Origin of the sequence: Methylobacterium amylolyticum, assembly GCF_030700245.1 — a bacterium.
Lineage (GTDB): Bacteria > Pseudomonadota > Alphaproteobacteria > Rhizobiales > Beijerinckiaceae > Methylobacterium.
In genome coordinates this window covers 1-55,420 of record NZ_JAUYZI010000030.1, presented here as the reverse complement: position 1 = coordinate 55,420, position 55,420 = coordinate 1, and the positions used below count along the sequence as shown (strand labels likewise).

Genomic DNA, 55,420 nt, shown 5'->3' with positions numbered 1-55,420 from the left:
GGAACTCCGGGTCCGGGAGGCGCAGGTGGCCGCGGCGGTGGCGTTGCTCGACGGCGGCTACACCGTCCCGTTCATCGCCCGCTACCGCAAGGAGGCCACGGGTTCGCTCGACGACGCGCAGCTCCGGACCCTGGAGGAGCGGCTCGGCTACCTCCGAGAGTTGCAGGACCGGCGCAAGGCGGTGGTCGAGAGCATCCGCGCGCAGGGCAAGCTGACGCCGGAGCTGGAGCGCGCCATCGCCGCCGCCGACACCAAGGCGCGGCTGGAGGACATCTACCTCCCCTATCGGCCCAAGCGCCGGACCAAGGCGCAGACCGCCCGCGAGGCGGGGCTGGGGCCGCTCGCCGAAGCGCTGCTCGCGCGACCGGAGGTGAGCCCTGAGCGGCAGGCGGCCGCCTTCGTCGCGCCGGACAAGGGCGTCGCCGATGCCGCGTCGGCACTGGAGGGCGCGCAATCCATCCTGATCGAGCGCTTCGCCGAGGATGCCGACCTGATCGGCCGGCTGCGCGAGGATTTCTGGCGCACGGGTTCCCTCGCCTCGAAGGTCCGCCGCGGAAAGAAGACGGACGGCGCGAAGTTTTCCGACTACTTCGATTGGCGCGAGCGCCTGGAGCGCATGCCCTCGCACCGGGTGCTCGCGGTGTTTCGCGGCGAGACGGAGGAGGTGCTCTCCGTCGATTTCGAAGCCGAGGGCGAGGAGGCGCCGCCCGGGGGCCTGAGCGCGTTCGAGGCCGCGATCTGCCGCCGCCACGGCATCGCCGACCGGGGCCGGCCCGGCGACGCGTGGCTGCTGGAGGTCGCCCGCACCGCGTGGCGGACGAAGATCCGGACCGGGATCCGGGCCGACCTGCGCGCGCGCCTGTTCGAGCGCGCCGAGGACGCGGCGGTGAAGGTGTTCGCCGGGAACCTCAAGGACCTGCTGCTCGCCGCCCCCGCGGGCGGACGCGCCACGATCGGGCTCGATCCCGGCTACCGCAACGGCGTGAAGGCGGCGGTGATCGACCGCACCGGCAAGGTGGTCGCCGTGGAGACGGTCCATCCCCACGAGCCGCAGCGGCGCTGGGCGGAGGCGCTGGCGGCGCTCGGCCGGCTCTGCCGCGCGCACCGGGTGGAACTCGTCGCGATCGGCAACGGCACCGCCTCGCGCGAGACCGACCGGCTCGCCGCAGAACTCCTCGGGGCCAACCCCGATCTCAAGATGGCCAAGGTCACGGTCTCCGAGGCCGGGGCCTCGGTCTACTCGGCCTCGGCGGTCGCCTCGCGCGAATTGCCCGACCTCGACGTCTCGCATCGCGGCGCGGTGTCGATCGCCCGCCGACTCCAGGATCCGCTGGCCGAGCTGGTGAAGATCGACCCGAGATCGATCGGCGTCGGCCAGTACCAGCACGATGTCGGCGAGGGGAAGCTGTCGCGCTCGCTGTCGGCCGTGGTGGAGGACGCGGTGAACGCGGTCGGCGTCGAGGTGAACACCGCCTCGCCGCTGCTGCTCGCGCAGGTCTCGGGGCTCGGCGAGGCGGTGGCCGGCCGCATCGTCGCCCATCGGGACGCCAACGGCCCGTTCCGCACCCGCGCCGGGCTGAAGGCGGTGCCGGGGCTCGGCCCCAAGACCTTCGAGCTGGCGGCCGGATTCCTGCGCATCCGCGACGGCGAAGACCCCCTCGACAGCTCGGGCGTCCACCCGGAAGCCTACCCCGTGGTGCGGCGCATCCTCCAGGCGACCGGGGGCGACATCCGCGCGCTGATCGGCAACGGTGCCGCCCTCGGCCGCCTCGCACCGGCGGCCCTGGCCGATGCCCGCTTCGGCGAGCCGACCGTGCGCGACATCATCGCCGAGCTGGAGAAGCCGGGGCGCGACCCCCGGCCGGCCTTCCGCACCGCGACGTTCCAGGAGGGTGTCGAGACGATCGGCGACCTGAAGCCGGGGATGCAACTGGAGGGCGTGGTCACGAACGTGGCGGCGTTCGGCGCGTTCGTCGATGTCGGCGTCCACCAGGACGGGCTGGTGCACGTCTCGGCGATGGCGCGGCGCCGGATCGCCAGTCCCTCGGAGGTGGTGAAGACCGGTGAGGTGGTGCGCGTCCTCGTCCTGTCGGTGGATGTGCTGCGCAAGCGCATCGCCCTGTCGATGCGCCTCGACGACCCGATCGAACCGGCGCAGGGCGGGCGCCGGGACCGGCCAGCGGGCGGCTCCCGGCCGGAGCCGCGGCCGGCAGCGCCGAAGCCCGCACCGCGGCCCGACGCGGGCGGCGCGCTCGCCGACGCCTTCCGCCGGGCGGGGGCGCCGCAGAAGCGGTCGTGATGGTGGCTGCCCGCCGCTTCTGCGCGCGGAGCGAGGCGATCCGGCAGCGCTCTCGCTAGAGCGCTCTCCGCCGAAGTGGACGCCGGTTCGGCGAAAGAGAGCGTGTCAAAACAAGGACTTAGAGTCGAGCCCGATTGCAACGCGATCGGGAACGGCTCTAGGCAACGGGCGCAGCCCCGCGTCGCTTCGCCGACGTTCGCGATGACGATCGCGCCTAACCCGCCAGCGGCAGCGGCGCGATCCGCGCCGGGGCCACGGCGCTCTTGCGCTCCATCAGGCCCGGCGGCGGCACCGGCGCGTCGATGGTACAGACCACGCCGGCGGGCTCGTAGCTGAGCGTCACCTCCCCCGCGAGTTCCCGGGCGAGGCTGCGCTCGATCAGCCGCGAGCCGAAGCCGGTGCGGGTCGGCTTCTGCACCGGCGGGCCGCCGCTCTCGGTCCAGCGCAGGGTCAGCCGCGTCTCGCCCTCGCGCCGCACCGTCCAGGCGATCCCGACCTGCCCGCCCTCCGCCGAGAGCGCGCCGTACTTGACCGCGTTGGTGCCGAGCTCGTGCAGCGCCATGGCGATCGACAGCGCCAGCCGCGGCGGCAGGCGCAGAGCCGGGCCGACGACGCGGAAGCGCGAGGGGCTGCCGTCGGTCGATTCGAGCGGGCGGATGGCGTCGGCGACCACCGCCGACAGCTCGGCGCCGTCCCAGCTCTCGCGGGTCAGCACGTCGTGCACCCGGGCGAGCGCCAGCAGCCGCGCCTCGAAGGCGGCGCGAGCGGCGTCGGCCTCCGGGCCTTCGAGACCGCGCAGGGACTGCCCGGCGATCGACTGGACGGTGGCCAGGGTGTTCTTCACCCGGTGGTTCAGCTCGTGGATCAGGAGCAGCAGGTGCTCCTCGGCGAACTTCGCGTCGGTGATGTCGACGTTGCAGCCGGTGTAGCCGAGGAAGCGCCCGGCATCGTCGAGGCGCGGCACGCCCTCGCAACGCAGCCAGCGCACCGCCCCGGTGCGGTCGATCACCCGGACCTCGGTGCGGAACGGCGCCCGGGCGTCGAACGCCTCCTGGAAGGTGACGCGGAACGCTTCGAGGTCGTCGGGGTGCACGATCCGGTGCCAGCCCTCGTCGGCGAGTTCCGCCGCGGGCATGCCGAACAGGTGCTCGAAATGCAGGTTGGCGAAGCTGACCTCGCCCGCATCGTCGGTCATCCAGATCAGCGCGGGGGCCGAATCGGCCATGTGCCGGAACCGCGCCTCGCTCTCGCTGAGCGCCGAGAGGCCGCGCCGGGTCTCCTCCAGCGCCCGGTCGCGCTCCTCCTCGCGGGTGCGCAGGCGCTGCGACGCCTCGGCCAGCACCGCCCCGAGCCGCTGGATCTCGTGCACCGGCGAGGGCACGCGCGGGATCGCCTCGCCGCGGGCGAGCGCCGGGCCGGAGGCGGCCAGGATCCGCAGGGGCCGCGAGACCCGGGACCACAGGTTGACAGCGAGCACCGACGAGGTCGCCAGCACCAGGAGGCCGAAGCCGGCGAAGGCCCAGACCCAGCGGCGGACCCGGGCGTCGACCAGCACCTGCGGGATGCTGGTCCCCACGGTCCAGCCGGTCAGCCGGGAGCGGGCCTCGATCACCACCACCGGCCTGTGCTGGCGGTCCTGCCCCTCCCAGACGCCGGGCGTCCCGGTCTGCGTCTGGCGCAGGGTGGCGAGCCGCGGCCGCCCGACCACCGCACCGGGATCGGGCAGGCGCGCCAGCACGGTCCCGTTCCGGTCCGAGATGCCGGTCGTCCAGCCCTGCACGACCTCGCGGGCGAGGATGCCCTGGAGGCGGGAGAGCGGCACGGTGAAGCTGAGGATGTAGGCGACCTCGCCGTCCATCATCACCGGAACGCCGACCGCGTAGCTCGCCTGATCCGGGGTCGGGCCGGGCACGAAGCCGCTCACCATCGCCCGCTGCGTGCCCTTGGCGAGGTCGTGGTCGAAGGGCAGCGGCACCAGCGGCAGCGGCGCGCCGCGGGGCACGCCGGTGTTGACCATCTCCTGGCCATCGGGCCGGCGCAGCAGCACGTCGAGATCGATCGACTCGCGCACGAGGCGCGCCTGCGCGTCGAAGGCGGCGAAATCGCCGTCGCGGATCCGCGGCGAGGTCGCGAGCGTCTGAAGCACCGAGACGAGCCCCGCCGTGTCCCGGTCGAGCGACAGGCCGATGCCGCGCACGTTCTCGCGGGCGTCCTGCTCGAAGCGGGCGCGCTCGGCCGAGGCGTAGCGCATCAGCAGGATGCCGGTGAAGATCAGGCCGGGCCCGATCAGCGCCACCACCAGGGCGATCAGGTAGACCTGCGTCGAGAAGCCGTTGCGGCCGAACCGGTGCAGCCGTCGCGACAGCCACGACCGGCGCGCGGGGACCACCGCGGGGACGGCGGTGCCGCTGCCCTCGCGCTCGGGGCTCAAGCCCGGCCCTTCCCCGGACCGCGGTGCCCTGCGGGGCCCTCGCCGATGCGTCGCGTCATGGCCGGTCGATATGGCCGAGATCGCGCGCCGGGTCGAGACGGTCGCGCACGCGCTGCTTCAGGGCCTTCACGTCGGGGAAGCCGCCGTCCCGCACCCGCTCCCAGACCAGGGCGGGGCCGACCTCGATCCGGAAGGTCCCGCCGCTGGCGGGAATCAGCGCCACCTCGCCGAGGTCGCCGCGGAAGGTCGAGAGCAGTTCCTGCGCCATCCAGGCGGCGCGCAGCAGCCAGTTGCACTGCGTGCAGTAGGTGATGGCCACCCGCGGCCCGGCCGCCACCGCGGCGTCGTCCGGCCGCTCGCCCGCTCGGGTCTCGTCCATCGCGGCACAGCGCACCGGCCGGCCCGCCTTGTCAACCTCGCGGCCGGGAACTTTCCGGAGCCGGAAAACTTCCCCTGCCCGCGCTTGACGCCCCCGGCCGCCGCACCCTAGAAGGCCGGCATCCGGTCGCTGGCGGCGCTGAGCGCCACGGCTTCCGCGTCGCGGCCCGAACGCGGCGGACGGACGGTTAGCACAGCGGTAGTGCGTTCCCTTCACACGGGAAAGGTCGCAGGTTCGATCCCTGCACCGTCCACCATTCTCTCCCCCCGAAAGTCTCGGTTCAACTTCGTCCGCGTCGGTTTGCCGCCTGATGAGCCCGTGCTAAGGCCGCCGTCAGCGAACGCATAAGCTTCGCCCCGGGCGGAGCCTGCGGGCGGGCACACGGTCAGGGGCGGATACCGCGATGAAGGACATTCTCGACAAGCTCGCGGAGCGGCGCGACCAGGCGCGCCTCGGCGGCGGCGAGAAGCGGGTGGACGCCCAGCACAAGCGCGGCAAGCTGACCGCGCGCGAGCGCATCGAACTCCTGCTCGACCACGGGTCGTTCGAGGAGTTCGACATGTTCGTGCAGCACCGCTCCACCGATTTCGGCATGGAGCGGCAGAAGATCCCCGGCGACGGCGTCGTCACCGGCTGGGGCACGATCAACGGCCGCACCGTCTTCCTGTTCTCGAAGGACTTCACCGTCTTCGGCGGCTCGCTGAGCGAGGCGCACGCGCAGAAGATCGTGAAGGTCCAGGACATGGCGCTGAAGATGCGCGCCCCGATCATCGGCATCTTCGACGCCGGCGGCGCCCGCATCCAGGAGGGCGTCGCGGCGCTGGGCGGCTACGGCGAGGTCTTCCGCCGCAACGTCATGGCGTCGGGCGTCATCCCGCAGATCTCGGTGATCATGGGCCCCTGCGCGGGCGGCGACGTGTACTCGCCGGCCATGACCGACTTCATCTTCATGGTCCGCGACACGAGCTACATGTTCGTCACCGGCCCGGACGTGGTGAAGACGGTGACCAACGAGGTGGTCACGGCCGAGGAACTCGGCGGCGCCAAGGTCCACACCACCAAGTCCTCGATCGCCGACGGCGCGTTCGAGAACGACGTGGAGGCGATCCTCCAGATCCGGCGCCTGCTCGACTTCCTGCCCGCCAACAACATCGAGGGCGTGCCGGAGATCGAGAGCTTCGACGACGTGAACCGTCTCGACATGTCGCTCGACACGCTGATCCCCGACAACCCGAACAAGCCCTACGACATGGGCGAGCTGATCCGCCGGATCGTCGACGAGGGCGACTTCTTCGAGATCCAGGCGGCGTATGCCCGCAACATCATCACCGGCTTCGGCCGGATCGAGGGGCGGACCGTCGGCTTCGTCGCCAACCAGCCGCTGGTGCTGGCCGGCGTGCTCGACTCGGACGCCTCGCGCAAGGCCGCCCGCTTCGTGCGCTACTGCGACGCCTTCTCGATCCCGATCGTCACCTTCGTGGACGTGCCGGGCTTCCTACCGGGCACCGCGCAGGAATACGGCGGCCTGATCAAGCACGGCGCCAAGCTGCTGTTCGCCTACAGCCAGGCGACGGTGCCGCTGGTGACGATCATCACCCGCAAGGCGTTCGGCGGCGCCTACGACGTCATGGCCTCCAAGCACGTCGGCGCCGACGTGAACTACGCGTGGCCCACCGCCCAGATCGCGGTGATGGGCGCCAAGGGCGCGGTGGAGATCATCTTCCGCAGCGAGCTGGGCGATCCGGACAAGATCGCCGAGCGGACCGCCGAGTACGAGGGCCGGTTCCTGTCGCCGTTCGTGGCGGCCGAGCGCGGCTACATCGACGAGGTGATCATGCCCCACTCCACCCGCCGCCGCATCGCCCGGGCGCTCGGCATGCTCCGGACCAAGGAGATGGAGCAGCCCTGGAAGAAGCACGACAACATCCCGCTCTGAGCGGGCATCCTCAGCTCCGGTCGCTGTGCTCGATCACCGCGCACAGCGTCAGCGGCCCCTTGTCCGGGGCGTTCATGGCCGAGCAGGTGACCCGGGCGCCGCCCAGATCGACGTTGCTGTGGCGCATGCGGGTCGCGGTGGCCTGGGCGCGGTGGGCGGCCTCGGCGATCACGGCCGTGTCGATCCCCGTCACCGCGTGGCCGGCCTTGGCGAACAGGTCGTAGTAGGTCTCCGGCGGGCTCGCCCCGCGGAACTGCGCGCCGACCGAGGACAGCGCCGGGGCACCGCAGGCGAGCGTCAGCGTCGTGTCGGGGCCTGCGGTGAAGCTCGCGTAGTCGGTGCTCTGGCGCTCGACCGCCGCGCCGGTCTCCGCGGCGACGCGGGCGATCAGCGTCCCGCACTCGTCGGCGCGCGCCGGGAGGCTGGCACCGAGGGCGGCGAGGGCGAGGAGCGTGGCGGCGCGCATGACCGGTGAGCTAGCGCGCCGCCCGATGGCCGCCAGCGCCGCGGCGATCAGGCGCGGGCGCCGAGGTCGAGGAGCACGATCTCCGGCGGCACGCCCAGGCGCACGGGCATGCGGCTCACGCCGAAACCGCCCGACACGATCATGTGCCGGCCGTCCGCGACCACGTGGCCGTAGGACACGTCGATCCCCCGGACCCGGCGGATGGCGGGCGAGCGCCCGAACAGGCGCACCTGGCCGCCGTGGGTGTGGCCCGCGAGCGTCAGCGCGACCCGCTCCGGAACCTCCGGGAAGATGTAGGGCTCGTGCGCCATCAGGAGCACCGGCGCGTCGTCGGTGATCAGGGCGAGCGTTCCCGGCAGATCTTCGAGGCCGGTCTCGAGGCCGTAGAACGGCTGCTGATCGGCGAGCCCGGCGAGCCAGAACGGGTGCCCGTCCTTGGCGAGGCGCACCGCGCCGTTCTCCAGCACCGGGATGCCGCGATCCTCCAGCAGGCGCTTGACCGCCGGCGTGCCAGCCCGGGCGCGCTGGACCTGTTCGTCGTCCCACCAATCGTGGTTGCCGAGGATGGCGTGGACGCCGAGCGGCGCCTTGAGCCCCTCCGCCAAACGCGCGAACTCGGCTAGCGGCAGCCGGCGCCACGCGATCCGCCCGGCCGGGTAATCGCCGAGCATCAGCACGAGGTCGGGCTTCAGGGCATTGGTGGCGTCGACGATCTCCGCGACCCGGTCGAAGGGCATGAACGGCTCGCAGACGTGGAAGTCGGCGAGCACCGCCACCCGCAGCCGCAGCTCCGGGTTCCAGCGCGGCAGCGCCGGGGCGTAGCGCGTCACCACCAGCCGGTGCAGGGGCTCCACGTCGAAGGCGTAGACGCCGGTGGCGGCCACGAGGCCGGCGCCCGCGCCGAGCCCGGTCAGGAACTGCCGGCGGCTCGGCAGGATCAGCATGGCGGCGTCTCGAAGGGTCGAGGAAGGTCGATCGGGACGATACCCGGGCAGTCCGGCCAAACCGGGGCGGCTGCGCGATCATGCGCCGACACCGTTTCGCGCGTGTGAAGCGTAGGCTTTTGCACGGGTGCGGAGATGGCTTGCCGGCCCAGTCCCGCTATAAGGGCGAACCGCCCGCCCTCTCCGTGCGAAAAGTCACACCCACGATGAAGCGTCCCCTGCGCATCGGCACCCGCGGCAGCCCGATGGCGCTCGCCCAGACCGGGATGGTGCGCGACCGGATCGTGGCCGCCAATCCGGGCCTGGAGACGGAGCTGGTCGTCGTGACCACCGTGGCGGACAAGATCCTCGACCGGCCGCTCTCGGAGATCGGCGGCAAGGGGCTGTTCACCAAGGAACTGGAGCAGGCCCTGTTCGCCGACGCGGTCGACGTCGCCGTCCATTCGATGAAGGATGTCGAGACGTGGCTGCCGGACGGGCTCGTCATCGGCTGCATCCTGGAGCGGGACGACCCGCGCGACGCGTTCCTGTCGCCGCACGCGGACGGGCTCGCCGGATTGCCCGCGGGCGCGCGGGTCGGCACCTCCTCCCTGCGGCGGGGCGCCCAGGTGCTGATGCACCGTCCCGACCTGCGGGTCGTGCCCCTGCGCGGCAACGCCAACACCCGCATGCGCAAGCTGGAGGCGGGGGAGTGCGACGCGACGCTGCTGGCGCTCGCCGGGCTCCAGCGCCTCGGCCTGGAGGGCATGGCCCGCTCCGTCCTGCCGGTGGAGGAGATGCTGCCGGCGGTGGCGCAGGGCGCGCTCGGGATCGAGTGCCGGGCGGACGACGACGCGATCCGCGCGCTGCTCGCGCCGATCGCCTGCGCCCGCACCACCACCGCGATCGCGGCGGAGCGGGCGCTGCTCGCCGAACTCGACGGCTCCTGCCGGACGCCGATCGCCGCGCTGGCGCGGATCGACGGCGAGCGCCTGCGGATCGACGGGCTGCTGTTCCTGCCCGACGGCAGCCGGCACTGGGCGGCCTCCGGCGAGGGGCCCGCGGCGGAGGCGGCGCGGATCGGGCAAGAGGCCGGGGCGGCGCTGAAGGCGCAGGCCGGCGAGGTCTACGCCCGGCATCTCCAGTGAACTGCCCGTGACCGCCGTCGCCATCGACGTGTCCACGCATGGCGGGCGCGGGCTCACCGGCTGCGCCGCCCTGGCCGCGCCGGGATCGGACACGATGGTGGCGCCGGGGCGGCGATCGGCCTGAGCGGTTTCGAACAGGGCGGCGTTCGTCGCGCCCCTCAGATCGCCGCGGCCGCCGCGAGCCCCGCGCTCGGGCTGTCGAGGGGCCGACGGTCCGTGCGGGCCCGGTCCGCCGCAGCGGCCATCGAGGCCTGCGCCAGGGCCACGCACGCCGCGCCCTCCCGCTCGGCGGCCTCGGCGCTCCGGGCGATCATGTCCCAGTAGCGCTCGCGGTCGCCGGACCGGAACGCGTCCCACGCGCCGGGGACAAGCGCGACGACGACCTCCGCCCCCGTCTCCGATCCGACCCGCTCGAACAGGCGGCGGGTCGGGTCCACCGTGGTCTCGACGGCGCAGAGCACCACGACCCGGCCGCCCGCCGCCACGGCTCGGCGGGCCAGGGCTTCGTCGACGCGCAAGACCGGGACGGGCGCGCCCGCAGCCGCGGCCTCCGCCGCGGGCCCGAGGGTCGAGCAGGTGAGGAGGACGGCGTCGGCGCTGGCGCACAGGCCGCGCAGCGCGTCCGCGGTCCGGACGGCGATCTCCGGCGTCACGCCGCCGGCGCGCTCGGCATCGGCGAGCAGGTCGGCCCGCACGGTGTGACCGAGCGCGATCCCGCGCAGGCCCGATCGCCCCAGGGCGTCGTCGAACACAGCGACGTTGCTCTCGGCGGTGTGGAGGCAGGCTACGCGGCGCATCGCCGTGCCGCGGGCCTCTCCCGGGGCTCGTCGACCGTCACCCGGAGCCGGTCGCTCACGGCGCAACCCCGGTCCGCCCGAACGCCTCGCGCTCGCGCAGCCGCTCGATCAGGTCGAGGACGTGGACGACGCGGCCCGTGAGGTCCCACCACGACGGCAGGCGGCGCGCGGCCCGCGGTGGGTAGCCGGACACCGCCTCGATCAGGAAGGCCGTCTGCGGCAGCGGCGGCAGGGCGAGACCGCGCGGCGCCGCGCGGGGCGCGGCCGCCCGGGCGAGCAGCGCGAGCTTGCGCGCGGTCCCGACACGGGCGCGGCGGGTGACCGAGTCTCCGCCGTTCGCCGTCACCGCCCGGCCGATCTCGGCGTAGATCAGCGCCGCCGCGCGGATTGCCGGGCGGCAGCGGGCGGGCAGCCGGGCGATGCCGGGCTCTGCGCGGGCGTAGAGCCGGTCGGCCTCGGCGAGCAGCCGGTCCACCACGCCGGCGAGCGCCGGGCCCGGCCGCGGATCGGCGAGGAAGGCGTCCGGGTCGATCCCCGCCTCCGCCAGCCAGTCGAGCGGCAGGTAGAGCCGGCCCATCCGCGCGTCCTCGCCGACGTCGCGGGCGATGTTGGTGAGCTGCATCGCCGCGCCGAGATCGCAGGCGCGGGCGAGAGCGTCCGGATCGCGCACGCCCATCACCAGCGCCATCATCGCGCCGACCGAGCCGGCCACCCGCGCGGCGTAGGCGTGCAACTCGGCCAGGGTCGCGTAGCGGCGCCCGTGGGCATCCCAGGCCAGTCCCTCGATCAGCGCCCGCGGCAGCGCCTCGGGGATGGCGTGGGCGGCGACGACCGCCGCGAAGGCCCGGTCGGCCGACGCATCGGCCGGGTCGCCGGCATAGGCGCGGGCGACGCGCCGCTCCAGGCGCGCCACAGCCGCGATCCGGCCCGTCCGGGTTCCGGCCTCGTCCACGAGATCGTCCGAGAGCCGGCAGAAGGCGTAGAGCCCGTGGGCGGGCGCCCGCACCGCCGCCGGCAGCAGCAGCCCGGCGGCGAAGAAGCTCTTCGAGCCGGCGCGGATCGACGCCGCGCAGGCGGCGCGGTCGTCGGACAGTCGAGGCTCAGACGGCGACACGGGCATCCGGCACCACGCGATCGAGGACGCGGGCGGAGGACAGCACCCCGGGCAGACCCGCCCCCGGATGCGTGCCGGCGCCCACCAGGAACAGGTTCTCGACCGCGTTCGAGCGGTTGTGCGGCCGGAACCAAGCGGATTGCGTGAGCACCGGCTCCAGCCCGAAGCCGGAGCCGCGGTAGCTCAGGAAGTCGTCGCAGAAATCTTGCGGTGTCGTGACCCGCGAGGTGACGAGCGCCTCGGGCAGGCCCGGCAGCACGCTCTCCGCCAGCATCGTCTCGATCCGCCTCCGGTAGGGCTCGGCCAGCGCCGCCCAGTCCTGCCCGCCCGCGAGGTTCGGCACCGGAGCCAGCACGTAGAACGCGTCGTGGCCGGGCGGCGCGAGGCTGGGATCGGTCGCGGTGGGGCGGTGGAGGTAGAGGCTCGCATCCTCGGCGAGCACCTTGCGGTCGAAGATGTCGGCGAGCAGCTCGCGGTAGCGCGGTCCCAGCAGGATCGTGTGGTGCTGCACGTCCGGGTAGCGGCGGCGGGTGCCGAAGTACCAGACGAACAGCCCCATCGACGAGCGCGCCCGCCGCATCCGCCCCGGGCTCCAGCGGTGGCGCTCGGGCAGGAGCCGCGACAGGGTCAGGGCCGAGTCGGCGTTGGAGACGACGATGTCGGCGGCGATCACCTCGCCGCCCGAAAGGACCACGCCGGTCGCGCGGCCCGCCTCGACCCGGATCCGTGCCACCTCCGCCCCGAGGCGCACGCGCCCCCGCTGGCCGCGGATCAGCCGCACCAGCCCGTCGACGAGCCGGCCGGTGCCGCCGAGGGCGAAATGCACCCCCCAGCGGCGTTCGAGGTCGGCGATCAGGCAGTAGATCGCGCTCGCCCGGAACGGGTTGCCACCGATCAGCAGCGGGTGGAAGCTGAACACCGTGCGCAGCCGCTCGTCGCGGATGAAGCGGGCCACCACGTCGTAGACCGACCGGTGGCCGGACAGACGCAGCAGGTCCGGCGCGATCCGCAGCATCGCCCCGACCGAGCCGAACGGCACGTCCCCAAGCCGCTCGAAGCCGACCGCGCACACCGCCCGGGCATGGGCCATGAAGCGCTCGTAGCCCTCGACATCGTTCGGCGCGAAGCGGGCGACCTCGGCGCGCATCCGCTCCGGGTCGCCGCTGTAGTCGAAGCACGCCCCGTCGGCGAAACGGATCCGGTAGAACGGGTCCATCGGCACCAGGGTCACGTCGTCGGCGAGCCGCCGGCCCGCCAGACTCCACAGCTCCTCGAACAAGTGCGGCGCGGTGACGATGGTCGGGCCGGCGTCGAAGGTGAAGCCGTCCTGGCGGTGGACCCGGGCGCGACCGCCCGGCTGCTCCAGGCGTTCCAGCACCGTGACGCGGTATCCGCGCGCCCCGAGCCGGACGGCCGCGGCGAGACCGCCGAAGCCGGAGCCGATCACCACCGCGTGCGGCCGCGGATCGCTCTCCTGCACCGCCTGAGGCTCGACCGCGAGTGTCAACATGGCTTGACACTAGCGCGGGGATTTCGTGATGCGCAAGGGCGAAACCGCGGCCCTCGCGCACCCGCGCTCAGAACTCGCCCGCGAGGCCGGCGCGTGCGCCCACCGAACTGTTTCCGCCGTAGGAGACGCCGGCGGTGATGGCGATCGGCACGCAGCAGGTCGGCAGGCGGTGCGCGAGCGCGACGCCGCCCGCCCACTCGCCGCGATAGGTCGCCGCGTTGGTCGCCCAGGTGGTGCGGCCCGGCGCCGACGGCATCGGGGCGGTGGCCATCGCGAGCGCCATCGCCACACCCTGGCGCGCCTCCTTGCGCGTCTGGATCGCGTAGCGCTGCACGGCGTCCGTCTTCGCCTCCAGGTTGTTCACCTGCCCCTGGATCGAGTCGATCCGGTTCCCCAGGCCGGCGATGGTCGACGGGCCGTAGGCCGAGGCGGCGAGGTTGCCGTTGGCGTCGGTGGTGACGAACTGCGTCGCCCCGCTCTGGGCGGCTGCGCTGGCCTGGGAGGTGATGCCCGCGAGCGTGTAGGTGTTGGCGGCGTTGCCGATCGCCACCTGGTTCGCCTGGGTCGTGCGGACGTTGGCGCCGATGGCGACGGTGTTGTTCTGGTTGGCGGCAGCGCCGTTGCCGAGTGCCACGCTGTTGGCGCCGGCCGCGGAGGCCGCGGCGCCGATGGCGGTGGAGCCCGAGCCGCCCGCCCCCGCGGCGAAGCCGAGCGCCGTGCTGCCGGCACCCGAGGCCGCCGACGCCGTGCCGACCGATGTGGAGGCGACGCCCACCGCATTGGCGGCGTAGCCCACGGCGACGCTTCCCGTGTTGCTGGCGTTGGCGGCGACGCCGACGGCGGTGGCGGCGTAGCCCGACGCGCTCGATCCGTAACCGACCGCCATCGCGTCCCCACCGGTCGCGACCGGCGCGGCGAACGCGCTGGCGTTGTTGGTGCTGACCGCGGTCAGGCTGGAGACCTGCGACAGCCGGAGATCGGCGATGATGGTCTGACCCTGGGACTGCGTGACGTTGCCGGTGACGACGTAGACGTTCTGGTTCGATCCGCCTCCGCCTCCGCCACCGCCGCCCGGGCAGCCGGTCGGGCACCCGACCCAGCCGCCTCCGCCACCGGCGGTGCCGAGGTTGATGCCCGTGCCTAGCAGTCCGTCGCCCGGCCCGGTCGTGCCGATGATCAGCCCGGTCCCGAGGAGGCCGCCGCCGTTCGTGCCGATGTTCAGTCCGGTGCCGAGGACGCCGCTGCCCGGTCCGGTGGTGCCGACGTTCAATCCGGTCCCCAGCAGGCCGCCGCCGGTGGTGCCGACGTTCAGTCCGGTGCCGAGAACGCCGCTGCCCGGGGCGGAGGTGCCCAGCGTGATGCCGGTCCCCAGGATACCGTTGCCCGTGTCGAGGGTGCCGCGCAGAAGCTGCGCCTCCGCGGGTGTCGCCAGAGGCGCGACGAGCAGCAGCCCGCCGAGCAGCGGAAGGGTCTTGCGACGCGGCGCGCCGGCGCGCGCCGTCCGCGGCCGGGCCGGGACGAAGGTCGAGATACGCATCTGGCACTCCAAGGCTTCGCGGGGCCGGCACGTGGCGGGCCCGATACTGCAACCGTCAGCGCGATCAGCAGCGGCAGAAGACATCTTCTGGTAGAATGCTTAATAACAACTTTCGGTTGTGGCAGTCCGTCGCGACACAGCCCCCGCGGCTGCGGCGCGATCGGGTCACCGGACGGCGCCCAAGAAATCGCCTCTTTCGACGGCGAAGAGCCGCGCAAACGCGGTATAGACGCAGTCGGTCCGGAAACCGGCTCGGGGCCGGGCGTGTCAGGGAACGAGCGTGCGATGGGTGAGCGCGGGACAGCAATCTTCGTCGCGGGGCACCGCGGCATGGTCGGCTCGGCCATCGTGCGTCGCCTGCGCGAGAGCGGGCACGCGGAGGTGCTGACGGCCGACCGGAGCGCGCTCGACCTGCTGGATCAGGCGACGGTAACCCGGTTCTTCGCGGATCACCGCATCGATCAGGTCTATCTCGCCGCGGCCAAGGTTGGCGGCATCCACGCCAACAACGTCTACCCGGCCGAGTTCATCTACGAGAACCTTCAGATCCAGTCGAACCTGATCCACGCGGCCCACCGGGCCGACGTCGACCGGCTGCTGTTCCTCGGCTCCTCCTGCATCTATCCGAAGCTCGCCGCGCAGCCGATGCGCGAGGACGCGCTGCTCACCGGACCGCTGGAGCCCACCAACGAGCCCTACGCCCTCGCCAAGATCGCCGGGATCAAGACCTGCGAGAGCTACAACCGGCAGTACGGGCGGCACTATCGCAGCGTGATGCCGACCAACCTGTACGGGCCCAACGACAACTTCCATCCCGAGAACTCGCACGTGCTGCCCGCGCTCATGCGGCGGCTGCACGAGGCGAAGACCGAGGGCCGGGCGCGCGTGACTGTGTGGGGCACGGGCCGGGCGATGCGCGAGTTCCTGCACGTCGACGACATGGCGCGCGCCAGCGTCTTCGTGATGGATCTGGACGAGGCGACCTACGCGGCCAACACGCAGCCGACCCTGTCGCACATCAATGTCGGCACCGGCGAGGATTGCACGATCCGGGAACTGGCCGAGGCGCTGGCGCGGGTCGTCGGCTACAGGGGCGCCCTCGACTTCGACGCGACGAAGCCCGACGGTACGCCGCGCAAGCTGATGGACGTGTCGCGTCTCAAGGCGATGGGCTGGCGTCCGGAGATCGCGCTGGAGGATGGGCTGGAGCGGACGTACCGCTGGTTCCTGGAGAACCACGCCACGCTGCGCGGTTGATCGGCCGGGCGCGCGCCTTGGCCGGCGCGTCGAGCACGGAGGTGCGGATGACTCAGACGGAATCGGACCCCCTCGACGACTTCTCGCGCCTCCACGCGAAGCTGTCGGCGCTGGAGATTGTCCTCGGGGTCCTGATCGGCCGGCTCTCGGAGGAGAATCCGGAAGTGCGCGAGGACGTGAAGCGGGACGTGGCCGCGATCCTCGCCGGCCTCCCGATCGACGGGCCGAGCGAGGAGATGATCGCCGCCGAGGTGCGCCGGGCGGCGGAGGTGTTGACCAGCGTGTCTATCGGCTAGACGCAGGGCTTTTTCGCGCGCCATCGCCATGACACATGCAAGGCGCCTCATGTCAATGGTGTTGATGATTGATTTTGGTCTGCAATTGCCAGGATCTTGATCGGGATATTATGTGATATTTGCAAAATACAATTTCGATTCATTTTTGCGCGCAGAGACGGAGAAAGTGAGGGTTCGTCCACACAAAATCGAATCGCTATTGCTTCCCGCTTCTGATCAAACGCCGTAATCGACATGGCCAGCGGGGGCTCGATGTTAGACGCACTTGAACAGATGAACGTGGCCGGTCACTGGGTCCAGGGTGTCCTGCACGTCGGGGCGAACGAGGGCCAGGAGCGGCACGATTATGAGGCGAACGGGGCGAGCCCGTGCCTGTACGTCGAGCCGGTCGACAGCGCCTTCGCCATCCTGAAGGCCAACCTCGCCGGCCTGCCGTTCCACTCGGCGATCCAGGCGGTCTGCGCTGAGCGGGCGGGCGACGCGGTGCAGTTCAACGTGGCCAGCAACGGCGGGCAATCATCGAGCCTGTTCGCGCTGGGCGCGCATGCCGAGCATCACCCGGAGATCGTCTACACCGGCGTGCAGCGGATGGTCACGACGACGGTGGACGCGATCGTGGCCGAGCACAGCCCGGGGCGGGTGCCGAACCTGCTGGTGGTCGACGCGCAGGGGGCGGACCTGCGGGTGCTGCGCGGGGCGACAGGCAGCTTGCCCCAGATCGACGGGGTCTACATCGAGGTGAGCGAGGCACCGCTCTACGAGGGCGGGTGCACGCTGGAGGAGATCACCGCGTTCCTGCGCGGGTTCGACCTGCGCCCGCGCTGGCTCCAGCTCAATGACGTGGGCCACGGCGAGGCCTTCTTCTGCCGACCCAAGCCGGGCTTTCCGGGCCTGCCGGACTACGACGGCCTTCTCAGCGAGGGCAGGCGCGCCGCGCAGAGCAGTGAGTGCGAGTGGTCGTACTTCGACGTGGCGAACGGCGCGCAGGGCGGCGTGGACGGCCCCCTGACCGGTCGTCCCGGGTTCCACACGGACATCGAGGACGCGCCGTGGTGGCAAGTGGATCTCGATACGGTGCAGAATCTGCACGAGGTACGCGTCTACAACCGGATGGACTGCGCGCGGGAGCGGTCGCGGACGCTGCGGGTGCTGCTGTCGGATGACGGCGAGCAGTGGCGCCTCGTGCACGATCAGGCCGGCTACACCTTCGGGGGCGCGGACGGCCGGCCGCTGCGGGTGATGGTGCCGGGCGAGCGGGCGCGCTACGTGCGGCTGCAACTCGCCGAGCGCACCTACCTGCATCTCGACAAGGTGCAGGTGTTCTGACGCTCCCGCGGCGGGTGAGGGCACGGGGGGGATCGGCCGCGCCGCCTCACGCCTTGACGATGTGCGGGCCGCTCACACCGGCACGGCCGCAGGCATTGCGGGTGTCGACCACGAGGCGGGCCGCCGCGGCCAGCGCCGCGTAATCGACGGCGTCGTGGTCGGCGGCGATCAGGACCGCGTCGTAGGCGGCGACGCCCTCCGGCGACAGCGGCACCGAGCGGCGGCCGGCCAGGACGGCATGCTCGCGGGTCGGCAGGATCACCGGGATGTGCGGGTCGTGGAAGTCCACCGCCGCGCCGCGCGCCGTCAGCCGCTCGATCAGCGTCAGCGCCGGGCTCTCGCGCAGGTCGTCGACGTTCTTCTTGTAAGCCAGCCCGACCATCAGGATGCGGGCACCGCGCAGCCCGCGGCCCGCGCTGCGGTCGAGCGCTTCGGCGAGTCGATCGACCACGTAGCCCGGCATGGCGGTGTTGATCTGGCCGGCGAGTTCGATGAACCGCGTGGTGATGCCGTATTCCCGCGCCTTCCACGTCAGGTAGAACGGGTCGATCGGGATGCAGTGGCCGCCGAGGCCGGGGCCGGGATAGAACGGCATGTAGCCGAACGGCTTGGTCTTGGCCGCCTCGATCACCTCCCAGACGTCGATGCCCATCGCCTGGTAGACGACCTTGAGCTCGTTCACGAGAGCGACGTTGACGGCGCGGAAGATGTTCTCGGTGAGCTTGACCGCCTCGGCTACCGCCGGCGACGAGACCGGCACCGTCGCGACCACCAAGGCATCGTAGAGGGCTTGGGCGAGGCGGAGCGCGTCGGTGCCGTCGCCGCCGACGACTTTCGGGATCGTCGCTGTGCCGTGGCTGGCATTGCCGGGGTCTTCGCGCTCGGGCGAGTAGGCGAGGTGGAAGTCCACGCCGCTCCTCAGCCCCCCTGCCTCCAAGATCGGTCGGACGACCTCGTCGGTCGTGCCGGGCCACGTGGTCGATTCGAGCACGACGAGGTGTCCGGGCCGCAGGTGAGGCCGAACGGCCCGGGCGGTGTCGGCGACGAAGCCGAGGTCCGGCTCGCGGTGGCGAGTCAGCGGGGTCGGAACGCAGATCAGGATCGCGTCCGCGTCGGCGAGCCCGGCGAAATCGAGCGACGCGACGAACCGGTCCGACGCGCGCGCCGCGCGGACGCGCGCGTCTGCGATATGGCGAAAGCCGCTCTCGCCGCGATTGAGCAGAGCGACGCGGTCCGGGTTGATGTCGAGCCCGAGCACCGGGAAGCCCGCAGCGCAGGCGGTGAGTGCCAGAGGCAGGCCGACGTAGCCGAGGCCGATGATCGCAACCCGGTAGTCGCGTCGCGCGATGCGGCCGATGCTGTCGGCCACGCTGGGAGCTGCCATCGTCCTCGACCGCTCCATGCCGCCCGCCGCATTCCGGCCCTCGGAGGGTTCGCGCGGTAGCACCCCGCGCGACCGACCGGCAACACATGGGCCTCGGACAGGTCGGCCTCGCGCCTCCGAGCCCCCGGGCATCACGCGCTCGTGACGTTCGCGACACAGCCCCGCAACACGAACGCCAGACCCCCGTCACAGGGCGGCGATAGACGTCCGAGAATCCCCGATGATCGGAGCCAGTGCATGACGCGAGCCGACCTCGACAAGCGCGCCGAGTTGACCGTCTGGCCCGGCAATGCGCCGGCCCACGTCGCCGAGGGACGCGCGTTCGCCACCCTGCGCGACGCGCTGACGGCGGCAGCGGCGGTGATCGATGACGACGATGCGCAGCCCTGGATCATCACGGAGGACGGCGACATCCTCTCGCCGCGCTGGATCCGCGCCCACGCCCAGCACTGTCGCCTTCAGTGACGGGCAGGCCTCGGGGATCCGCGATGCTCGGTCATCCTGCAACGCGCGGTGCGTGACCGCCGGACGGCCCGTACCGGTTGGACTGCCGGCGGGAGCAGCCAAAGACGCCGTCCACATCCGAGGCTGCGAACAGGGCAAAGATCGCGCGTGCAGGTGCCGGTTCAGAAATAACAAATTCCGCATCCGGCGACCCGGTGCGGGATGTGGCGGTAGAACCGTCCGATCTCGAAAGTTCGAAGATCAGATGGTGCCCAGGAAAGGACTCGAACCTTCACCTCTTGCGAGACTGGTACCTGAAACCAGCGCGTCTACCAATTCCGCCACCTGGGCTCGCCGCCGGCCATGGCCAGCGACGGCTTCGTTTAGGCGGCGCCGGATCCCGCGTCAATCGCGTTCTCCGCGCCGCCGCGGGATTTCCGCGACGGTGATTCCGGGGCTCAGGCCTGCGGCCACTCGCGGATGTCGACGAAGCGGCCGGTGACCGCGGCCGCCGCGGCCATCGCCGGCGACACGAGATGCGTGCGGCCGCGGTGGCCCTGGCGGCCCTCGAAGTTGCGGTTCGAGGTCGAGGCGCAGCGCTCCAGCGGGTTGAGCCGGTCGGCGTTCATGCCGAGGCACATCGAGCAGCCGGGCTCGCGCCAGTCGAAGCCCGCCGCCTTGAGGATGCGGTCGATCCCCTCGGCTTCGGCCTGAGCCTTCACGAGGCCGGAGCCCGGCACCACCATCGCCGAGACGCTCTCGTGGACCTTGCGGCCCTCGACCATCTGGGCGACGACGCGCAGATCCTCGATTCGGCCGTTGGTGCAGGAGCCGATGAACACCCGGTCGAGGCGGATGTCGGTCATCGGCGTGCCGGGCGTCAGGCCCATATAGGCCAGCGCCTTCTCCTTCGATTGCCGCTTGTTCTCGTCGGCGATCTCGGACGGGTCGGGCACGCGGCCCTGCACCGAGATCACGTCCTCCGGGCTCGTGCCCCAGCTCACCAGTGGCGGCAGGTTGGCCGCGTCGAGGCGCACCTCGCGGTCGAAATGCGCGCCCGCGTCGGTGACGAGGCTCTCCCAGTAGGCCCGCGCCCGGTCGAAGGCTGCGCCCTGCGGCGCCTTCGGCCGACCCTGCACGTAGGCGTAGGTGGTGGCGTCGGGGGCCACCATGCCGGCGCGGGCGCCGCCCTCGATCGACATGTTGCAGATCGTCATCCGCCCCTCCATCGAGAGGGCGCGGATCGCCTCGCCGGCGTACTCGATGACGTGGCCGGTGCCGCCGGCGGTGCCGATCTCGCCGATGATGGCCAGCACGATGTCCTTGGCGCTCACGCCCGGCGGCAGCGTGCCGTCCACGGTGACGCGCATGTTCTTCGCCTTTTTCTGCACCAGCGTCTGGGTGGCGAGCACGTGCTCCACCTCCGACGTGCCGATGCCGTGGGCGAGCGCCCCGAAGGCGCCGTGCGTGGACGTGTGGGAATCGCCGCACACGATCGTCTGGCCCGGCAGGGTGAAGCCCTGCTCCGGCCCGATGATGTGGACGATGCCCTGGCGCCGGTCGAGCGCGTCGTAGAACTCGATGCCGAAGTCGCGCACGTTCTCGGCCAGCGCTTCGAGCTGCGTGCGGCTCTCGGGGTCGTCGATCCCCTGGCTGCGGTCCGAGGTCTGGACGTTGTGGTCGACCACCGCCAGCGTCTTCTCGGGGTGGCGCACCTTGCGGCCGGCCACCCGCAGGCCCTCGAACGCCTGGGGACTCGTCACCTCGTGCACGAGGTGGCGGTCGATGTAGAGGAGGCTGGAGCCGTCCGGCAGGACATCGACGACGTGGTCGTCCCAGATCTTGTCGTAGAGGGTGCGTGGGCTGGTCATCGGTTCGGATCTTCGAAGATTGGCTCGGTCCCGGTTCTGGTCTCCGTCCGGCTCACCCTTACTAATGCTGGGCGGGAGGTTTCGGAAGAGGCGAGCCGCGCCCGGAGGCGATGGCGAGACGGCGAAAGGGTCGCGGATGTCAGCCGCCCCACCCACAGCCCGGTAGCGCGCCGCCCGCGCGAGGGCCTATGCGTGGGCCGTCCTCCCGCGCTACGCAGCCGTCGACCGGCAAGGAAGCCGCCCGGCAAGGAAACGGAACGCCCATGACCGCCGCCCCGCCCGCCGACATCCTGCTCCTGCGGCGGATGCACCCGCTGATCGAATCGTCCCTCGACGACCGCTTCACCGTCCACCGGCTCGACAGGGCGGACGATGCGGACGCCATGCTGACGCAGGTCGCTCCGCGGATCCGCGGCGTGTGCGCGGGCGGCCACGCCGCGGTCGATGCCGGGCTGATCGCACGGCTGCCGAAGCTGGAGATGATCGCGAATTTCGGGGTCGGCTACGACACGATCGACGCGGCCGCCGCCGCGCGTCACGGCGTCGTCGTGACCAACACCCCCGACGTGCTGACCGACGAGGTCGCAGACCTCGCCGTCGGCCTCGTCCTCGCCACCCTGCGGCGGCTGCCCCAGGCGGACCGCTACCTGCGCGCCGGCCACTGGCCCAAGGCGCCCTTCCCGCTCACCGCGTCGCTGCGCGGGCGCCGGATCGGCATCCTCGGCCTCGGACGGATCGGGCGGGCGATCGCCCGCCGGCTCGAAGGCTTCGAGGTCGCGATCGACTATCACGGCCGCAGCCGTCAGGCGGACGTCGCCTACACATACCACGACACGCTGATCGGGCTGGCGCGGGCGGTGCACGTGCTGATCGTCGTGGCGCCGGGCGGGGCCGAGACGCGCGGGCTGATCGGCACGGAGGTGCTGGAGGCGCTGGGCCCCGAGGGCATCCTCGTCAACGTCGCCCGCGGCAGCCTCGTGGACGAGGCGGCGCTCACCGCGGCGCTGAAGGCCGGGACGATCCACGCGGCCGGCCTCGATGTGTTCGAGAACGAGCCGCACGTGCCGTCGGACCTCGCCGCCCTCGACAACGCGGTGCTGCTGCCGCATGTCGGCTCGGCTTCCGAGTACACCCGCGCGGCGATGGCGCAGCTGGTCGTCGACAACGTCGTGTCGTGGTTCGAGGGCCGCGGGCCGCTGACGCCGGTGGCCGAGACGCCCTGGAGCCCGCGCGCGTGAGGCGCGCCGGCGCCGCGCTCTGCGCCGCCCTCGCGCTCTGGCCGAGCCTCGCCCCGGCGCAAGAGCAGCCTGCCGCCCCGGAGCCTGCCGCTCCGGAGCCCGCCGCGCCGCCCGAGACGCGCAGCCTGCCGGACCGGATCGGCGACGTGCCCGGCACCTGGGACCTGTCGCGCGACGGCAGCAACCGGCGCTGCGTGATGACCCTGTCCGGCGACAGCGGCGAGGCCGGCCGCCGCCTGTACTTCCCCGCCGGGTGCCGTCGCGCGCTCCCGGTGATCGGTCCGGTGGCGGGCTGGCTCTACACGGACAGCGCCGTCCGGCTCGTCGACCGCAACGTCCGTCCCGTGCTGCTGTTCACCCGCCGGCCGGACCAGCGCAGCCTCGTCGCGAAGACCGAGAGTGGCGAGAGCTACAGCTTCGTGCCGCTCGACATCGTCGCGATGCGCCCGCCCGAGCCGGAGAAGCCCGACGCGGCGGTTCCGCCGGGCGTCGCGCCGGCCGCGCCGACGCCCGCCCCGCAGCCTGGGGCGCGGGCCGAAGCGGCCGGCGGTCCGACCCCGGGGATCTATGCCCTCGACCGGTTCCAGGACCGCGACACCTGCCGCCTCTCCCTGGACGGCGCCGCCGGGACGGTGCGGATCGTCCCGGGCTGCCACGACGGCGGCCTGGAGGTGTTCGACCCGGTACGCTGGCGCTACGCGGGCGGGCGGATGACGCTGACGGCCAAGCGCGGCCACAGCATCGACCTGATCCCGACCGGCGACGGCCGCTGGCGGCGCGACCCCGAGGTCGGCACCACCTTCGTCCTGCGCCGGGTCGACCCGTAGACCCCCCGGGCGATTGCGGGCTCAGCGGCCGCCGCGGCCGTCCTGCACGGGCAGCATCCGCTCCAGCAGCCCGTCGCGGCGGATCACGAGGTGCCAGACGGTCCCGAGGATGTGGAGCAGGACCAGGACGTAGACCGCGTACTGGCCGAAGACGTGGATCGACTGGGCGATCTTCTGGGCCGCCTCGTCCTTCGGCAGGCCGGGAACGGTGAACAGCCAGAAATACGGCGTGTCGCGGCCCGACCACGCGCTGAGCAGATAGCCGCTCACGGGCATGATCAGGAAGATCGCGTAGAGCAGCCAGTGGTTGATCCGGGCGATCAGGGTCAGCGCCCAGGGCGCCTTCGGGTCCGGCGGCGCCGGCCGGATCATCCGCCAGACGATCCGCAGCACGACGATCGCGAAGATCGTCAGGCCGACCGACTTGTGCAGGACGAAGATGCTGCCCTTGTTCGGGCCGGGCGGCAGGCTGATCGCCACCCAGGCCAGCGGCAGGATCGCGAGGACGAGGGCGGAGGTCAGCCAGTGCAGCGCCTGCGAGACCGGATTGTAGCGGGGAAGACCGGAGGCGGTCACGTAGGTCGCCGGCAGCGGCGGGCGGCCCGCCTTGCCGGTGGTGATCGGGGAACCAGCCATGAGCCCTCGCGGCATCGCTTCGTTGGACCGAATCTAGAGTACGGCCGCGCGAAGGGGATCCCGGATCGCCGCGCGTGCACACGAAAGCGCGTGCGCTGTCACGCGGCCGCGCCGGCGCCGAGCGCGCGGGAGACGTCGAGGAGGGCGGCGAGTTCGGCCGCGGCGGCGGCGACGCGCTCCGCCACTCCCGGGTCGGCGACGGCGCCGTCCGCCAGGTCGTCCGGCCCGGCATAGACGGCGGTCGGCGCCGCGTGGGCGGCGAAGAAGCCGAACAGCGGCCGCAGGGCGTGCTCGACCACGAGAGCGTGGCGCAGTCCGCCGCCGGTGGCGGTCAGCGCCACCGGCATCCCGACCATCCGCGCCGGATCGACGAGGTCGAAGACGTGCTTGAACAGCCCGGCGTAGCCGCCCTGGTAGACCGGCGTGCCGACGATCAGGGCGTCCGCTCCCTCGATCGCCTCGACGAGCCGCGCGGCCGGGAGCGGCAGGTCGGCGCGCAGGGTCGCTCCGAGGCCGGGCCCCGCATCGACGAGGTCGTACACGCGGAGGTCGATCCGCCGCAGGCGTCCGAGTTCGCCGGCGACGGCCTCGACGAGGTCGCGGGTCCGGGACGGCCGCTTGGCACTGCCCGAGAAGGCCACGACGCGGGGAAGGCTCGGAGTGCCGGTCAATGCGCAGAAAACCTTCGGTCGGCCGCTCGGCGGCGCGGGATGCGGCGGCCCGCGGGACGGGTGACGGGTCCGCTGCGCTCGAGGGAGCCGCCATCCCGCGTCCGCGCATCATGCTCCAATGCACGGCACGCGCGGAAGTCCCCGGCCTCAGGGCCGCAGCCGCCAGACGTGGCTGCGCTTGATCTCCGCGTCCTCCAGGCTGCGCGAGACCGGCACGGAGTAGCTCGCCACGCATTCCAGCCGCTCGCGCGGCAGGTAGGTCCGGCCGGGATCGCCGATCAGCACCGTGCGCCCCCGGGCCCGGAGATCCGCGAGCCAGCCGGTCACGGCCGCGGCGAGGTCGCGCTCGTAGAACGCGTCGGCCACCAGCACGAGATCGGCCTCCGGCTCCGTGCCGATCAGGTCGGTCCGCACGGCTTCGATCCGGTCGCCGACGCCGTTGGCCTCGGCGTTGATCCGGATCGCCCGGACCGCGAACGGGTCGAGGTCGCTGGCCAGCACGCGGGCGGCGCCGGCCCGCGCGGCGGCGATCGCGACGAGGCCCGAGCCGGAGGCGAAGTCGACGACCCGGCGCCCGGCCGCGAGCGCCGGGTCGTCGAGGAGGTAGCGGGCGAGCGCCTGACCGCCCGCCCAGGCGAAGGCCCAGAACGGCGGCGGCAGGCCGATCGCCTCCAGCTCCTCCTCGGTCTTCTGCCAGAGGTCCGTCGCCTCCTCGGCGAGGTGCAGCCGGATCTCGGGCGCGTAGGGCACCGGCAGCAGCCGGGTGTTGGCCCGGATGAAGCCGTCGGGGTCGTCGGGCGGGCGCACGGTCACGCGCTCAGCAGGTCGCGCCAGACGCCGGCCACCGCTTCGGCCACCGCCGCCTCTGTGAAGCCGCTGCCCTCCACCCGCGCCCGGGCGGCCGCGCCGAGGGCGGCGACGAGCCCGGCATCGTTCGCGAGCCGCGTGAGCACGGCGGCGAGCGCCGGGGCGTCGGCGGGCGGGACGAGCAGCCCCTCGACGCCGTCGCGCACGAGGCTGCGGCAGCCCGGCACGTCGGTCGTCACCAGCGCCCGGCCGCAGGCCGCCGCCTCCAGCAGGGTGCGCGGCAGCCCCTCCCCGCCCCGTGACGGCAGGCAGGCGGCGTGGTGCCCGGCCCAGACGCCGGCCACGTCCGCCGTGGGGCCGTGCCACGCGATCCCGTCCCGGCTCCAGCCGCGCAGGGTCGCCTCGGGGATGGCGCGCCGGTTGGAGGGGTCGGGGGCGCCGTAGAGCGACAACTCGACCGGCGCTCCGCGCTCCCGGGCGAGGCGGGTCGCCTCGACGGCCACGTCGACGCCCTTCGACCACAGCATCCGCGCGACCAGCGCCACCCGCAGCGGCGGCAGGGTGGGGAGCGGCCGGACCGGATAGGCGGCCGGGTCGACGCCCGCGCCGCCGACGACCGTCACCGTCCGCTCCGACGGGTCGAGGCCCAGCGCCAGGGAGTCCTCGGGATTCTCGAACACGAACCGCGTCCGCCGCGAGGCGAGCGGCCCGCGGATCAGCGCCCGCAGGGCGAGCCGTCCGGCCCGGCCCACCCGATCCGCGCGGGCGCCGATCAAGCCCAGGCCGGTGAGCGCGTAGACCCGGGCGGACACGCCCGCCATCGCCGCCGCGGTGCCGCCGACGAGGATGCCGCGCAGGGCGATGCAGTGGACGATGTCGGCCTTGAGCGCCTTCAGGATCGCCGCAAGCTGGCCGGCGCTGTAGCCGGCCGCCATCGGGTTGAGGCTCGCGCGCTCCGCTTCCAGCGGCACCACCCGGGCCCCGGTCGCCTCGATCGCGGCGCGGTGGTCGCGCACGCGCGTCACCACGGTCACGGACAGGCCCATCGCCACGCCCGCCCGCGCCAGCGGCAGGAAGTGCGATGCGAAGAACCAGTCCTCGGTGACGACGAAGACGAGGCGCCGCATCGGCGCGGCGGGATTCGGTGCGGACTCGTCCATCCCCGGCTCCTAGCACGCCGTGTCCGCGGTGGAAGGCCCGCGCGGGACGCCGATCGAGCCGGCTCCGCGACCGATACGCAGGCCGCGGAACGCCGGGCGCGGGCCGCCGGTTTACCGACGCCTTCGGGCCGGACGGAGCCGGCCGGCGTAGGACGGGGCGCGGGATGGCACGGGACGAGGCGGCCGAGAGCGGCGGCGATCTGCGCGAGGCGGCGGCGGAAGTCGGCCTCGCCTACGTGGACGACGGCCGGCCCGGCCTGACCCGGCGGCGCAGCGGCAAGGGTTTCCGCTACCTCGACGCCCGCGGCGCGCCGGTGCGGGACGCGGCGACGCTCGAACGCATCCGCGGTCTCGCCATCCCGCCCGCCTACACCGACGTGTGGATCTGCCCGCGCCGCAACGGCCATATCCAGGCGACCGGCCGCGACGACAAGGGGCGCAAGCAGTACCGCTACCACCCCGATTTCCGGCAGGCGCGGGAGGCCAACAAGTTCGCGCGCATCATGGCCTTCGCCGACGCCCTGCCCGGCATCCGTGCCCGCGTCGACGCCGACATGCGCCGGTCCGGCCTGCCCCGGGAGAAGGTGCTCGCCACCGTCGTCCACCTCTTGGAGACGACGCTGATCCGGGTCGGCAACGACGATTACGCCCGCACCAACAAGAGCTACGGCCTCACCACGCTGCGCGACCCGCACGTGAAGGTGGAGGGCGCGGCGCTGACCTTCCGGTTCAAGGGCAAGAGCGGCAAGGTCTGGGACGTGTCGCTGAAGGACCGGCGCGTCGCCCGGATCGTCAAGGCGTGCCAGGATTTGCCCGGCCAGGAGCTGTTCCAGTACTTGGATTCGGACGGCGCGCGGCGCGACGTGACCTCGTCCGACGTCAACGCCTACCTGCGGGAGATTACCGGCGAGGACTACACCGCCAAGGACTTCCGGACCTGGGCCGGCACGGTGCTGGCGGCGCTGGCGCTCAGCGGCTTCGAGGCGTTCGACAGCGAGGCCGGCGCCAAGCGCAACGTCCGCGCCGCGATCGAGAGCGTGGCCCAGCGCCTCGGCAACACCCCGACGATCTGCCGGAAATGCTACATCCACCCGCAGGTGCTCGACTGTTACTTGGAGGGCGCGCTCATCCTGCAATTGAAGGACGCGGTCGAGACGGAGCTGACCGAGGATCTGGCCCGGTTGCGGGCCGAAGAGGCGGCCGTGCTGGGCCTCCTTCGGGAGCGGCTGGCGGCGGTCCAGGCCGAGGCGGCCCGCAACGGAGGCCGCGCGAAGCCCGCGCGCGCGACCGAACGGCGTCTGCGGGCGAAGGTGCGGGCCGACGCCGCGTGACCGGCGTCCGCGGGCGGGTCGGGGTGCCGGGCGGTGCCCGGCCGCCCGACGCGCGCCCCGTTCAGTGCCGCGACGGCCGCCCGTTGCCCGACCGGTCCTCGCCGCCGCGGCCGACCGGCTCGCCGTCGACCACCGGGGCGAGCCCGAGCTGGCGGGCGAGCGAGACCAGATCCTTCAACCGTCCGGTCTGGGTCTTGCGCCGCAGGTTGAGGCGATGCGTCTCGACGGTGCGAACGCTCAGCGCGAGGCGGCGGGCGACCTCCTTGTTGCTGAAGCCCGAGCTGAGGAAGCGCAGCACCTCGGCCTCCCGCGGCGTCAGGCCGAGCCCGTCGCCGATCTCGGACGCGGTCGGCCCGGGCCGCTCGGCCGGGACGAGGCAGTCCGACCCCTCCGCGAGGGCCAGCAGGGCGGCACCGAGTTCGCGCGGCGACTTCGGCCGCGCGACAAAGGCGTCGGCGCCCGCCGAGAGCAGCGCGCGGATGTCGTCGGCGGTCAGAGCGTTGAACGAGACGAGGACGCGCAGGGACGGCTGCCGCTCCTTCAGCTCGACCAGTCGGGCGACCGCGTCGGCGAGACGGATCTCGTCGATGAACACGAGGGCGACCGCGTTGCCGGATCCGGCCTCGGCCAGGTCGGTCTCGCCGATCGTGTGAAACTCCGGCATGTGCTCCAGGGTGGCGCGAACCTGCGCGCTCAGGTCCTGCGGCTCATCCAGGATAAGGACGCCAACGGCCGTACTCATGACCTCGCACCTCTCGCATCCCGGCCTGAAACAGTGCGGCCGAGCTCGGGTGCTAAGTTCCAAGATCCGTTCCAGGTCCTCGGCGGCCAAGTTAAGGTTTATTACGCGGAAAGATGCCGTCGATACGTAGTGATTGCGGAAAATACGTATCGTCCCGGGACGGCGTTGTTAAGCATGTTGCGGCCCGGTGTCCCGTTATCGGTCGGCCGCTGTCCCTCAGCCAGCCTTCGCCAGCGGGTAGGCGGCAGCCTGGACGATCACCCGGTCGCGCCCGGCCGCCTTGGCCTCGTAGAGCGCCACGTCCGCGCGCTTGATCAGCGCCGCGACCGCGTCCGAGCCGGTGCACGCATCGTCCCAGGTGCTGACGCCGAAGCTGCAACTCAGCGCGACGGCGCCCGCACCGACGCGCAGGGCCCGGACCTGCTGGCGGAGCCGCTCCGCGTGCGCGGCGGCCTCCGCGAGCCCCAGTCCCGGCAGGACGACCGCGAACTCCTCGCCGCCGAGCCGCCCGGCGATCCCCTCCGCGGCGACGATCTCCGCCACCGCCTGGATGGCGAGGTCACCGATATCGTGACCGTGCCCGTCGTTGATGCGCTTGAAGTGGTCGATATCGGCGAGGATCGCCGAGAGCCGCCCGTCGCGCACCGACCGCTCGGCCGCGCCGGCCCGCGCGAAGAAGGCGCGCCGATTGTACAGCCCGGTCAGCGGGTCGGTCTCGGCCAGACGGATCAACTGTTCCTGGATCGTCGTCATGCGCTCGGCGGCGCGCAGGCGCGCGTACAGTTCCTCGGCGCCCGGGGGCTTCTCGATGAAGTCGTCGGCGCCGCTGTCGAGCGCCTCGGCGAGGTTGCGGACGTGGTGGGCCGACGACATGGTGATGACGTGGAGCGGCCGGCGCTCCTCGGCGAGCAGCCGCGCCGACCAGCACAGCTCCAGCCCGGTGAGCGGCCGCACCTCCAGGCTGGTGATCAGCACGCGCACCGCGGGCGTCGCTTCGAGGAACGCGAGGGCCGCCCGGGAATCGGTGAACACGTGCGCCGTGTGGCCCCGCGGCTCCAGGAGCGAGGCGATGATCCGCAGGACGACGCGGCTCGAATCGACGATGACGATCTGCATGGCGTGGCCCGACCTTCGCGCGGAGCCTAGGCCGGAAGGTTTAACCCGCCGCCAACGCGGCGCGTCCCGGTGCGATTTTCGATTGTGAGTACGCCGCCCATCACGCCCGACGGTCGCTATCTCGTGGTGCGCGGACGCCTGTGGCGGCGGGCGGATCCCGGGCTCGGCCCCGAGCGGCGCGAAGCCCTGGTGCGCGCGCTCATGACCGCGCGGCGTGCCGTGAAGACGGCCAAGGCCGCCGAGCGCGCGGGGGATCCGGAGGCCGCCGCGCATCTGGCGCGGGCGCGGGCAGAGGTGGATGCCGCGAAGACCGCGCTGGGTGAGCGCGGCCCGGTCTGGTGGACGGACGGGACGCCGGACCTGAACCGCCGGCTCGCCCGCAACACGCCCTACGCCGCGTGGTACGCGGGACTCAGCGACGCGGAACGCGAACCTCGATGACCCGGAGGCCCGGATCGCTCCGCCCGGCGCTGCCGCCGTTGACGACCGTCAGCGTCGGTTGGCCGGTCGGCGCCGGCGGCTGACCGGAGACGGTGGGGATCCCGTAGGTTCCGTAGCTCCAGGGACTCGGCACGATCTCGGCCGGCCTGGGAAAGCGGGTGAACGGTGCCCCGACATAGGTCCCGCGGACGAAGTCGCCGGCATAGCCGTAGCCGCCCTCGGTCCCGTAGACGGTTCCGTAGGGCGCCACCCTGCGCCGGCCCTCCGCGGCCGCCGGGACGGTCGCCGTGACGGCCAGCGCGGCCAGGATCGGGAGCGTGCGTGACCACATCGAACCGACTCCTTGGCTGACCGTTCGAGGTCTTCGAGAACCTGTCCTGCCCGGTGTCGTTCCGCGTCCCGGGCTCCCGCCACCCGCGAGGAGTGCTGAGGCGCCACCGACGAGAGGCTTCGCCCCCAGGATCCGCGTCGCGCCGTCAACGGCAGGTGGTGATCCGACGCACGATCCAACCCTCGTTCTCGATCCACAGCCGCCGCCGGATCCGGCTGCAGGTGGTGGGCTCCTCGTGCTCGACCGCCGCCACCGGCTGGATCGGGGACGGTGCCTCCGCAGGTTTGGCGGCGCGGCCGGCGGGGGCGGCCTCCGCGGCGCCCGCGAGGGTGAAGAGCGCGACAAGAGCGCCCGGAAGAAGGGATCGCGGCATGATGGTCTCTGAACCCGCGGGTGCGGCAGCCTGTGCGTGTTTTGCATTGCAATGCACGGCACAGGCGAGCGGTTGCACGATTCGGCGCGTTTCGCCGGGTGTGCCGCCAGCATTGGCGCCGCGCCGGCCGGCCGGCGGTGCGGCGGGGCACGCGGCACCGCGCGCTTAGACTTGGCGCCGCTCCCGCGGTAGGACGACCCGGGCCGGTTGCAGGCCCGCGACAGGTCCACGCGCGACGGGTCCATGAGCAAGCCCAAGCCCCCGACGAACCCGCTTCTGACGCCGGACAAGCGCGCCGACGACGCGGATCAGACGATCCGCCCGCTGAACCTGTCGGAGTTCATCGGCCAGCGCGCGGCGCGTGCCAACATGCAGATCTTCATCGAGGCCGCCCACAAGACCGGGCAGGCCCTCGACCATGTCCTGTTCGTCGGACCGCCGGGCCTGGGCAAGACCACGCTCGCCCAGATCGTCGCGCGCGAACTCGGCGTCAACTTTCGCTCCACGTCCGGGCCGGTGATCGCCAAGGCCGGCGATCTCGCCGCCCAGCTCACCAACTTGGAAGAGCGCGACGTGCTGTTCATCGACGAGATCCACCGCCTCAACCCGGCGGTGGAGGAGATCCTCTATCCGGCGATGGAGGATTACCAGCTCGACCTGATCATCGGCGAGGGTCCGGCGGCGCGCTCGGTCAAGATCGAGTTGCCGAAGTTCACCCTGGTCGGCGCCACCACCCGGGCCGGGCTGCTGACCACGCCGCTGCGCGACCGCTTCGGCATCCCGATCCGGCTGGAATTCTACGAGATCGACGAGCTGGAGCAGATCGTCGCCCGCGGCGCCCGGGTGCTCGGCCTCGGCATGTCGACCGAGGGAGCCAACGAGATCGCCAAGCGGGCGCGCGGCACGCCGCGCATCGCCGGGCGGCTGCTGCGGCGCGTGCGCGACTTCGCGATCGTCGCGGAGGCGGAGACGGTGACGCGGGCGATCGCCGACCGGGCGCTGCGGCTCCTCGACGTGGACGAGGCCGGGCTCGACGTGATGGACCGCAAGTACCTGACGCTCATCGCCGCGTCGTTCGGCGGCGGCCCGGTCGGGATCGAGACGATCGGCGCCGCACTGTCCGAGCCGCGCGACGCGATCGAGGACATCGTCGAGCCCTACCTGATCCAGAAGGGCTTCGTGCAGCGCACGCCGCGGGGCCGCATCCTCACGCCCCACGCCTTCCGCCATCTCGGGCTGGCCGTGCCGGCGCGCGACCCAGTCGGGCAAGCCGCCCTGTTCGGCGACGGGTAGGGTGCCCGAGACCTGCCCGCTGCAATGCACCATGCATGGTTGGGCAATCAGGATCCCGCCGAGCGCATAGGTGTGCGGGTCAGGATTTCGGTCACTCCGGCGGCACCGGCCAACGGCGCGCCAGCGCAATCTGTTGAAAGCAGGGACGTTTTTCGGTTCGAACTTCGGCGCGCTTCGTAATCCGCCCGCGGCGGCAGCGGCGTGGGCTCACGGAATCGCGATGGCACCGATCCGGAACGGCGTCCGAGCGGGACGGTTGAGCGCCCGACGTGCCCCGCCCGGGGCGCCGGTCCGAGCCGTCGGCGATCGAGGTCATCCGTGGACCCGGCGACCGGCCTCGGCTCAACAAGAAGAATGCAGGACATCCCGACCATGAAGACGATCACCCTGGCCGCGCTCGGCCTGTCCGTCGCCGCCCTCGCGACCCCGGCCCTGGCGCAGGACGCGCTCCCGATCCGGATCCTGCCGAACGCCGCCGATGTCGGCGCCGCCGCGACCTCGACCCCCGCCTTCCGCGCCGAGGCCCTGCGTTCGGACGCGGCGAGCATCGAGGCGAGCCGCATTGCTCTCGAGCGTTCGAACAATCCGCGCGTGCGCAACTACGCCAACCGCGTCCTCGTCGAGCGCAAGGCCACCACCGACGCGCTGCTGCCCGCCGGCACCTCCCTCAGCCGCGGCGGTACGGTGGTCTCGGACAACCAGGGCATCCGCACCGATCTCAGCAACCCGGTCGGCCTGGTGCTCGCGCCGGTGACGATCGCCGCCAGCATCGGCACAACGGTGGTCGGCGGCGCGCTCGGCGCCGTGGGGATCGTCGACAACAGCCCGACCGAGCCGGGCCGGCGCGTGGCGCTCGGCGAGCGCGGCATCCAGCGGATCGAGGCGCTGAAGGCTGCCCCGAACGGCCGCGCCTTCGACCGCGCCTACGTCGATCAGCAGGCCCGCTCGGACGCCCGGACCCTGGCGCTGTACGATTCCTACGCGAAGTCCGGCGACAGCACGGCCGGCCGCCGCTTCGCCAACGAGGCGCTGCCCTACATCGCAGACGAGCACGCCCACTCGGCCAACCTCGCCGTCCGTTACGGCGGCTGACCCCATACGCCGCACCGACGCGTCCGCAGAGCCGCCCCCCGTGGGCGGCTCTTCTCGTTCCGGGGCCAAGTTCCGGGGCCAAGTTCCGGGGCCAAGCCGTCCGATCCGTTACGATGCGACGCGCTGACCGCCCGGCGGGACCCCGCCCCTATTGTGACCTCGCCCGATCCGGACGATACCGGACAAGTTAGTGCGGTTCCAACGAGAGGGATGCGATGGCCCGTCTGACGATCAACGGAGTCGTGCGCGAGGTCGACGCGGAGCCGGATACGCCGCTGCTCTGGGTGATCCGCGAGCAGGCCGGGCTCACCGGCACGAAGTACGGCTGCGGCATCGCCCAATGCGGCGCCTGCACTGTCCATATCGACGGGGCGGCGGTGCGCTCCTGCTCCGTCCCGCTCTCGGCCGTCGAGCCGGGACAGAAGATCGTGACCATCGAGGGTTTGGCCCCGGGGGGCGATCACCCGGTCCAGCGCGCCTGGGCGCAGCTCGACGTGCCGCAATGCGGCTTCTGCCAGCCAGGCATGATCATGGCGTCGGCGGCGCTGCTCGCGCAGAACCCGCGTCCGAGCGACGCGGAGATCCGCGCCGAGATCACCAACATCTGCCGCTGCGGCACCTACAACCGGGTGCTCGCGGGGATCAAGCTGGCCGCCGAGGGCGGCCAGTCCGGGCGCGGCTGAGGGACACGGCGATGACCGGCGACACGCACTCCGCCCGCCCCACGCGCCGCGCCTGGATCACCGGAGCCGCCGCGGCGGCCGGCTGCTTCAGCCTCGGCTTCCACGTGCCCTTCGCGCCCGCGCGCGGGGAGACTCTCGGCGCGGCGCCGGCCGCGCCGGAGGTGAACGCCTGGGTCGTGGTCAGGCCGGACGAGACCGTCGTGATCCGCATCGCCCGCTCCGAGATGGGCCAGGGCACGCTCACCGGCCTCGCGCAGCTCGTGGCCGAGGAACTCGGCTGCGACTGGAGCCGGGTCACCACGGAATATCCCACCCCCGGCCAGAACCTGGCGCGCAAGCGCGTCTGGGGCGATTTCTCCACCGGCGGCAGCCGCGGCATGCGCGACTCGCACGAGTACGTGCGCAAGGGCGGGGCCGCCGCGCGCACCATGCTGGTCGCCGCCGCCGCCAAGGGCTGGGGGGTGCCGCCCGCCGCCTGTCAGGTCGAGCGGGGCGTGATCACGCACGCCGCTTCCGGTCGCAGCACCACCTTCGGCGCCGTCGCCGCCGAGGCGGCGAAGCTGGAGCCGCCGGGCGACGTAGTGCTGAAGGACCCCCGGGACTGGACCATCGCGGGCAAGCCGCTCAAGCGCCTCGACACCCTGGCCAAGCTCGACGGCAGCCAGATCTACGGCCTCGATCTCACGCTGCCCGGCATGCTCAACGCGGCGATCCGCGATTGCCCGGTCACCGGCGGCACGGTGAAGAGCTTCGACGCCGCGGCGGTCTCGGGACTGCCCGGCGTGAAGCGGGTGCTCCAGGTCGGCGACAGCGCGGTCGCCGTGGTGGCCGATACGTTCTGGCGCGCCAAGACCGCCCTCGACGCCCTGCCGATCACCTGGGACGAGGGACCCAACGCGGCCGTATCGAGTGCGAGCATCGCCGCGACGCTGCGCGAGGGGCTCGACGCGCCGGACGCCTTCGTCGGCAACAAGGCCGGCGACGTGGAGGGCGCTCTGAAGGGGGCGGCCAAGGTCGTCGAGGCGGTCTACGGCGTGCCGTTCCAGAACCACGCCACGATGGAGCCGATGAACGCCACCGCGGTGTGGACGCCGGAGCGCTGCGAGGTCTGGACGCCCACCCAGAACGGCGAGGCGGCGCTCGCGGCGACCGCCGACGCGGCCGGCCTGCCGGCGACCCGGTGCGAGGTCTACAAGATCCATCTCGGCGGCGGGTTCGGGCGCCGCGGCGCGACCCACGACTGGGTCCGGCAGGTGGTCCTGATCGCGCGGGAGATGCCGGGCACCCCGATCAAGCTGATCTGGACCCGCGAGGAGGACATGACCCACGGCCGGTATCACCCGGTCACGCAGTGCCGCCTGCGCGCCGCGCTGGACGCGGACGGCAACCTCACCGGCCTGCACATGCGCATCTCGGGCCAGTCGATCCTGGCGTCGATCGCGCCGCAGCGCATGGTCAACGGGCGCGATCCCGTGACCTTCCAGGGGCTCAACCCGAGCGGGCCGGAGGCGGCGATCGGCTACACGATCCCGAACCTCCTGATCGACCACGCGATGCGCAACCCGCACATCATCCCGGGCTTCTGGCGCGGCGTGAACCTCAACCCGAACGCGATCTACCTCGAATGCTTCCTGGACGAGCTGGCCCACGCCGCCGGCCAGGATCCGCTCGATTTCCGGCTGAAGCTGATGGGGGCGCACCCAAAGCACCGAGCCGTGCTCGAAGCGGTGGCCGACCGCATCGGCTGGCGCACGCAGCCGCCCGAGGGCGTCCAGCGCGGCCTGTGCCAGACGATGGGGTTCGGCAGCTACGTCGCGGGCGCCGCCGAGGTCTCGGTCTCGGAGTCCGGCGCGCTGAAGATCCACCGCATCGTGGCCGCGACCGATCCGGGCCATGCCGTCAACCCGCAGCAGATCGACGCGCAGATCGCGGGCTCGTTCGTCTACGGCTTGTCGGCGGCGCTCTACGGGGCGTGCACGGTCAAGGACGGGCGGATCGAGCAGACGAACTTCGACACCTACCCGGTCATGCGCATGGACGCGATGCCGGCGGTCGAGGCGATCATCATGCCGTCGGGCGGGTTCTGGGGCGGTGTCGGCGAGCCGACGATCGCGGTGGCGGCGCCCGCGGTGCTGAACGCGGTGTTCGCGGCGACCGGCAAGCGGGTGCGTCAGTTGCCGCTCAGGGACACGGATCTGCGCCGGGCATGAGGGCCGCGCATTCCGCGAGCCTGTTCGCCGTCGTCGCCGCGCTCGGATCCGTCCCGGCGCGGTCGGACGCGGCGCGTCCCCCCGCCGGGGCGTCCTCCTGCACCGGCTGCCACGCGGCGGGCGCGGCGATGGGCGCGCTCGACGGGCGGACCGAGGCCGAGATCGCGGACGCGCTCGCCGCGTTCCGCTCCGGCGCGCGCCCGGCCACGATCATGAACCGCATCGCCACGGGGTTCGACGAGCGCGAGAGCCGGGCCGTCGCCGCCTGGTTCGCCGCGCGGGGCGCGCGCTGATGGGCGGCGCGGCGGACCGCGCGCCCGGGGCGACGCGCCGCTCCGTGCTCGGCGGGGCGGCGGCCTCCGTCCTGGCGCGCCCGGCGCTCGGCGGCGCGCGCCCGCGCGTCGTGGTCGTCGGCGGCGGCTTCGGAGGGGCGACCGCGGCGCGCGAGCTCGCCCGCGGCGGCGCCGACGTGACGCTGGTCGAGGCCTCCGAGGCCTACGTGTCCTGCCCGTTCAGCAACGCGGTGATCGCCGGCCTGCGGGGCATCGACGCCCAGGTGCTGGGCTACGACGCGCTCGGGCGCGCCGGGCTCCGGCTCGTGCGCGGAACCGCGAGCGGGGTCGATCCGGCGGCCCGGCGCGTCGACCTCGGCGACGGCACCGCCCTGCCCTACGATCGCCTCGTCCTGTCGCCCGGCATCGACCTGCGCTTCGACGTGCTGCCCGGCTACGACGCGGACGCGGTGACCGCCATGCCCCATGCCTGGAGGGCGGGCGAGCAGACCGTCCTGCTGGCGCGCCAGCTCGCGGCGATGCCGGAGGGCGGCACCGTCGTGCTCTCCGCGCCGGCCAACCCCTACCGCTGCCCGCCCGGCCCTTACGAGCGGGCCAGCCTTATCGCCCACTTCCTCAAGACCCGGAAGCCGCGGGCCAAGCTGATCCTGCTCGACGCGAAGGACAGCTTCTCCAAGCAGAAGCTGTTCGAGCCGGCCTGGGCCGCCCTGTACCCGGACGTGCTGGAATACGTGCCGCTGGCCTCGGGCGGACAGGTCGCCGCCGTCGATCCCGCGGCGATGATCGTGCGCACCGACTTCGCCGATTACAAGGCCGACGTCGCCTGCATCATCCCGCCCCAGCGGGCCGGGCGCATCGCCGCGCGCGCCGGCTGCGCCGACCGCAGCGGCTGGTGCCCGATCGACCCGGTGACCTTCGAATCGCGCCTCGTCCCCGGCATCCACGTGATCGGCGACGCGGCGATCGCCGGCGCGATGCCCAAATCCGCCTTCTCGGCCAACGCCCAGGGCAAGGTCTGCGCGCAGGCGGTGCTGGACCTCCTCGACGGGCGCGAGCCCGAGAGCCCGCGGCTGATCAACACCTGCTACAGCCTCGTCGCGCCGGGTTACGGCATCTCGGTCGCCGGGGTGTTCCGTCCGACCGACGGCCTGCTGGCGGACGTGCCGGGCGCGGGCGGCATCAGCCCGCCGGACGCGCCGGCCGCCGTGCGCGCCCGGGAGGCCGCCTACGCCGAGAGCTGGTATCGGACGATCACCGGCGCGGTGTTCGGGTGAGGCCGCGCCTCGCCGCCGGCCTCGCCCTGTCGCTGATGGCCGCCACGGCGCGCGCCGAGGGCGGCCTGCGGCCCTACGCGGTCGTCGGCGACGCGATCCCCGCCTCGCTCACCGGGGCGCCGGGCGATCCCGCGCGCGGCCGGGCGATCGTCGCCGACCGCACCCGCGGACTCTGCCTGCTCTGCCATGCCGGGCCGTTTCCCGAGGAGCGGTTCCAGGGCGATCTCGCCCCGAACCTCGCGGGCGTCGGCGCGCGGCGCAGCCCGGGCGCGTTGCGGCTGCGGCTGGTGGATGGCCGGGTGTTGAACCCGGACACCATCATGCCATCCTACTACAGCCTGGAGGGCCTCGCCCGCGTCGGCAGGGCGTGGCGGGACCGGCCGATCCTCGATGCCGCCGAGATCGAGGACGTGGTCGCCTTCCTCGGGACGCTGCGGGATGCCGGCACCGATGCGAAGCCGTGAGGACGCCATGAGGGAGAAGCAGCCGGATCGCCGCCGCGTCCTGGCCGGCACGGCCGGGCTCGCGCTCGCGGTGACGCTGCGTCCGGCGGTGGGCGCGTCGCTGCCGCGCACCGAGACCACCGAGGACGCGATCCGCCGCTTCGCGGGCAGCGCGCGGATCCGTCCGGGCCGGGTCGCCCTCGACCTGCCCCCGCTCGTGGAGAACGGCAACACGGTGCCGCTCGGCGTGACGGTCGAGAGCCCGATGACGCCGGACGACCACGTGCGGCGCATCGGCGTGTTCAACGAGCGGAACCCGCAACCGAACGTCGTCACGGTCCACCTGCGGCCGGGCGCCGGGCGTGCCCAGGTCGCCACCCGCATCCGGCTCGCCGACACGCAGCGCATCACCGCCATCGCCGAGATGAGCGACGGCACCTACTGGTCCGGCAGCGCGGACGCGATCGTGACCCTCGCCGCCTGCCTGGAGGGCTGAGCCGCCATGGCCCGCACCCTGATCAACCTGCCCAAGACCGCCGAGCCCGGCGCTGTCGTGACGATCAAGACGCTGCTCTCCCACCCGATGGAGACGGGCTTCCGCCCCGGCCCCGACGGCCGCATCCTGCCGCGCAACATCGTCACCGCCTTCGTCTGCCGCTTCGAGGGCGAGGAGATCTTCCGCGCCGAACTCTTCCCCGCCTCCGCCGCCAACCCGTACCTGACCTTCACCTGGACCGCGACGCGCAGCGGCCGTTTCAGCTTCACGTGGCAGGGCGACAACGGCTTCGACCAGACCGAGACCGCCGCGATCACGGTGGGCTGAGGCCCGGCGATGCCGCACCCCGCGCCGGCCGTCTTCGCCGCGCTCCTGCTCGCGGCCTCCGCGGCCGGGGCCGGCGAGATCGCCCCCGCCGACCGGCGCTCCGGCTTCGACCAGATGGGCGCCGAGACCCGGGCGATACAGCGGGACGACACCGCCAATCCCGGCATGCTCGCGGTGGCCGACGGGGCCGAGTTGTGGGCGCGGCCGCCCGCGGCCGGGGCGCCCGCCTGCGCCGATTGCCACGGCGCGGACGGCACCGGCCTGCGCGGGGTGGCCGCGCGCTACCCGGCCTGGGACGCGCGGAGCGACCGGCCGATCGACCTCCAGGACCGGATCCGGCAGTGCCGGCGCGACCGGCAGGGCGCGGTCCCGCCGGCCTACGAGAGCCCGGACCTCCTGGCACTGACCGCCTTCGTCGCCCTCCAGTCCCGCGGCGAGCCGATCCGCCCGCCCGCCGATCCCCGCCTCGATCGCGGCCGGGCCGAGGGGCGCGCCCTGTTCGCCGGGCGGATGGGCCAGCTCGGCCTGTCCTGCGCGATCTGCCACGACGACAATTGGGGACGGCGCCTCGGCGCCGCGGCGATCCCGCAGGGTCATCCGACCGGATATCCGCTCTACCGCCTCGAATGGCAGGGGCTCGGCTCGCTCCAGCGGCGTCTGCGCAACTGCATGACCGGGATGCGGGCTGAACCCTTCGCCTACGGATCCCCGGAATTCGTGGCGCTGGAACTCTACCTCGCGGCGCGCGCCGCGCCCCTGCCGGTCGAGACGCCCGCGGTGCGGCCCTGACGGCGGCCCGATCGCGGCCGAGGCCCCAGCCACGGTCCCGCGAGATCACGGGCGACGGGTTCGCCTCCGCGGCACCGATCCGCGACGCGGGCGACGTCCGCGTGGCGGAAGGGGTGGGACAATCGTCCCTCGCCGTTCATCCCAATAAAATCAACAACTTAGAGAGAGCGTCTGCTCCCCTGGTGTAGCACCAGAGTGTAGCAGTCAGCAACCGCACAGATCCGCTCGCCCTTTGAGCCAACCCTTGGCGTTCGTCAGGTGGTCGCCCTTCAGCCCCACTTGCGCGGGGATCCGATACGGTGCGACCCGTCGCCCTCTCCCTCTATAGAAGCCCACTGGTTTCGCCATTCCGCATGCCTGAGCCTACGAGTCCGATCCAACGGTATCGCGAGCGTGTCCAATCCCTCCGGACATTCTCCGCCAGTGCAACCGGTTTCACTGCGCAGAACGCCGAGCGTGACCCCTTCTGGATCGATCGCGTCCGCTTCCACGTGCCAGTCATCGGCATTCGCCGCACCACGGGGGACCTCTATACGTACCTGAAGGAGCGAAAGGGCGTTGGGCCGTTCCAGTTCGGGCAAACGCCGGCCGGACTGAACATGATCGAGTTCAAGGGAAGTCAGTGGCTCTTCAGTACGACGCTGTCATTCTGGCGAACTCGCTCAAGGCCAACCGGTGTCCGAAGGCGCGCGCAGGAGCACACCCATCCTTACATTGGGCGAGCCGACATCACGTTGAACCCCACCCGCCTGTTCGCGCACATGGCTCCCGAGGTCGTGGCGGGCGCTGTCCCTGCCCTGCACACCTTGAGTCTAGAAGCGTCGTCTGATCGCGCCGGAGCGTTGCGGGGGCGTACCCTCGACGGTTCGGACAACGTCATCCCGGACGGCCTGATCGCGGCGGCGATCCGTCTGGATTGGCCGAGGTTCTGCCAGGCATACGCGCAGCGCGTCGTCGAGTGCATGTCCCGCGCGATTGGCACCGTCTACGATGTCGGTGCCGAGCAGGAGGATGGCGCAGACAAGTTCGAATATCTGTTGGACCTGCCCCCGCCCGAACGGTGGAGCCTTCAGCAGACCGAGTTCTACCACGAGTACGCGGTCGACGACGCCGTCGAAGCCGTTCGCCGCGTCGAACCCTACGCGCTGAGCCTGAGCCGCGAGGTCAAGGTCCGCCTCTACGAGAAGCGTGTGCGTGCCGAAACGGTCCGTCGGGACAACGCGCGATCCTTGTCGATGAGCCTGGGTCGGAAGGGAGCCTACTTGGTCCTTTATGCCAAGACGCTCGATCGCGTGCGCGCCGAGATCCGCTACGAGAAGACGCCCGCTACCATCGCCGGCCTGAGCTCCACCGAGTATGCCAAGCATCCGAACGGGATGGCCGACCTGCTCCAGGACATCTCCGCGGAGTCCGCTGGGCGTTTGGCTCAATGGATTTCCGAGTTTCAAGAGAGCATCCCGCGGGGAAGGCCGACCCGCGCCCAGCTCGTCGTGTTCATCAGCACCTTGTCGGCTATCTGCGGCACCGGCCCTCTTCTGACGCGGGTGCTCAACCTCCTGCTGGCGCATGGGGGGCTCATCCCCACGGGGCACGTCGACCTCGATCGGTTGGTTCCGCAGATGGTCAGGCGTCGCCTGATCGTTCGGGTCCGATCAGCCCAGACGCGGAACGTGATCCACTACCGTCTTAGCCCGCACTACGGGGCGGTCGTCCGACTAGTTAGAGCTCTCAATGAGGCCCGTCCCGCGATGGGAACGGAACATTTCCCGCCCTGAAGAGTAACCTGGAGCTGTTGCATCCCACGGACGCGCCGATCTCATCATGTGGTGGGAATAGGGTAAGACTGGTTGCAGCGCGGACGATCGGATGCTTGGCGACGACGTGTAAAGGCAATCCGCGTGGCCTGAATTGGGCTATCAAACCCCAAAACCCTTTCCGGATCTTTCCGCTACATAGGTAGAAGGAAACGCCCCCTCCGGATGGCGCACCTTCTAGCCCCGGGTGTAGTCAGCCGACCGTCGAGGCGGGTCTTGGCACCTTGCTTGAATGCAACCGGTTTCACTGAATGCCCAAGCTTGACCTGCTGCTCGGGGTGTCCTCGCCCTTCGCACAAGCGGGAGTTACGGAACGTCAAGGTCTTCACCCTGCCCCGGTGCCGCGCATGTGATGAGCGGCAGCCTTGTAAGCAGATCCCCCACAGGGCACAGCCGGGCCATGCCCGTGCGCCGGACCATCACCGTCTCGATCACGCCGGAGCAGGAGGACCTGATCCGGGCCTGCCTGCACTCCGGCCGCTTCGCCAGCACCAGCGAGGTCGTGCGCGCCGCGCTGCGCTTGCTCGACCGCGAGGAGGCGCGAGACTTGGCCGGGCGGGCCAAACCCCCAGTGGCGGAAGGCCGGGCCTGAGAGATGAGTTCGACCGCCGAGGTCTCGGCCGCTCGCACTCATCCGGTCCCGCCGATGGCGGGCGGCGGCGCGATGGGTCGGCGCGTCCGCGAGACGGATTGGTCGGCCACACCGCTGGGCGCTTACGCGACGTGGCCGCAGTCGCTGCGCTTCGCCCTCTCCCTGGTACTCAACGCCAAGGGCATCGCCGCCCTGTACTGGGGGGAGCGGCAGTGGCTGCTCTACAACGACGCCTACGCCGCGGCCCTGGGCGACCGGCACCCCTGGGCGTTCGGCCGCCCGATGCCGGAGGCGCTGGCCGACATCGCCCCCGTGCTCGGCCCCCAGGTGGCGGAGGTGCTGCGCACGGGCGAAGGCTTCGCCATCGAGAACCTGCCGTTGACGATGCGCCGCCACGGCCGGGACGAGGAGACCGTCTGGACCTACGGCTTCTCCCCCGTGCAGGGCGAAACCGGCGACTTCGCGGGCGTGCTGCTGCTGGCCACCGAGATGACCCGGCAGAAGGCGAGCGAACGGTCCGAGGAGCGGATCAAAACTCGGCTGGAGACGGCGCTCAGGGTGGCGCGGCTGGGCAGCTACGATTGGCACACCGCGACCGGCGTCGTGGAGTTGAACGCCCGGGCGCGGGAGATCTTCGCCCTGCCTCCGGACGGCCCGGTCCGCGACGCGGAGGTCTTCGCGCGCATGGCCCCGGACGAGTTGGAGCGCGTGCGGGCCGAGGCGATGGCGGCCGTGGGACTGGGCGTCCCGTTCGACGAAAGTAATCTGAAGCGCGTCATCGACATCGACTACGACATCGTTCACCCGGACGGGTCGCGGCGTTCCATCGCGAGCAGCGGCGCCGTCGTCCAGGACCCGGACGGCGCGCGGCGGATGGTCGGCACGTTCAGCGACGTGACCGACCTGAAGCGGGCGGAGACGCGCCTACGCGAGCAGAACGCCACGCTTGAGCAGCGGGTCGAGGAGCGCACAGCCGAGCGCAACCAGATTTGGCGGGTCAGCCAGGACATGCTCATGGTCAGCGACCTTGCGGGGGTCTTCCTGAGCGTCAATCCGGCCTGGACCCGGGTGCTCGGCTGGACCGAGGCCGAACTGGTCGGTCGCACTTCCGAATGGCTGGAGCACCCTGACGACCGGGAGAGGACCCGCGCCGAGATCGCGCGCCTGGCGGGTCACGGTACGCCGACGCTCTCGTTCGAGAACCGCTTCCGCACGCGCGGGGGCGACTATCGCACCCTGGCCTGGACCGCCGTGCCGGAAGGCGACCGGTTTTACTGCGTCGCCCGCGACATCACCGGGGAGCAGGCCCGCGCGGTGGCGCAGGCGGACGCCGAGCGCGTACGCCTGGCCCTGTCGGCCGGGGCGATCATCGGCACCTGGGTCTGGGACCTGCGAGCCGACCGGTTCACCGTGGACGAGGCGTTCGCAACCGCGTTCGGCCTGGACCCGGCGCTCGGCCGCGAGGGCATCCCGCTGGCGCGGATCGTCGCCACGGTCCACCCCGCCGACCAGGCGGGCTTGGCCGCCGCGATCACGGAGGCGGTCGAGCGCGGCGGGCGCTACGCCCACCAGTACCGCGTCCGCCGCCACGACGGCCGGTACCACTGGCTGGAGGCCAACGGCCACGTCGAGCGCGGCCCGGACGGCACGCCGCTGCGCTTCCCCGGCGTGCTGCTCGATGCGGCCTCGCGCCGGCTCGACGCGGTCCTGAGCGAACTGAGCGAGCGCCTGCGGGGCCTCGACACCCCGGAGGAGATGGCGCTGGCGGCGGCAGAGACGGTCGGCCTGGCGTTGGACCTCTCGCGCGTCGCCTACGGCGACATGGACGTGACGGGTCAGCGCATCGTCGTCCGGCCGGACTGGCTCGCCCCCGGTCAGCCCAGCATCGCGGGCGTGCACGACTTCAAGGACTACGGCTCGTACATCGAGGAGCTGCGGCGCGGCGAGGACGCCGTCATCGCCGACGTCGCCACCGACCCCCGGACCTCCGGCCAGGTCGAGAGCTTCCGGGCCATGGACGTCCGAGCGCTGGTCAACCTGCCGCTGATGGAGCGCGGCCGCCTCAAGGTCGTGTTCTGCCTGAACTACAGCGTCCCGCACGCCTGGACCGCCGACGAGCTGACCTTCGCCCGGCGGGTGATGGACCGCACCGAGGTCGAGATCGCCCGGCGCGTGGCCGAGGGCGAGCTGCGCGCCCTGAACGCCTCCCTGGAGCGGCAGGTGGCGGAGCGGACGCAGGAGCGCGACCGCGTCTGGCGCAACGCCCAGGACCTCCAGGTCGTCATCGACGCGGACGGCGTGCTGCGGGCCGTGAGCCCGTCCGCCACACGGCTGCTGGGTTGGACTCCTGAGGAGATGGTCGGCCGTAGCCTATTCGCGTTCACCCATCCGGACGGGCATCCGGCGTCGCGCGACGCGCTGCGGCAGGCCACGCGCGAGCCCCTGCCGTCGCACCGGAACCAGTACCGCCACAAGGACGGCACCTACCGCACGATCTCGTGGATCACGACGCCGGAGAACGGCCTGATCTACTGCTACGGGCGGGACGTGACCGTCGAGACCGAGCAGGCGCACGACCTGTTGCAGGCCGAGGAGGCGCTGCGCCAGTCGCAGAAGATGGAGGCGATCGGCCAGCTCACGGGGGGCGTGGCGCACGACTTCAACAACCTGCTCACCGTCATCAAGTCGTCCACCGACCTACTCAAACGGCCCAACCTCGCCGAGGAGCGCCGCGCCCGCTACGTCGGGGCGATCTCCGACACCGTCGACCGCGCGGCCAGGCTGACCGGGCAGCTCCTGGCGTTCGCCCGGCGCCAAGCGCTCAAGCCCGAGGTGTTCGATGCCGCCGACGGCGTGCGCGGCCTCGCCGACATGATGCGCACGCTGACCGGCTCGCGCGTGCACATCGCCACCGACCTGCCGGCGGTCCCCTGCTACGTCGACGCCGATGCCAGCCAGTTCGACACCGCGCTGGTCAACCTCGCGGTCAACGCCCGCGACGCCATGAACGGCGAGGGCCGGATCAACATCCGAGTGGGGGTGGTCGAGGCCGTCCCGGCGACCCGCTCCCATCCTCGCGTCGCAGGGGCCTACGTGGCGGTCTCGCTCGGTGACACCGGCAGCGGCATCCCTGCGGGTATGGTCGAGCGGATCTTCGAGCCATTCTTCACGACCAAGGAGGTGGGCAAGGGCACCGGGCTGGGCCTGTCCCAGGTGATCGGGTTCGCCAAGCAGTCCGGGGGCGACGTGACGGTCGAGAGCACGGTAGGCACGGGCACCACGTTCACCCTGTTCCTGCCGCGGGTGTCGGCCCCCGCGCGGGTCGAGGCGGAGGAGGAGACCGAAGCGCTGATCGACGGTCAAGGCACACGGGTGCTGGTCGTCGAGGACAACGTCGAGGTCGGCACCTTCGCGGTGCAGACGCTGAGCGACCTCGGCTACGTCCCCACCCTGGCGGCGGACGGCACGGCGGCGCTGGCCGCGCTGGCCGAGGGCGCCGACCGGTTCGACGTGGTGTTCTCGGACGTGATGATGCCGGGGATGAGCGGGGTCGAGCTGGGGCAGGAGGTCCGCCGCCGGTACCACGACGTCCCGATGGTGCTGACCTCGGGCTACAGCCACGTCCTGGCGAAGGACGGCACCCACGGGTTCGAGCTTCTGCACAAGCCGTACTCTGTCGAGCAGCTCTCGCAGATCCTGCGCAAGGCCGCCGGCAAGCGGCGGCGCAAGCAGGTCACCCGTCAGCCATTCACCCGGGACACATGACCCGCGTTCCCGACCGCTCGCGTGCCCTCGATCCCTACGCGGTCATGGACACGCCGCCGGAGAGGGCGTTCGACGACCTCGCCCGGGTCGCCGCCCTCCTGTGCGCGACGCCCACCGCGCTCGTCACCCTCGTCGACGGTACGCGACAGTTCTTCAAGGCGCGCGAGGGCTTCGACGGCGGACCCGACGCGCCGCTCGACGCCGGCTTCTGCCCGATCGCGGTGCGCACCGGAGCGCCCCTGGTCATCCGCGACACGCTGGCTGAAGGACACAGAGGCAACGCCGCGGTCAGCGAGGGCGGCGTGCGCTTCTACGCCGGCATGCCGCTGCGGACCGCGGAGGGGGAGGTCCTGGGCACGCTGTGCGTCCTCGATCGACGCCCCCGCCCCGACGGCCTGGCGGCGCCGCAGGAGGAGGGTCTGAGACGACTGGCCGACCAAGTCGTCGATCAACTTGAGATGCGGCGCGCTCTGGCCGAGCGGGATGGTCTCCTCGCGGACCGGCGAACGGCGACCCGAGACCGACTGGCCCTCGGCCGCACGCAAGGGACCGTCGCGGCGAGCGGGGGTGACCTCGACGCCATCCTCGCCGCCCTGGTCGACGGGGCGATGCGCGCCGTGCCCGCGGCCGAGGGCGGCGTCATGGAGATGCTCGACGGCCAGGAGTTGGAATACCGTGCCGTGGGCGGCACCCTGGCCCCGCACCGGGGCGTGCGCGTCCCGCTGTACGGCAGCACGTCGGGCGCCTGCGCACGGACTGGCGAACCGATCCTGCTGTCCGACGCCTTGACCGACCCGCGGGTGAAGGCGGATCTGCGCCCGATCATCGGGCTGCGCTCCGGCGTGCACGCGCCGGTCGTCCGCGGCGATCGCGTGCTCGGCGTGCTCAAGCTGCAGGCGAGCCGGCCGGACGCATTCACGGAGCACGACCTGGAGCTGGTCGTGGCGTTCGCCGGCTTGGCCACGGTGGGGCTGACCGAGGCGAGCGAAGTCGCTGCCCTGCGGTCCTTGAGCGCGGGCGCGCAGCGCCAGCGGGCGATCTTCGACAGCACGACGCAGTTCGCGATCGTCGTCACCGACCGCGACGGCCGGGTCACCGACTGGAACAGCGGCGCCGAGCGCGTCCTCGGCTGGACGGCCGACGAGATGCGCGGGGGGACCATCGAGCGGATCTTCACCCCGGAGGACCGCGCCGGCGACCGCGCCGGCGTCGAGATGCGGTTGTCCCTGGAGCACGGCCGCGCCTCGGACGAGCGCTGGCACCTCAAGCGGGATGGCGCCCGGTTCTGGGCGTCGGGCGAGATGATGCCGCTGCGCGACGCAGGCGGGGGCCACATGGGCTTCGTGAAGGTGCTGCGCGATCGCACCGAGGAGCACCTGGCCGGGAAGGCACTGGCGGAAGCCGAGGCCGGCCTGCACCGCGCGCAGGCGGCGGGCGGCGTGGGTCTGTTCGCGGTCGAGATGTCGGACAACACGCTCCGCCCGACCCCGGAATTCTGCCGCCTCTACGGCCTGCCGGTCCGGGACGCGTATCCCTCCACCGCGTTCGAGGACTTGGTGGTCCCGGAGGACGCGCACCTCGTCTCGACGGCTGCGACCCGCGGGAGCGGCGACGCCCCGCGCGATGTCGAGTACCGCATCCGTCGTCCCGACACCGGCGCGGTCCGCTGGATCGGCCGCCGGGGCGATCTCGAACGCGACGGAGACGGTCGACCGGTGCGTTTCGTGGGGGCGGCCCGCGACATCACCGACCGACGCGAGGCCGCCGCCCACCAAGCGGCGCTGCTCGCCCTGGGCGACCGCCTGCGCGACCTGCGGGCCGTCCCGGAGATGACGCGGGCGGCCGCCGAGATCGTCGGGCGGGCGCTGGGGGTCAGCCGGGTCAGCTTCGGCCTGATCGACGCGACCACCGGCACGCTGCGGGTCGAGCCGGACTGGATGGCGGAGGGGCACGCCAGCATCGCCGGCGTCCACCGGTTCGCCGACTACGGCGACATCCTCGACGGCCTGCTGCGCGGCGAGCCGCTGATCGTCCCAGACGTGGCGCTCGACCCACGCACCGCCGGGGACGTTGCGCAGTGGCGCACGATCGGCGTGGCGGCGCTCCTCGACATCCCGGTGCGCGAGCGCGGACGGACGGTGGCGATCTACCTCGTGCACCACCACGAACCGCGGGATTGGAACGAGGCAGAGATCGCCTTCGTGCGGGCGGTGGCCGATCGGGTCGACGTCGGCGTGGCGCGGGTGCGGGCGGAGGAGCGGCGGGCGCTGCTCAACCAAGAGCTGTCGCACCGGCTGAAGAACACGCTGGCGATGGTGCAGGCGATCGCCACGCAGACCATGCGCGGCGCGTCCGATCTCGACACGGCCAAGGAGGTGCTCGCCGCCCGGCTGATCGCACTGGGCAAGGCGCACGACATCCTGATGGCCGGCGAGGGCGAGCGCGCTGACATGCGGGCGGTGATCGCGCAGGCGCTGGCGATCCACGACGACGGACGGCACGGCCGGTTCCGGCTTGACGGTCCGGCGGTCGTGTGCGGCGAGAAGGCGGCGCTGTCGCTGGCGCTGATGATGCACGAGTTGGCCACCAACGCGGCCAAGTATGGGGCACTCAGCACGGCGGACGGGCGTGTCGACATCGACTGGACGGTGGCGCCGTCCGCCATGGGAACGGACGAGATCCGTCTGACGTGGTCGGAGCGCGGTGGACCGCCCGTGATGCCACCGCCGCGCAAAGGGTTCGGCTCACGGCTGATCGAGCGCGGGCTGGCCGGGGCGGTCGGCGGGAGCGTGAGATTGGACTACCGTTGCGAGGGTCTGGTCTGCGAGGTGGTCGGCCCGCTCGCCGGGTTCTCGCCCGAAGCGACATGAGCGAGCGAGGTCGTACCATCCAAGTCCGTTCTGACGATGCGGGGTGGTGCCCTCCCCAGTCGACGGTCGCCGCCGTCGAAGCCGCGTGGGTGCCGACGCAGATGAAGCTTTCGACGGGTATCGATCCGTCGGACATCGCTATCCGCATGCCCGAAACGCGGGATGGCGTGGACCCCGCCCGCGAGGCGGCGCGCCTCCGGCCGACGCGTGCCCTGGACACTGTGATCGACGCAGCTTCCGCCACCGGCGGCGTGCGATGTCTCTGACGATCCGCATCCTGCTTCTGGTCCTGCTCGCGCTCGCCCCGGCGTTGGCGATCCAGGGCTACAACGAGGTCGTCCTGCGCAACGCGCGCGATCAGGCGGTGCGTGCCGACACGATGGCCACCGCCCGCGCCGTGGCCGACGACCTCGCCCAGATCGCTGAGAGCGTGCGCCAGTCCCTCGACCTCGTCGCCCAGGACCCGAGCGTGCGCGGCCTCGACCCCGCCGCCTGCAACGACTACCTGCGCCGCGCCGCCGCCGCACTGCCCCACGTCAATCTGCTGGCTCTCACCCGCCCGGACGGCACGTTGGTGTGCAACAGCATCGGCTCGCCCCCCGGCGCCTACACCAACGCCGCGCGCGCCTACCACCGCCGCGCGCTGGCCGAGGGCAGCTTCGTCATGGGCACCTACGCCCGCGGCGTCGCCACCGGAAGGGACTCGATCCACTTCGCCGAGCCGGTCCGGGGCGCAGACGGCGCCGTCGACGGCGTGGTCGTGGCCTCCGTCGACCTCGCGTGGCTGTCGCAGCACCTGGAGCAGGCGCTGCGCCTGCCGAGCACCTCTCTGACGGTGGCCGACGCGGACAACGTCATCATCGCCCGTCGGCCGGATGGCCTCGACTGGATCGGGCGCCCCATCCCGGCGGAGCGGCAGACCCTGCTCGCCGACCGGGGCGAGGGCGTGCGCCTCGACCTCGGCATCGACGGGCGCGAGCGCGTGCTGGCCAACGCCCGACCGAATAACCCCGCGGTACGGGCGTGGGTCACGGTGGGGCGCGACCGGGACGTGGCCTTCGCCGACGTCGACGCGGCCGCGCGGCGTGGGCTGATCCTGATCGGCCTGAGCGCCGCGCTCGCCGTGGCCGCTGCGCTCCTGGCCGGGCGCCTGTTCATCCGCCGCCCGTTCGAGCGCCTGCTGCGGGCCGCTACGGCGTGGCAGACGGGGGATCTGACGGCCCGCACGGGTCTGTCCGGGCGGGACGAGTTCGGGCAGCTCGGGGTCAAGCTCGACGCCATGGCCGGGACGCTCCGGCGCAACGAGGCCGAGCTGAAGGGCGAGGTCGCCCGCGGGCTGGAGATGCAGGAGCGGCAGGTCACGCTGCTGCACGAGCTGAACCACCGGGTGAAGAACACGCTGGCCACGGTGCAGGCGCTGGCGCGGCAGTCGACCCGGGGCGGCGAGGCCCCGGGGGAGCGCTTGGAGGCGCGCATCCTCTCTCTGTCGAAGACCCACGACCTGCTCACCCGGGATGAGTGGAGCGGGGCGTCGCTGACCGAGATGCTGGAGAACGAGCTGTCGCCCTACCGCGCGGGGCCGGACCACATCGTCCTGGACGGCCCGGAGGTGGAGCTGCCGCCGCGGCACGTGCTGGCGCTGGGCATGACGGTGCACGAGCTGGCCACCAACGCCGCCAAGTACGGCGCGCTGTCCGTCCCCGGGGGGCGGGTGCGGGTCGTGTGGTCGCTCGCCCGGGGCGAGTCGGGCGCGGACCGGCTGCGCTTGGCGTGGCGGGAGAGCGGCGGCCCGCCGGTGGCGGCGCCGACGCGGGCGGGGTTCGGCACGCGGCTGATCGCCGGGGGCGTGCGGCGCGAGCTAGCGGGCGAGGTCGACCTGACCTTCGAGGCGGACGGCCTGCGCTGCCGGCTCGACGTGCCGCTGGACCCCGCCGTCAGCGCGATGCTGTCACCGACGCAGTAGCGTGGAGCCTCTGACCGGATGGGTATACCCCAACGAGACGCAGCCACGAGACACATTCTCCGTCTCGTATGGATTGACTTCGGATATTCAAGACAGCAGATTGTGAGGGTCTAGAGGCATCCGAGACAGGAAGCGTCCAGTGACCCACCCGCCCGTGAAGATCCGCACCCGCAACCCCGCCTCGGCCCAGGACGCCCCCGCCCCGGCCGGCCACGTCTATGGCTACGCGCGCGTATCGACCACCGATCAAGATCTGAGCGTCCAGGAAGCCGCCTTGCACGCCGCCGGATGCGAGCTGGTCCGGGCAGAGAAGCGCTCCGGCGCCACCATCGAGGGGCGTTCTGAGCTGCGCACCCTCATGGACTTCGCTCGGAAGAGGGACACGATCGTCGTCACCCGTATCGACCGGCTGGCACGCTCGATCGCCGACCTCGCCGGCATCGTGCGCGAGCTGGAGACCAAGGGCGTTGCCCTCCGCGCCACGGAACAGCCCATCGATACCGGGAGCGCCGCCGGCAAGGCATTCCTGGGCATGCTCGGTGTGTTCGCGGAGTTCGAGACCAACATACGACGCGAGCGGCAGTTGGAGGGTATCGCCAAGGCCAAGGCGGAGGGCGTGTACAAGGGCCGGCCTGCCTCGATCGATGCCGCCGCCGTCCGGGCGCTATCCGCGGAGGGGGTGGGGGGCTCTGAGATCGCTCGCCGTCTCGGGATCGGTCGGGCTTCGGTCTACCGTTTGCTCGGTGAGAAAATCGCCTGACCCCCACCCACAGTGAAACCGGTTGCACCGGCCATGGTCATGGGGTGCCAGGATCGTGGTTCCGCAGAACCGCTTGAGCCCACCGGCCCAGCCCCAGGAATTCGGGGGGCAAGAGGCTGGACCGGCGGTGTTCCGTGAAGGAACGCCACAGCTTGATGGCATGCAACGCATCCGTCAACGCTTGGGTTGATGGGCGATCCTCCTGCCGATCCCGGATGAAGATCGATGTGATGGGCCGTCAGAAGACGCTGCGACAGATCTGGGAAAGCGCGATCCTGCTGGGCTTAAGCCTGTTGATCTGGGCTATGCTCGGATGGCAGCTCGCACACCAGCTCGGGCTGTTGTGATCGGCTGGAACCCTCGCAGGGCCTATGAGCGTGATGGGACCATGATCATCCCGCCGACTGTCGGGGACGCCCGTGCCGAGGGTGAAACGACGGCTGCGGCGAACTGCAACACCTGCGGGCACGATCCGATCGTGAGCACGGACGGGATACCGGCCGATCTACCCTTCCCAGATATCGCCCTGGGCCTGCGATGCTCGGCCTGCGGCTCCAAGCTATCAACGTGCGCAAGGACATGCTCGCGCACTACCGCCGGATGCGGGAGGACTGGGGTTGGCGCGCGGGGTGATCACCCTCGCGGCGGCGCCGAGCCACTAAGCACGTCGAGCAGCTTGTCGAGTTCGGCGACCGCCTCAGCCATCACCCTGGCCGTCTCCCGATAGGGGTTAGCGGGGTCGTCCGGCACGATCGTGAGCAAATCCCTCACGCCGTCCAGGTCCGTAAGCGCTCGGCGGCGGGCCTTCCGGTCAGGCAGCGTGAGCGACGGGCGGGGCCGGCGTCCAGTTCCAGGGGAGCAGGTCGGCCAGCCGCTTTGCCGGATGGTCGGCGATGCGGGTGAGCACGTCGCGCAGATACGCCTCGCTGTCGAGCCCGTTCAGCTTGGCGCTCTCGATCAGGGTGTAGAAGGCGGCAGCGCGCTCGGCCCCGCGCTCCGAGCCGGCGAACAGGTAGTTCTTGCGCCCCACCGCCATCTCACGGTCATTCTGCCCATGTCGGTGAGGATGCCGTCGTCCACTACCGCTGGCATCCTCTCGCCGGCCGTCGTGTCCGCGTCCACGGTATCCAGCAGCGCGGTGATGGCCGGTTCGCCTCGATCGAGGCGGCCCCCGGCGTCGTCACCATCGTGGCCGCCTGGATGCTGGATCCGGTCACTTGTGCCACCCTGACGGTGGGATTGCCGCGCCTGGGACTGGGCGCCCTCTCAGCTCTGCACGCGTGGCTCGCCGAACGCGGATATCGGCGAAGCTCCCGAGCCGACCTCACCGTCGCCTCGGAGCCTCCGCATGCGCAACCCGCCCAGATCGACCCGGCCGCCCCCGGCCCCACGCCAGCTCTTCCTGAGCTTCGACGCCCCGCGGCTGCGGGGGCTGAGTCTCGCGCAACGCCGTCTGGTGCTCGCCAGGCTGGCCGGCCTGATGCTGGAGGCCACCGGTCTTCCCGCGCCGGAGCACGCCCATGACGAGCGCTGAGCCCCTCCCGGTCGCGGTGCTGACCCGCAAGGCCATCGTCTACGTGCGCCAATCCACCCCGGGGCAGGTCCTGGCCAACCAGGAGAGCCGTCGGCGCCAGTACGATCTGGTCGCAGTCGCCCGCCGCCACGGCTTCCGCGACGTCGAGGTCATCGACGACGATCTCGGCCGCTCCGCCGGCGGCGCGGTGGCCCGGCCCGGCTTCGACCGGCTCGTGGCAGCCCTCTGCGCCGGGACGGTGGGCGCGATCCTGTGCCTGGACGCCTCTCGCCTCTCGCGCAACGGCCGCGACTGGCACCATCTGCTGGAGCTGTGCGGTCTCGTGGACGCCCGGGTGATCGACCTCGACGGCGTGTACGATCCCTGCCGCCCCAACGACCGCCTGTTGCTCGGCATGAAGGGCAGCATCAGCGAGTTCGAACTCGGCCTGCTGCGCGCCCGCATGTTCGAGGCCGCCCGCGCCAAGGCCCGCCGGGGCGAGCTGCGCATCGGTGTGCCCGTCGGCTACGTCTGGCACCGAGAGGTCGGTCTCGGGCTCGATCCCGACCTGCGCGTCCAAGAGGTCGTCCGCGCGATCTTTGCCCGCTTCCGCGCGCTGGGCAGTGCTCGCCGCGTGCTGCTGGCCATGACGGCTGACCGCGTCCACTTCCCGCGCCCGTCCGAGGTCGGCAAGGGGGTGAGCTTCGACTGGACGCCGATCCGCTACCGCAACGTGATCACGGTGCTCAAGAACCCGTTCTACGCAGGCGTCTACGCCTACGGCAAAAGTGAGAAGCGCACCGCGATCGTCGACGGGCGTGCGCGCAAGAGCTACGGTCACGGCCTGCCGCTCGAACGCTGGGATGTCCTGCTCAAGGAGCACCACGAAGGCTACATCGGCTGGGCGGAGTACGAGCGCAACCAGGAGTATCTGGCTGCCAACGCCTACGGCCGGCCCGGCGGGGCCAAGTCGGGCCGCGGTGGGCACGCGCTGCTTCCGGGGCTGCTCACCTGTGCCCGGTGCGGTCGCCGGCTGGCTGTGGCCTACACCGGGCGGCTCTCGCGCCGACCCGTGTACCGGTGCGACCGTCCCAACCTCATGCTGGGGCGCCCGCGCTGCATGAGCTTTGGCGGTCCGCGGATTGACGCCGCCGTGGCGCAGGAGATCCTGGTCGCGGTGGCGCCGATGGCGGTCGAGGCCGCGATGGATGCCGAGCGGATGCGCATGGAAGCCCGAGACGAACGCCGCCGCTTGGCGGAGCTGGATCTGCGTCAGGCCCGCTACGAGGCCTCGCTGGCCGAGCGACGCTACGCGGCCTGCGATCCAGACAACCGCCTGATCGCCGCTCAGCTTGAGAAGAACTGGGAGGCCGCGCTCCGGCGCGTGGCGGCCTGTGAAGCCCATCTGGAGGTGCCGGAGGTGGATCGGTCCGCCGCGATGCCGGATCTGATGGGCTTGGCCGACGACCTCCAGGCGGCGTGGAATGCTCCGGGCGTGAGCACGCGCACCCGCCAGCAACTCCTGCGCGCCCTCATCGTCGACATCGTCGCAGATGTCGACGAGGCGAACCGTGAGGTGGTCCTAACCATCCATTGGCACGGCGGCCAGCACTCGTCGCTTCGTGTCCGCAAGCCCCGGACCGGAGAGCACGGCTGCCGAACGCCGGACGAGGCGCTGGCCGTGATGCGGTCGATGGCTGCGCGCTGGTCCGACCAGGACATCGCCGCGTCGCTGAACCGGATGGGCCTGCCAACCGGCCAGGGCAAGACCTGGACGGCGCACCGCGTCAGCTCTCTGCGCCGGGTTCATGGCATCCACGCCTACCTGTCGGCCGACAAGGCGAGCGGCTGGCTGACCATGACCGAGGCCGCCGCTCGGCTTGGCGTCACCAATCATCGCATCCGTCGCCTGATCAGGGACCGGGTTCTCCCGGCCGAGCAGGTCGTAGCTGGTGCACCCTTCCAGATCCGGGCCTCGGATCTGGACGATGACGCGGTCAAGGCCGCGATCGAGCGGACAGATCGCCCGTGTCGGGCTGTAACTGACAAGCAGCTCTCAATGCTATCAATGACTTGAGAAAGGGATGCACAATGAACCGGCCCTCGCCACGCCGCGCAGCGCCCGCTCGGCCGCGTTGTTGTCGAGCGCGATGCGCCCGTCGTCGAAGGCGCGCGTGAGCGCGGTCCAGCGCGCCAGCATGTAGCGCAACGCCTTGGCCAGGTCGGATCGACCCGGCACCTGGGACAGGCTCGCCTCCGCCCATGCCTTCAGCGCCGCCGCCAGCGGCCTCGCGCGGGCCTGCCGCTCGCGGGTGCGGGCGTCGGGCGGCTTGCCGTGCAGGCCGCGCTCGATGCCGTAGAGCGCGCCGATCCGCGCCAGCGCCTCCGCCGCCAGGGTCGAGCCGGTCGCGGCGTGCACGTCGAAGAACTTGCGTCGCACGTGCGCCCAGCA

At 72.2% G+C, this 55,420-nt stretch carries 50 protein-coding genes, 2 tRNA genes and 2 pseudogenes (1 of these 54 cut by a window edge); 32 read left to right on the top strand and 22 right to left on the bottom strand.

From position 1 onward, the window contains the following. Positions 1-2,299 carry the 3' portion of a Tex family protein gene (locus Q8W71_RS20425; protein ID WP_305527240.1) on the top strand. It extends 29 nt beyond the left edge of the window, so only the last 2,299 of its 2,328 coding nucleotides appear in the window; the start codon falls outside the window, past its left edge; its stop codon occupies positions 2,297-2,299. A gap of 214 nt (positions 2,300-2,513) precedes the next feature. On the opposite strand, the gene Q8W71_RS20420 is transcribed toward Q8W71_RS20425, so the two are convergent. Continuing rightward, positions 2,514-4,688, bottom strand: a complete 2,175-nt coding sequence (locus Q8W71_RS20420) for a sensor histidine kinase (protein ID WP_305527271.1) — start codon at positions 4,686-4,688, stop codon at positions 2,514-2,516. A 97-nt stretch (positions 4,689-4,785) separates the two neighbouring features. After that, positions 4,786-5,109 (bottom strand): Rdx family protein, encoded by a 324-nt coding sequence (locus Q8W71_RS20415; RefSeq protein ID WP_305527239.1) that lies wholly within the window; start codon positions 5,107-5,109, stop codon positions 4,786-4,788. Positions 5,110-5,290: 181 nt separating this feature from the next. Between Q8W71_RS20415 and Q8W71_RS20410 the strand changes: the two genes are divergently transcribed. Both Q8W71_RS20410 and Q8W71_RS20405 read left to right on the top strand, forming a co-directional pair. Next, positions 5,291-5,365: transfer RNA gene (locus tag Q8W71_RS20410), tRNA-Val, on the top strand. Positions 5,366-5,512: 147 nt separating this feature from the next. After that, positions 5,513-7,045, top strand: coding sequence for an acyl-CoA carboxylase subunit beta (locus Q8W71_RS20405; protein WP_305527238.1), 1,533 nt, complete (start codon positions 5,513-5,515; stop codon positions 7,043-7,045). 10 nt (positions 7,046-7,055) lie between these two features. On the opposite strand, the gene Q8W71_RS20400 is transcribed toward Q8W71_RS20405, so the two are convergent. Together Q8W71_RS20400 and Q8W71_RS20395 are read right to left on the bottom strand one after the other, a co-directional pair. After that, entirely contained in the window at positions 7,056-7,511 is a 456-nt protein-coding gene (locus Q8W71_RS20400; RefSeq protein WP_305527237.1) for an ABC transporter ATPase, read from the bottom strand. A gap of 47 nt (positions 7,512-7,558) precedes the next feature. Then, a complete protein-coding gene (locus Q8W71_RS20395; RefSeq protein WP_305527236.1) occupies positions 7,559-8,455 on the bottom strand; it encodes a metallophosphoesterase in 897 nt (298 codons plus the stop codon). A gap of 206 nt (positions 8,456-8,661) precedes the next feature. Here Q8W71_RS20395 and hemC point away from each other — a divergent pair, with 206 nt between their 5' ends. After that, positions 8,662-9,582, top strand: a complete 921-nt coding sequence (gene hemC, locus Q8W71_RS20390) for a hydroxymethylbilane synthase (protein WP_305527235.1) — start codon at positions 8,662-8,664, stop codon at positions 9,580-9,582. Between the two features lie 158 nt (positions 9,583-9,740). On the opposite strand, the gene Q8W71_RS20385 is transcribed toward hemC, so the two are convergent. The 4 genes from Q8W71_RS20385 to Q8W71_RS20370 all read right to left on the bottom strand — a co-directional run bounded on the left by Q8W71_RS20385 (position 9,741) and on the right by Q8W71_RS20370 (position 14,540). Next, a complete protein-coding gene (locus Q8W71_RS20385; protein WP_305527234.1) occupies positions 9,741-10,379 on the bottom strand; it encodes an aspartate/glutamate racemase family protein in 639 nt (212 codons plus the stop codon). 55 nt (positions 10,380-10,434) lie between these two features. Then, on the bottom strand, positions 10,435-11,499 hold the full coding sequence (locus Q8W71_RS20380; protein WP_305527233.1) for a phytoene/squalene synthase family protein: 1,065 nt from the start codon (positions 11,497-11,499) through the stop codon (positions 10,435-10,437). Then, positions 11,480-13,003, bottom strand: coding sequence for a phytoene desaturase (locus Q8W71_RS20375; RefSeq protein WP_305527232.1), 1,524 nt, complete (start codon positions 13,001-13,003; stop codon positions 11,480-11,482). Before Q8W71_RS20375 ends, Q8W71_RS20380 begins: the two co-directional genes overlap by 20 nt. Before the next feature lie 67 nt (positions 13,004-13,070). Next, positions 13,071-14,540: a hypothetical protein gene (locus Q8W71_RS20370; protein ID WP_305527231.1), complete on the bottom strand. Its 1,470-nt coding sequence runs from the start codon at positions 14,538-14,540 to the stop codon at positions 13,071-13,073. A 285-nt stretch (positions 14,541-14,825) separates the two neighbouring features. Here Q8W71_RS20370 and fcl point away from each other — a divergent pair, with 285 nt between their 5' ends. From fcl to Q8W71_RS20355, 3 genes are all read left to right on the top strand, one after another. Next, complete coding sequence (gene fcl, locus Q8W71_RS20365; RefSeq protein ID WP_305527230.1) at positions 14,826-15,797, top strand: GDP-L-fucose synthase; 972 nt, start codon at positions 14,826-14,828, stop codon at positions 15,795-15,797. Between the two features lie 47 nt (positions 15,798-15,844). Beyond that, positions 15,845-16,093, top strand: coding sequence for a hypothetical protein (locus tag Q8W71_RS20360; RefSeq protein ID WP_305527229.1), 249 nt, complete (start codon positions 15,845-15,847; stop codon positions 16,091-16,093). 273 nt (positions 16,094-16,366) lie between these two features. Continuing rightward, positions 16,367-17,419: an FkbM family methyltransferase gene (locus Q8W71_RS20355; protein ID WP_305527228.1), complete on the top strand. Its 1,053-nt coding sequence runs from the start codon at positions 16,367-16,369 to the stop codon at positions 17,417-17,419. 46 nt (positions 17,420-17,465) lie between these two features. Here the strand turns inward: Q8W71_RS20355 and Q8W71_RS20350 are convergent, their stop codons facing one another. Then, the gene (locus Q8W71_RS20350; protein WP_305527227.1) at positions 17,466-18,803 is read right to left on the bottom strand and encodes a nucleotide sugar dehydrogenase; all 1,338 of its coding nucleotides are present in this window, start codon (positions 18,801-18,803) and stop codon (positions 17,466-17,468) included. 237 nt (positions 18,804-19,040) lie between these two features. Between Q8W71_RS20350 and Q8W71_RS20345 the strand changes: the two genes are divergently transcribed. Further along, entirely contained in the window at positions 19,041-19,268 is a 228-nt protein-coding gene (locus Q8W71_RS20345; protein WP_305527226.1) for a hypothetical protein, read from the top strand. Between the two features lie 245 nt (positions 19,269-19,513). Here Q8W71_RS20345 and Q8W71_RS20340 read toward each other — a convergent pair. Together Q8W71_RS20340 and leuC are read right to left on the bottom strand one after the other, a co-directional pair. After that, a tRNA-Leu gene (locus tag Q8W71_RS20340) sits at positions 19,514-19,598 on the bottom strand. 107 nt (positions 19,599-19,705) lie between these two features. Beyond that, a complete protein-coding gene (gene leuC / locus Q8W71_RS20335; protein WP_305527225.1) occupies positions 19,706-21,118 on the bottom strand; it encodes a 3-isopropylmalate dehydratase large subunit in 1,413 nt (470 codons plus the stop codon). 263 nt (positions 21,119-21,381) lie between these two features. On the opposite strand from leuC, the gene Q8W71_RS20330 reads away from it, so the two are divergent. Together Q8W71_RS20330 and Q8W71_RS20325 are read left to right on the top strand one after the other, a co-directional pair. Next, a complete protein-coding gene (locus Q8W71_RS20330; RefSeq protein ID WP_305527224.1) occupies positions 21,382-22,356 on the top strand; it encodes a 2-hydroxyacid dehydrogenase in 975 nt (324 codons plus the stop codon). After that, positions 22,353-23,183 carry an AprI/Inh family metalloprotease inhibitor gene (locus Q8W71_RS20325; RefSeq protein WP_305527223.1) on the top strand — a complete coding sequence of 277 codons (831 nt, stop codon included), beginning with the start codon at positions 22,353-22,355 and terminating at the stop codon, positions 23,181-23,183. Before Q8W71_RS20330 ends, Q8W71_RS20325 begins: the two co-directional genes overlap by 4 nt. 21 nt (positions 23,184-23,204) lie before the next feature. On the opposite strand, the gene Q8W71_RS20320 is transcribed toward Q8W71_RS20325, so the two are convergent. The 4 genes from Q8W71_RS20320 to Q8W71_RS20305 form a co-directional block, all read right to left on the bottom strand. Next, positions 23,205-23,819, bottom strand: coding sequence for a cytochrome b (locus tag Q8W71_RS20320; RefSeq protein WP_305527222.1), 615 nt, complete (start codon positions 23,817-23,819; stop codon positions 23,205-23,207). Between the two features lie 98 nt (positions 23,820-23,917). Further along, a complete protein-coding gene (locus tag Q8W71_RS20315) occupies positions 23,918-24,490 on the bottom strand; it encodes an NAD(P)H-dependent oxidoreductase (RefSeq protein ID WP_305527221.1) in 573 nt (190 codons plus the stop codon). A 147-nt stretch (positions 24,491-24,637) separates the two neighbouring features. Beyond that, positions 24,638-25,297, bottom strand: a complete 660-nt coding sequence (locus Q8W71_RS20310; RefSeq protein ID WP_305527270.1) for a class I SAM-dependent methyltransferase — start codon at positions 25,295-25,297, stop codon at positions 24,638-24,640. A gap of 2 nt (positions 25,298-25,299) precedes the next feature. Next, positions 25,300-26,457 (bottom strand): glycosyltransferase, encoded by a 1,158-nt coding sequence (locus Q8W71_RS20305; RefSeq protein WP_305527220.1) that lies wholly within the window; start codon positions 26,455-26,457, stop codon positions 25,300-25,302. A gap of 164 nt (positions 26,458-26,621) precedes the next feature. Here Q8W71_RS20305 and Q8W71_RS20300 point away from each other — a divergent pair, with 164 nt between their 5' ends. Next, positions 26,622-27,788, top strand: coding sequence for a DNA topoisomerase IB (locus Q8W71_RS20300; protein ID WP_305527219.1), 1,167 nt, complete (start codon positions 26,622-26,624; stop codon positions 27,786-27,788). A gap of 61 nt (positions 27,789-27,849) precedes the next feature. On the opposite strand, the gene Q8W71_RS20295 is transcribed toward Q8W71_RS20300, so the two are convergent. Together Q8W71_RS20295 and Q8W71_RS20290 are read right to left on the bottom strand one after the other, a co-directional pair. Further along, positions 27,850-28,530 (bottom strand): response regulator transcription factor, encoded by a 681-nt coding sequence (locus Q8W71_RS20295; RefSeq protein WP_305527218.1) that lies wholly within the window; start codon positions 28,528-28,530, stop codon positions 27,850-27,852. 216 nt (positions 28,531-28,746) lie between these two features. After that, on the bottom strand, positions 28,747-29,646 hold the full coding sequence (locus Q8W71_RS20290) for a diguanylate cyclase (RefSeq protein WP_305527217.1): 900 nt from the start codon (positions 29,644-29,646) through the stop codon (positions 28,747-28,749). Positions 29,647-29,730: 84 nt separating this feature from the next. Here Q8W71_RS20290 and Q8W71_RS20285 point away from each other — a divergent pair, with 84 nt between their 5' ends. Beyond that, a complete protein-coding gene (locus Q8W71_RS20285) occupies positions 29,731-30,087 on the top strand; it encodes a hypothetical protein (RefSeq protein WP_305527216.1) in 357 nt (118 codons plus the stop codon). On the opposite strand, the gene Q8W71_RS20280 is transcribed toward Q8W71_RS20285, so the two are convergent. Both Q8W71_RS20280 and Q8W71_RS20275 read right to left on the bottom strand, forming a co-directional pair. Next, positions 30,059-30,418 (bottom strand): hypothetical protein, encoded by a 360-nt coding sequence (locus tag Q8W71_RS20280; protein ID WP_305527215.1) that lies wholly within the window; start codon positions 30,416-30,418, stop codon positions 30,059-30,061. The two genes, Q8W71_RS20285 and Q8W71_RS20280, sit on opposite strands and share 29 nt — an antisense overlap. A gap of 145 nt (positions 30,419-30,563) precedes the next feature. Then, positions 30,564-30,791 carry a hypothetical protein gene (locus Q8W71_RS20275; RefSeq protein ID WP_305527214.1) on the bottom strand — a complete coding sequence of 76 codons (228 nt, stop codon included), beginning with the start codon at positions 30,789-30,791 and terminating at the stop codon, positions 30,564-30,566. A gap of 243 nt (positions 30,792-31,034) precedes the next feature. Between Q8W71_RS20275 and ruvB the strand changes: the two genes are divergently transcribed. From ruvB to Q8W71_RS20185, 18 genes are all read left to right on the top strand, one after another. Beyond that, positions 31,035-32,084 carry a Holliday junction branch migration DNA helicase RuvB gene (gene ruvB / locus Q8W71_RS20270; protein WP_305527213.1) on the top strand — a complete coding sequence of 350 codons (1,050 nt, stop codon included), beginning with the start codon at positions 31,035-31,037 and terminating at the stop codon, positions 32,082-32,084. A gap of 372 nt (positions 32,085-32,456) precedes the next feature. Next, a complete protein-coding gene (locus Q8W71_RS20265) occupies positions 32,457-33,176 on the top strand; it encodes a DUF4142 domain-containing protein (protein WP_305527212.1) in 720 nt (239 codons plus the stop codon). Positions 33,177-33,391: 215 nt separating this feature from the next. Next, positions 33,392-33,859 carry a (2Fe-2S)-binding protein gene (locus Q8W71_RS20260; protein WP_305527211.1) on the top strand — a complete coding sequence of 156 codons (468 nt, stop codon included), beginning with the start codon at positions 33,392-33,394 and terminating at the stop codon, positions 33,857-33,859. Between the two features lie 11 nt (positions 33,860-33,870). Then, positions 33,871-36,069, top strand: a complete 2,199-nt coding sequence (locus tag Q8W71_RS20255; RefSeq protein WP_305527210.1) for a xanthine dehydrogenase family protein molybdopterin-binding subunit — start codon at positions 33,871-33,873, stop codon at positions 36,067-36,069. Further along, on the top strand, positions 36,066-36,362 hold the full coding sequence (locus Q8W71_RS20250) for a c-type cytochrome (protein WP_305527209.1): 297 nt from the start codon (positions 36,066-36,068) through the stop codon (positions 36,360-36,362). The genes Q8W71_RS20255 and Q8W71_RS20250 overlap by 4 nt, the downstream gene beginning before the upstream one ends. After that, positions 36,362-37,636: an NAD(P)/FAD-dependent oxidoreductase gene (locus tag Q8W71_RS20245; protein ID WP_305527208.1), complete on the top strand. Its 1,275-nt coding sequence runs from the start codon at positions 36,362-36,364 to the stop codon at positions 37,634-37,636. Before Q8W71_RS20250 ends, Q8W71_RS20245 begins: the two co-directional genes overlap by 1 nt. Before the next feature lie 35 nt (positions 37,637-37,671). Continuing rightward, positions 37,672-38,100 (top strand): sulfur oxidation c-type cytochrome SoxX, encoded by a 429-nt coding sequence (gene soxX / locus Q8W71_RS20240; protein WP_305527269.1) that lies wholly within the window; start codon positions 37,672-37,674, stop codon positions 38,098-38,100. A 7-nt stretch (positions 38,101-38,107) separates the two neighbouring features. Next, positions 38,108-38,575 (top strand): SoxY-related AACIE arm protein, encoded by a 468-nt coding sequence (locus Q8W71_RS20235; RefSeq protein ID WP_305527207.1) that lies wholly within the window; start codon positions 38,108-38,110, stop codon positions 38,573-38,575. A 6-nt stretch (positions 38,576-38,581) separates the two neighbouring features. Then, positions 38,582-38,902 (top strand): thiosulfate oxidation carrier complex protein SoxZ, encoded by a 321-nt coding sequence (locus tag Q8W71_RS20230; RefSeq protein ID WP_305527206.1) that lies wholly within the window; start codon positions 38,582-38,584, stop codon positions 38,900-38,902. 9 nt (positions 38,903-38,911) lie between these two features. Continuing rightward, positions 38,912-39,691, top strand: coding sequence for a sulfur oxidation c-type cytochrome SoxA (gene soxA, locus Q8W71_RS20225; RefSeq protein WP_305527205.1), 780 nt, complete (start codon positions 38,912-38,914; stop codon positions 39,689-39,691). A gap of 353 nt (positions 39,692-40,044) precedes the next feature. Continuing rightward, positions 40,045-41,466, top strand: coding sequence for a hypothetical protein (locus tag Q8W71_RS20220; RefSeq protein WP_305527203.1), 1,422 nt, complete (start codon positions 40,045-40,047; stop codon positions 41,464-41,466). 439 nt (positions 41,467-41,905) lie between these two features. Beyond that, positions 41,906-42,097, top strand: coding sequence for a type II toxin-antitoxin system ParD family antitoxin (locus Q8W71_RS20215; protein ID WP_305527202.1), 192 nt, complete (start codon positions 41,906-41,908; stop codon positions 42,095-42,097). Between the two features lie 3 nt (positions 42,098-42,100). Beyond that, on the top strand, positions 42,101-45,862 hold the full coding sequence (locus tag Q8W71_RS20210) for a PAS domain-containing protein (RefSeq protein ID WP_305527201.1): 3,762 nt from the start codon (positions 42,101-42,103) through the stop codon (positions 45,860-45,862). After that, entirely contained in the window at positions 45,859-48,732 is a 2,874-nt protein-coding gene (locus Q8W71_RS20205) for a GAF domain-containing protein (RefSeq protein ID WP_305527200.1), read from the top strand. The genes Q8W71_RS20210 and Q8W71_RS20205 overlap by 4 nt, the downstream gene beginning before the upstream one ends. A gap of 89 nt (positions 48,733-48,821) precedes the next feature. Further along, positions 48,822-48,998: a hypothetical protein gene (locus Q8W71_RS20200; RefSeq protein ID WP_305527199.1), complete on the top strand. Its 177-nt coding sequence runs from the start codon at positions 48,822-48,824 to the stop codon at positions 48,996-48,998. Continuing rightward, the gene (locus tag Q8W71_RS20195; protein WP_305527198.1) at positions 48,989-50,695 is read left to right on the top strand and encodes a sensor histidine kinase; all 1,707 of its coding nucleotides are present in this window, start codon (positions 48,989-48,991) and stop codon (positions 50,693-50,695) included. Before Q8W71_RS20200 ends, Q8W71_RS20195 begins: the two co-directional genes overlap by 10 nt. Positions 50,696-50,855: 160 nt before the next feature. Further along, a complete protein-coding gene (locus tag Q8W71_RS20190) occupies positions 50,856-51,455 on the top strand; it encodes a recombinase family protein (RefSeq protein ID WP_305527268.1) in 600 nt (199 codons plus the stop codon). 215 nt (positions 51,456-51,670) lie between these two features. Next, positions 51,671-51,802 (top strand): hypothetical protein, encoded by a 132-nt coding sequence (locus tag Q8W71_RS20185; protein WP_305527197.1) that lies wholly within the window; start codon positions 51,671-51,673, stop codon positions 51,800-51,802. Positions 51,803-52,088: 286 nt separating this feature from the next. On the opposite strand, the gene Q8W71_RS20180 is transcribed toward Q8W71_RS20185, so the two are convergent. Next, the gene (locus tag Q8W71_RS20180) at positions 52,089-52,226 is read right to left on the bottom strand and encodes a hypothetical protein (RefSeq protein WP_305527196.1); all 138 of its coding nucleotides are present in this window, start codon (positions 52,224-52,226) and stop codon (positions 52,089-52,091) included. A gap of 40 nt (positions 52,227-52,266) precedes the next feature. Further along, positions 52,267-52,497, bottom strand: a pseudogene (locus tag Q8W71_RS20175) (transposase domain-containing protein); the annotation flags it as partial. Positions 52,498-52,803: 306 nt separating this feature from the next. Here Q8W71_RS20175 and Q8W71_RS20170 point away from each other — a divergent pair. After that, the gene (locus Q8W71_RS20170; protein WP_305527195.1) at positions 52,804-52,989 is read left to right on the top strand and encodes a hypothetical protein; all 186 of its coding nucleotides are present in this window, start codon (positions 52,804-52,806) and stop codon (positions 52,987-52,989) included. Further along, on the top strand, positions 52,976-55,045 hold the full coding sequence (locus tag Q8W71_RS20165) for a recombinase family protein (protein ID WP_305527194.1): 2,070 nt from the start codon (positions 52,976-52,978) through the stop codon (positions 55,043-55,045). Before Q8W71_RS20170 ends, Q8W71_RS20165 begins: the two co-directional genes overlap by 14 nt. Before the next feature lie 27 nt (positions 55,046-55,072). Here the strand turns inward: Q8W71_RS20165 and Q8W71_RS20160 are convergent. Then, positions 55,073-55,420: pseudogene (locus tag Q8W71_RS20160) on the bottom strand (IS66 family transposase); the annotation flags it as partial.

What these genes read in the sequence shown, in the direction of transcription:
- leuC (WP_305527225.1), bottom strand. Translation starts at nt 21,118, where the DNA reads ATGACCAGCCCACGCACCCTCTACGACAAGATCTGGGACGACCACGTC.
- fcl (WP_305527230.1), top strand. Translation starts at nt 14,826, where the DNA reads ATGGGTGAGCGCGGGACAGCAATCTTCGTCGCGGGGCACCGCGGCATG.
- Q8W71_RS20280 (WP_305527215.1), bottom strand. Translation starts at nt 30,418, where the DNA reads ATGTGGTCACGCACGCTCCCGATCCTGGCCGCGCTGGCCGTCACGGCG.
- Q8W71_RS20205 (WP_305527200.1), top strand. Translation starts at nt 45,859, where the DNA reads ATGACCCGCGTTCCCGACCGCTCGCGTGCCCTCGATCCCTACGCGGTC.
- Q8W71_RS20305 (WP_305527220.1), bottom strand. Translation starts at nt 26,457, where the DNA reads ATGGACGAGTCCGCACCGAATCCCGCCGCGCCGATGCGGCGCCTCGTC.
- Q8W71_RS20230 (WP_305527206.1), top strand. Translation starts at nt 38,582, where the DNA reads ATGGCCCGCACCCTGATCAACCTGCCCAAGACCGCCGAGCCCGGCGCT.
- Q8W71_RS20350 (WP_305527227.1), bottom strand. Translation starts at nt 18,803, where the DNA reads ATGGCAGCTCCCAGCGTGGCCGACAGCATCGGCCGCATCGCGCGACGC.
- Q8W71_RS20380 (WP_305527233.1), bottom strand. Translation starts at nt 11,499, where the DNA reads ATGCCCGTGTCGCCGTCTGAGCCTCGACTGTCCGACGACCGCGCCGCC.
- Q8W71_RS20210 (WP_305527201.1), top strand. Translation starts at nt 42,101, where the DNA reads ATGAGTTCGACCGCCGAGGTCTCGGCCGCTCGCACTCATCCGGTCCCG.
- Q8W71_RS20415 (WP_305527239.1), bottom strand. Translation starts at nt 5,109, where the DNA reads ATGGACGAGACCCGAGCGGGCGAGCGGCCGGACGACGCCGCGGTGGCG.
- Q8W71_RS20320 (WP_305527222.1), bottom strand. Translation starts at nt 23,819, where the DNA reads ATGGCTGGTTCCCCGATCACCACCGGCAAGGCGGGCCGCCCGCCGCTG.
- Q8W71_RS20290 (WP_305527217.1), bottom strand. Translation starts at nt 29,646, where the DNA reads ATGCAGATCGTCATCGTCGATTCGAGCCGCGTCGTCCTGCGGATCATC.
- Q8W71_RS20165 (WP_305527194.1), top strand. Translation starts at nt 52,976, where the DNA reads ATGACGAGCGCTGAGCCCCTCCCGGTCGCGGTGCTGACCCGCAAGGCC.
- Q8W71_RS20360 (WP_305527229.1), top strand. Translation starts at nt 15,845, where the DNA reads ATGACTCAGACGGAATCGGACCCCCTCGACGACTTCTCGCGCCTCCAC.
- Q8W71_RS20395 (WP_305527236.1), bottom strand. Translation starts at nt 8,455, where the DNA reads ATGCTGATCCTGCCGAGCCGCCGGCAGTTCCTGACCGGGCTCGGCGCG.
- Q8W71_RS20250 (WP_305527209.1), top strand. Translation starts at nt 36,066, where the DNA reads ATGAGGGCCGCGCATTCCGCGAGCCTGTTCGCCGTCGTCGCCGCGCTC.
- Q8W71_RS20255 (WP_305527210.1), top strand. Translation starts at nt 33,871, where the DNA reads ATGACCGGCGACACGCACTCCGCCCGCCCCACGCGCCGCGCCTGGATC.
- Q8W71_RS20295 (WP_305527218.1), bottom strand. Translation starts at nt 28,530, where the DNA reads ATGAGTACGGCCGTTGGCGTCCTTATCCTGGATGAGCCGCAGGACCTG.
- Q8W71_RS20370 (WP_305527231.1), bottom strand. Translation starts at nt 14,540, where the DNA reads ATGCGTATCTCGACCTTCGTCCCGGCCCGGCCGCGGACGGCGCGCGCC.
- soxX (WP_305527269.1), top strand. Translation starts at nt 37,672, where the DNA reads ATGGCCGCCACGGCGCGCGCCGAGGGCGGCCTGCGGCCCTACGCGGTC.
- ruvB (WP_305527213.1), top strand. Translation starts at nt 31,035, where the DNA reads ATGAGCAAGCCCAAGCCCCCGACGAACCCGCTTCTGACGCCGGACAAG.
- soxA (WP_305527205.1), top strand. Translation starts at nt 38,912, where the DNA reads ATGCCGCACCCCGCGCCGGCCGTCTTCGCCGCGCTCCTGCTCGCGGCC.
- Q8W71_RS20385 (WP_305527234.1), bottom strand. Translation starts at nt 10,379, where the DNA reads ATGCGCCGCGTAGCCTGCCTCCACACCGCCGAGAGCAACGTCGCTGTG.
- Q8W71_RS20405 (WP_305527238.1), top strand. Translation starts at nt 5,513, where the DNA reads ATGAAGGACATTCTCGACAAGCTCGCGGAGCGGCGCGACCAGGCGCGC.
- Q8W71_RS20375 (WP_305527232.1), bottom strand. Translation starts at nt 13,003, where the DNA reads ATGTTGACACTCGCGGTCGAGCCTCAGGCGGTGCAGGAGAGCGATCCG.
- Q8W71_RS20220 (WP_305527203.1), top strand. Translation starts at nt 40,045, where the DNA reads ATGCCTGAGCCTACGAGTCCGATCCAACGGTATCGCGAGCGTGTCCAA.
- Q8W71_RS20185 (WP_305527197.1), top strand. Translation starts at nt 51,671, where the DNA reads ATGAAGATCGATGTGATGGGCCGTCAGAAGACGCTGCGACAGATCTGG.
- Q8W71_RS20245 (WP_305527208.1), top strand. Translation starts at nt 36,362, where the DNA reads ATGGGCGGCGCGGCGGACCGCGCGCCCGGGGCGACGCGCCGCTCCGTG.
- Q8W71_RS20260 (WP_305527211.1), top strand. Translation starts at nt 33,392, where the DNA reads ATGGCCCGTCTGACGATCAACGGAGTCGTGCGCGAGGTCGACGCGGAG.
- Q8W71_RS20235 (WP_305527207.1), top strand. Translation starts at nt 38,108, where the DNA reads ATGAGGGAGAAGCAGCCGGATCGCCGCCGCGTCCTGGCCGGCACGGCC.
- Q8W71_RS20355 (WP_305527228.1), top strand. Translation starts at nt 16,367, where the DNA reads ATGAACGTGGCCGGTCACTGGGTCCAGGGTGTCCTGCACGTCGGGGCG.
- Q8W71_RS20400 (WP_305527237.1), bottom strand. Translation starts at nt 7,511, where the DNA reads ATGCGCGCCGCCACGCTCCTCGCCCTCGCCGCCCTCGGTGCCAGCCTC.
- Q8W71_RS20265 (WP_305527212.1), top strand. Translation starts at nt 32,457, where the DNA reads ATGAAGACGATCACCCTGGCCGCGCTCGGCCTGTCCGTCGCCGCCCTC.
- Q8W71_RS20195 (WP_305527198.1), top strand. Translation starts at nt 48,989, where the DNA reads ATGTCTCTGACGATCCGCATCCTGCTTCTGGTCCTGCTCGCGCTCGCC.
- Q8W71_RS20345 (WP_305527226.1), top strand. Translation starts at nt 19,041, where the DNA reads ATGACGCGAGCCGACCTCGACAAGCGCGCCGAGTTGACCGTCTGGCCC.
- Q8W71_RS20275 (WP_305527214.1), bottom strand. Translation starts at nt 30,791, where the DNA reads ATGCCGCGATCCCTTCTTCCGGGCGCTCTTGTCGCGCTCTTCACCCTC.
- Q8W71_RS20170 (WP_305527195.1), top strand. Translation starts at nt 52,804, where the DNA reads ATGCGCAACCCGCCCAGATCGACCCGGCCGCCCCCGGCCCCACGCCAG.
- Q8W71_RS20215 (WP_305527202.1), top strand. Translation starts at nt 41,906, where the DNA reads ATGCCCGTGCGCCGGACCATCACCGTCTCGATCACGCCGGAGCAGGAG.
- Q8W71_RS20300 (WP_305527219.1), top strand. Translation starts at nt 26,622, where the DNA reads ATGGCACGGGACGAGGCGGCCGAGAGCGGCGGCGATCTGCGCGAGGCG.
- Q8W71_RS20330 (WP_305527224.1), top strand. Translation starts at nt 21,382, where the DNA reads ATGACCGCCGCCCCGCCCGCCGACATCCTGCTCCTGCGGCGGATGCAC.
- hemC (WP_305527235.1), top strand. Translation starts at nt 8,662, where the DNA reads ATGAAGCGTCCCCTGCGCATCGGCACCCGCGGCAGCCCGATGGCGCTC.